The sequence below is a fragment of the Fodinicola acaciae genome (assembly GCF_010993745.1).
GTDB lineage: Bacteria > Actinomycetota > Actinomycetes > Mycobacteriales > HKI-0501 > Fodinicola > Fodinicola acaciae.
The window spans coordinates 2,640,910-2,695,976 of sequence record NZ_WOTN01000001.1 but is presented as its reverse complement, the minus strand read 5'-3'; the positions used below and the strand labels follow the sequence as shown (position 1 = coordinate 2,695,976).

At 69.0% G+C, this 55,067-nt stretch carries 59 protein-coding genes, 1 tRNA gene and 1 riboswitch (2 of these 61 only partly in view); of the genes, 29 read left to right on the top strand and 31 right to left on the bottom strand.

Annotation, left to right across the window (positions count from 1 at the left end; translation table 11 throughout):
- Both GNX95_RS12590 and GNX95_RS12585 read left to right on the top strand, forming a co-directional pair.
- Nucleotides 1–1,318, top strand: partial view of an MFS transporter gene (locus GNX95_RS12590; RefSeq protein ID WP_163507276.1) — the 3' portion only. 80 nt of this gene lie to the left of the window's left edge; 1,318 of the gene's 1,398 nt are visible here — the last part of the coding sequence; the start codon falls outside the window, past its left edge; it ends in the stop codon at nt 1,316–1,318.
- Nucleotides 1,319–1,426: 108 nt separating this feature from the next.
- Complete coding sequence (locus GNX95_RS12585; RefSeq protein ID WP_163507275.1) at nt 1,427–1,921, top strand: DUF3145 domain-containing protein; 495 nt, start codon at nt 1,427–1,429, stop codon at nt 1,919–1,921.
- A 517-nt stretch (nt 1,922–2,438) separates the two neighbouring features.
- On the opposite strand, the gene GNX95_RS12580 is transcribed toward GNX95_RS12585, so the two are convergent.
- The 6 genes from GNX95_RS12580 to GNX95_RS12555 are packed head-to-tail and all read right to left on the bottom strand — an operon-like array spanning nt 2,439 to nt 9,189.
- Nucleotides 2,439–3,863 (bottom strand): gamma-aminobutyraldehyde dehydrogenase, encoded by a 1,425-nt coding sequence (locus GNX95_RS12580; RefSeq protein WP_163507274.1) that lies wholly within the window; start codon nt 3,861–3,863, stop codon nt 2,439–2,441.
- Between the two features lie 16 nt (nt 3,864–3,879).
- Entirely contained in the window at nt 3,880–4,692 is an 813-nt protein-coding gene (locus tag GNX95_RS12575; protein ID WP_163507273.1) for an ABC transporter permease, read from the bottom strand.
- The gene (locus GNX95_RS12570) at nt 4,692–5,549 is read right to left on the bottom strand and encodes an ABC transporter permease (RefSeq protein WP_163507272.1); all 858 of its coding nucleotides are present in this window, start codon (nt 5,547–5,549) and stop codon (nt 4,692–4,694) included. The genes GNX95_RS12575 and GNX95_RS12570 overlap by 1 nt, the downstream gene beginning before the upstream one ends.
- 4 nt (nt 5,550–5,553) lie before the next feature.
- The gene (locus tag GNX95_RS12565; RefSeq protein WP_163507271.1) at nt 5,554–6,747 is read right to left on the bottom strand and encodes an ABC transporter substrate-binding protein; all 1,194 of its coding nucleotides are present in this window, start codon (nt 6,745–6,747) and stop codon (nt 5,554–5,556) included.
- Entirely contained in the window at nt 6,744–7,844 is a 1,101-nt protein-coding gene (locus GNX95_RS12560; protein WP_163507270.1) for an ABC transporter ATP-binding protein, read from the bottom strand. Before GNX95_RS12560 ends, GNX95_RS12565 begins: the two co-directional genes overlap by 4 nt.
- A gap of 40 nt (nt 7,845–7,884) precedes the next feature.
- Nucleotides 7,885–9,189, bottom strand: a complete 1,305-nt coding sequence (locus GNX95_RS12555) for an aldehyde dehydrogenase family protein (RefSeq protein WP_163507269.1) — start codon at nt 9,187–9,189, stop codon at nt 7,885–7,887.
- Between the two features lie 119 nt (nt 9,190–9,308).
- On the opposite strand from GNX95_RS12555, the gene GNX95_RS12550 reads away from it, so the two are divergent.
- Together GNX95_RS12550 and GNX95_RS12545 are read left to right on the top strand one after the other, a co-directional pair.
- Nucleotides 9,309–10,775: a PucR family transcriptional regulator gene (locus GNX95_RS12550; RefSeq protein ID WP_163507268.1), complete on the top strand. Its 1,467-nt coding sequence runs from the start codon at nt 9,309–9,311 to the stop codon at nt 10,773–10,775.
- A gap of 279 nt (nt 10,776–11,054) precedes the next feature.
- Complete coding sequence (locus GNX95_RS12545) at nt 11,055–12,692, top strand: glycoside hydrolase family 3 protein (RefSeq protein ID WP_222853538.1); 1,638 nt, start codon at nt 11,055–11,057, stop codon at nt 12,690–12,692.
- Nucleotide 12,693: 1 nt separating this feature from the next.
- On the opposite strand, the gene GNX95_RS12540 is transcribed toward GNX95_RS12545, so the two are convergent.
- The 6 genes from GNX95_RS12540 to GNX95_RS12515 all read right to left on the bottom strand — a co-directional run bounded on the left by GNX95_RS12540 (nt 12,694) and on the right by GNX95_RS12515 (nt 18,475).
- Nucleotides 12,694–13,878 (bottom strand): lanthionine synthetase C family protein, encoded by a 1,185-nt coding sequence (locus tag GNX95_RS12540; protein ID WP_163507266.1) that lies wholly within the window; start codon nt 13,876–13,878, stop codon nt 12,694–12,696.
- Nucleotides 13,875–16,736 (bottom strand): lantibiotic dehydratase, encoded by a 2,862-nt coding sequence (locus GNX95_RS12535; protein ID WP_163507265.1) that lies wholly within the window; start codon nt 16,734–16,736, stop codon nt 13,875–13,877. The genes GNX95_RS12540 and GNX95_RS12535 overlap by 4 nt, the downstream gene beginning before the upstream one ends.
- A 161-nt stretch (nt 16,737–16,897) precedes the next feature.
- Nucleotides 16,898–17,062 (bottom strand): hypothetical protein, encoded by a 165-nt coding sequence (locus GNX95_RS12530; protein ID WP_163507264.1) that lies wholly within the window; start codon nt 17,060–17,062, stop codon nt 16,898–16,900.
- A 94-nt stretch (nt 17,063–17,156) separates the two neighbouring features.
- Nucleotides 17,157–17,666, bottom strand: coding sequence for a TetR/AcrR family transcriptional regulator (locus GNX95_RS12525; RefSeq protein WP_163507263.1), 510 nt, complete (start codon nt 17,664–17,666; stop codon nt 17,157–17,159).
- A 9-nt stretch (nt 17,667–17,675) separates the two neighbouring features.
- The gene (locus GNX95_RS12520; RefSeq protein ID WP_163507262.1) at nt 17,676–18,131 is read right to left on the bottom strand and encodes an SRPBCC family protein; all 456 of its coding nucleotides are present in this window, start codon (nt 18,129–18,131) and stop codon (nt 17,676–17,678) included.
- The gene (locus tag GNX95_RS12515; RefSeq protein WP_163507261.1) at nt 18,128–18,475 is read right to left on the bottom strand and encodes an ArsR/SmtB family transcription factor; all 348 of its coding nucleotides are present in this window, start codon (nt 18,473–18,475) and stop codon (nt 18,128–18,130) included. The genes GNX95_RS12520 and GNX95_RS12515 overlap by 4 nt, the downstream gene beginning before the upstream one ends.
- A gap of 300 nt (nt 18,476–18,775) precedes the next feature.
- Here GNX95_RS12515 and GNX95_RS12510 point away from each other — a divergent pair, with 300 nt between their 5' ends.
- A complete protein-coding gene (locus GNX95_RS12510; protein ID WP_163507260.1) occupies nt 18,776–19,021 on the top strand; it encodes a hypothetical protein in 246 nt (81 codons plus the stop codon).
- A 49-nt stretch (nt 19,022–19,070) separates the two neighbouring features.
- Nucleotides 19,071–19,514 carry a hypothetical protein gene (locus tag GNX95_RS12505; protein ID WP_163507259.1) on the top strand — a complete coding sequence of 148 codons (444 nt, stop codon included), beginning with the start codon at nt 19,071–19,073 and terminating at the stop codon, nt 19,512–19,514.
- A gap of 115 nt (nt 19,515–19,629) precedes the next feature.
- On the opposite strand, the gene GNX95_RS12500 is transcribed toward GNX95_RS12505, so the two are convergent.
- The 6 genes from GNX95_RS12500 to GNX95_RS12475 all read right to left on the bottom strand — a co-directional run bounded on the left by GNX95_RS12500 (nt 19,630) and on the right by GNX95_RS12475 (nt 25,912).
- Complete coding sequence (locus GNX95_RS12500) at nt 19,630–21,003, bottom strand: carboxyl transferase domain-containing protein (RefSeq protein WP_163507258.1); 1,374 nt, start codon at nt 21,001–21,003, stop codon at nt 19,630–19,632.
- A gap of 2 nt (nt 21,004–21,005) precedes the next feature.
- Nucleotides 21,006–22,229 carry a beta-ketoacyl-[acyl-carrier-protein] synthase family protein gene (locus tag GNX95_RS12495; RefSeq protein WP_163507257.1) on the bottom strand — a complete coding sequence of 408 codons (1,224 nt, stop codon included), beginning with the start codon at nt 22,227–22,229 and terminating at the stop codon, nt 21,006–21,008.
- On the bottom strand, nt 22,229–22,474 hold the full coding sequence (locus GNX95_RS12490; RefSeq protein WP_163507256.1) for an acyl carrier protein: 246 nt from the start codon (nt 22,472–22,474) through the stop codon (nt 22,229–22,231). The genes GNX95_RS12495 and GNX95_RS12490 overlap by 1 nt, the downstream gene beginning before the upstream one ends.
- A 52-nt stretch (nt 22,475–22,526) precedes the next feature.
- Entirely contained in the window at nt 22,527–23,471 is a 945-nt protein-coding gene (locus GNX95_RS12485; RefSeq protein WP_163507255.1) for a beta-ketoacyl-ACP synthase 3, read from the bottom strand.
- 5 nt (nt 23,472–23,476) lie between these two features.
- Entirely contained in the window at nt 23,477–24,646 is a 1,170-nt protein-coding gene (locus tag GNX95_RS12480) for an acyltransferase domain-containing protein (RefSeq protein ID WP_163507254.1), read from the bottom strand.
- A 78-nt stretch (nt 24,647–24,724) separates the two neighbouring features.
- On the bottom strand, nt 24,725–25,912 hold the full coding sequence (locus tag GNX95_RS12475; protein WP_163507253.1) for a PucR family transcriptional regulator: 1,188 nt from the start codon (nt 25,910–25,912) through the stop codon (nt 24,725–24,727).
- A gap of 12 nt (nt 25,913–25,924) precedes the next feature.
- Between GNX95_RS12475 and GNX95_RS12470 the strand changes: the two genes are divergently transcribed.
- Nucleotides 25,925–26,374: a MaoC family dehydratase gene (locus tag GNX95_RS12470; protein WP_163507252.1), complete on the top strand. Its 450-nt coding sequence runs from the start codon at nt 25,925–25,927 to the stop codon at nt 26,372–26,374.
- Nucleotides 26,374–27,213 carry an HpcH/HpaI aldolase/citrate lyase family protein gene (locus GNX95_RS12465; RefSeq protein WP_163507251.1) on the top strand — a complete coding sequence of 280 codons (840 nt, stop codon included), beginning with the start codon at nt 26,374–26,376 and terminating at the stop codon, nt 27,211–27,213. The genes GNX95_RS12470 and GNX95_RS12465 overlap by 1 nt, the downstream gene beginning before the upstream one ends.
- A 108-nt stretch (nt 27,214–27,321) precedes the next feature.
- Here GNX95_RS12465 and GNX95_RS12460 read toward each other — a convergent pair whose 3' ends face one another.
- Nucleotides 27,322–27,957, bottom strand: coding sequence for a nicotinamide mononucleotide transporter family protein (locus tag GNX95_RS12460; RefSeq protein WP_163507250.1), 636 nt, complete (start codon nt 27,955–27,957; stop codon nt 27,322–27,324).
- Between the two features lie 57 nt (nt 27,958–28,014).
- A riboswitch (FMN riboswitch) is annotated at nt 28,015–28,144 on the bottom strand.
- Between the two features lie 778 nt (nt 28,145–28,922).
- Here GNX95_RS12460 and GNX95_RS12455 point away from each other — a divergent pair.
- From GNX95_RS12455 to GNX95_RS12435, 5 genes are read left to right on the top strand one after another with little or no spacing between them, the layout of a single operon-like run.
- Complete coding sequence (locus GNX95_RS12455) at nt 28,923–29,087, top strand: hypothetical protein (RefSeq protein WP_163507249.1); 165 nt, start codon at nt 28,923–28,925, stop codon at nt 29,085–29,087.
- A 31-nt stretch (nt 29,088–29,118) separates the two neighbouring features.
- Complete coding sequence (locus GNX95_RS12450; protein WP_163507248.1) at nt 29,119–31,398, top strand: DUF4135 domain-containing protein; 2,280 nt, start codon at nt 29,119–29,121, stop codon at nt 31,396–31,398.
- Complete coding sequence (locus GNX95_RS12445; RefSeq protein WP_163507247.1) at nt 31,395–32,471, top strand: hypothetical protein; 1,077 nt, start codon at nt 31,395–31,397, stop codon at nt 32,469–32,471. Before GNX95_RS12450 ends, GNX95_RS12445 begins: the two co-directional genes overlap by 4 nt.
- An 11-nt stretch (nt 32,472–32,482) precedes the next feature.
- Entirely contained in the window at nt 32,483–33,679 is a 1,197-nt protein-coding gene (locus tag GNX95_RS12440; RefSeq protein ID WP_163507246.1) for a JmjC domain-containing protein, read from the top strand.
- Nucleotides 33,669–34,940 carry a lanthionine synthetase C family protein gene (locus GNX95_RS12435; RefSeq protein WP_222853537.1) on the top strand — a complete coding sequence of 424 codons (1,272 nt, stop codon included), beginning with the start codon at nt 33,669–33,671 and terminating at the stop codon, nt 34,938–34,940. Before GNX95_RS12440 ends, GNX95_RS12435 begins: the two co-directional genes overlap by 11 nt.
- Here the strand turns inward: GNX95_RS12435 and GNX95_RS12430 are convergent.
- Nucleotides 34,926–35,339, bottom strand: a complete 414-nt coding sequence (locus GNX95_RS12430) for a MarR family winged helix-turn-helix transcriptional regulator (protein WP_163507244.1) — start codon at nt 35,337–35,339, stop codon at nt 34,926–34,928. The two genes, GNX95_RS12435 and GNX95_RS12430, sit on opposite strands and share 15 nt — an antisense overlap.
- A gap of 73 nt (nt 35,340–35,412) precedes the next feature.
- Between GNX95_RS12430 and GNX95_RS12425 the strand changes: the two genes are divergently transcribed.
- Nucleotides 35,413–36,153, top strand: coding sequence for an alpha/beta fold hydrolase (locus tag GNX95_RS12425; RefSeq protein ID WP_163507243.1), 741 nt, complete (start codon nt 35,413–35,415; stop codon nt 36,151–36,153).
- 2 nt (nt 36,154–36,155) lie between these two features.
- Here GNX95_RS12425 and GNX95_RS12420 read toward each other — a convergent pair whose 3' ends face one another.
- From GNX95_RS12420 to aceE, 3 genes are all read right to left on the bottom strand, one after another.
- Nucleotides 36,156–37,028 carry a hypothetical protein gene (locus GNX95_RS12420; protein WP_163507242.1) on the bottom strand — a complete coding sequence of 291 codons (873 nt, stop codon included), beginning with the start codon at nt 37,026–37,028 and terminating at the stop codon, nt 36,156–36,158.
- Nucleotides 37,025–37,384, bottom strand: coding sequence for a hypothetical protein (locus GNX95_RS12415; protein ID WP_163507241.1), 360 nt, complete (start codon nt 37,382–37,384; stop codon nt 37,025–37,027). Before GNX95_RS12415 ends, GNX95_RS12420 begins: the two co-directional genes overlap by 4 nt.
- Nucleotides 37,385–37,535: 151 nt before the next feature.
- Nucleotides 37,536–40,310, bottom strand: coding sequence for a pyruvate dehydrogenase (acetyl-transferring), homodimeric type (aceE, locus tag GNX95_RS12410; protein ID WP_163508011.1), 2,775 nt, complete (start codon nt 40,308–40,310; stop codon nt 37,536–37,538).
- 110 nt (nt 40,311–40,420) lie between these two features.
- Here aceE and GNX95_RS12405 point away from each other — a divergent pair, with 110 nt between their 5' ends.
- The 3 genes from GNX95_RS12405 (at nt 40,421) to GNX95_RS12395 (ending at nt 41,854) form a co-directional block, all read left to right on the top strand.
- On the top strand, nt 40,421–40,825 hold the full coding sequence (locus GNX95_RS12405) for a secondary thiamine-phosphate synthase enzyme YjbQ (RefSeq protein WP_163507240.1): 405 nt from the start codon (nt 40,421–40,423) through the stop codon (nt 40,823–40,825).
- 106 nt (nt 40,826–40,931) lie between these two features.
- On the top strand, nt 40,932–41,363 hold the full coding sequence (locus GNX95_RS12400) for a DUF3052 domain-containing protein (RefSeq protein WP_163507239.1): 432 nt from the start codon (nt 40,932–40,934) through the stop codon (nt 41,361–41,363).
- A gap of 32 nt (nt 41,364–41,395) precedes the next feature.
- Nucleotides 41,396–41,854, top strand: a complete 459-nt coding sequence (locus tag GNX95_RS12395) for a peroxiredoxin (protein ID WP_163507238.1) — start codon at nt 41,396–41,398, stop codon at nt 41,852–41,854.
- 61 nt (nt 41,855–41,915) lie between these two features.
- On the opposite strand, the gene GNX95_RS12390 is transcribed toward GNX95_RS12395, so the two are convergent.
- Nucleotides 41,916–42,575, bottom strand: coding sequence for an alpha/beta fold hydrolase (locus GNX95_RS12390; protein WP_163507237.1), 660 nt, complete (start codon nt 42,573–42,575; stop codon nt 41,916–41,918).
- A gap of 95 nt (nt 42,576–42,670) precedes the next feature.
- Here GNX95_RS12390 and GNX95_RS12385 point away from each other — a divergent pair.
- Nucleotides 42,671–42,742, top strand: a tRNA-Val gene (locus GNX95_RS12385).
- Between the two features lie 244 nt (nt 42,743–42,986).
- Here GNX95_RS12385 and GNX95_RS12380 read toward each other — a convergent pair.
- Nucleotides 42,987–43,142: a hypothetical protein gene (locus tag GNX95_RS12380; protein ID WP_163507236.1), complete on the bottom strand. Its 156-nt coding sequence runs from the start codon at nt 43,140–43,142 to the stop codon at nt 42,987–42,989.
- A 189-nt stretch (nt 43,143–43,331) separates the two neighbouring features.
- Nucleotides 43,332–44,180 (bottom strand): TrmB family transcriptional regulator, encoded by an 849-nt coding sequence (locus tag GNX95_RS12375; protein ID WP_163507235.1) that lies wholly within the window; start codon nt 44,178–44,180, stop codon nt 43,332–43,334.
- 72 nt (nt 44,181–44,252) lie between these two features.
- On the opposite strand from GNX95_RS12375, the gene GNX95_RS12370 reads away from it, so the two are divergent.
- Both GNX95_RS12370 and GNX95_RS12365 read left to right on the top strand, forming a co-directional pair.
- On the top strand, nt 44,253–44,633 hold the full coding sequence (locus tag GNX95_RS12370; protein ID WP_343034833.1) for a RidA family protein: 381 nt from the start codon (nt 44,253–44,255) through the stop codon (nt 44,631–44,633).
- The gene (locus GNX95_RS12365) at nt 44,630–45,799 is read left to right on the top strand and encodes an MFS transporter (protein ID WP_222853535.1); all 1,170 of its coding nucleotides are present in this window, start codon (nt 44,630–44,632) and stop codon (nt 45,797–45,799) included. Before GNX95_RS12370 ends, GNX95_RS12365 begins: the two co-directional genes overlap by 4 nt.
- 474 nt (nt 45,800–46,273) lie before the next feature.
- Here the strand turns inward: GNX95_RS12365 and GNX95_RS12360 are convergent, their stop codons facing one another.
- Nucleotides 46,274–46,786 (bottom strand): pyridoxamine 5'-phosphate oxidase family protein, encoded by a 513-nt coding sequence (locus GNX95_RS12360; RefSeq protein ID WP_246281578.1) that lies wholly within the window; start codon nt 46,784–46,786, stop codon nt 46,274–46,276.
- A gap of 45 nt (nt 46,787–46,831) precedes the next feature.
- Nucleotides 46,832–48,058, bottom strand: coding sequence for an MFS transporter (locus tag GNX95_RS12355; protein WP_187369626.1), 1,227 nt, complete (start codon nt 48,056–48,058; stop codon nt 46,832–46,834).
- A 59-nt stretch (nt 48,059–48,117) separates the two neighbouring features.
- Here GNX95_RS12355 and GNX95_RS12350 point away from each other — a divergent pair, with 59 nt between their 5' ends.
- Nucleotides 48,118–49,125, top strand: coding sequence for an ArsR/SmtB family transcription factor (locus tag GNX95_RS12350; RefSeq protein ID WP_163507233.1), 1,008 nt, complete (start codon nt 48,118–48,120; stop codon nt 49,123–49,125).
- Nucleotides 49,126–49,177: 52 nt separating this feature from the next.
- Here the strand turns inward: GNX95_RS12350 and GNX95_RS12345 are convergent, their stop codons facing one another.
- Nucleotides 49,178–49,714, bottom strand: coding sequence for a TetR/AcrR family transcriptional regulator (locus tag GNX95_RS12345; protein WP_163507232.1), 537 nt, complete (start codon nt 49,712–49,714; stop codon nt 49,178–49,180).
- 93 nt (nt 49,715–49,807) lie between these two features.
- Between GNX95_RS12345 and GNX95_RS12340 the strand changes: the two genes are divergently transcribed.
- From GNX95_RS12340 to GNX95_RS12330, 3 genes are all read left to right on the top strand, one after another.
- Complete coding sequence (locus GNX95_RS12340; protein ID WP_163507231.1) at nt 49,808–50,179, top strand: ester cyclase; 372 nt, start codon at nt 49,808–49,810, stop codon at nt 50,177–50,179.
- 173 nt (nt 50,180–50,352) lie between these two features.
- Nucleotides 50,353–50,553: a hypothetical protein gene (locus GNX95_RS12335; RefSeq protein WP_163507230.1), complete on the top strand. Its 201-nt coding sequence runs from the start codon at nt 50,353–50,355 to the stop codon at nt 50,551–50,553.
- A gap of 100 nt (nt 50,554–50,653) precedes the next feature.
- Nucleotides 50,654–51,205 carry a dihydrofolate reductase family protein gene (locus GNX95_RS12330; RefSeq protein ID WP_163507229.1) on the top strand — a complete coding sequence of 184 codons (552 nt, stop codon included), beginning with the start codon at nt 50,654–50,656 and terminating at the stop codon, nt 51,203–51,205.
- A 52-nt stretch (nt 51,206–51,257) separates the two neighbouring features.
- Here the strand turns inward: GNX95_RS12330 and GNX95_RS12325 are convergent, their stop codons facing one another.
- Nucleotides 51,258–51,785, bottom strand: a complete 528-nt coding sequence (locus tag GNX95_RS12325) for a hypothetical protein (protein ID WP_163507228.1) — start codon at nt 51,783–51,785, stop codon at nt 51,258–51,260.
- A gap of 226 nt (nt 51,786–52,011) precedes the next feature.
- On the opposite strand from GNX95_RS12325, the gene GNX95_RS12320 reads away from it, so the two are divergent.
- Entirely contained in the window at nt 52,012–52,443 is a 432-nt protein-coding gene (locus GNX95_RS12320; RefSeq protein ID WP_163507227.1) for an SRPBCC domain-containing protein, read from the top strand.
- Between the two features lie 5 nt (nt 52,444–52,448).
- Nucleotides 52,449–52,823: an ArsR/SmtB family transcription factor gene (locus GNX95_RS12315; RefSeq protein ID WP_163507226.1), complete on the top strand. Its 375-nt coding sequence runs from the start codon at nt 52,449–52,451 to the stop codon at nt 52,821–52,823.
- Here the strand turns inward: GNX95_RS12315 and GNX95_RS12310 are convergent.
- A complete protein-coding gene (locus GNX95_RS12310; protein WP_163507225.1) occupies nt 52,785–53,585 on the bottom strand; it encodes an SDR family NAD(P)-dependent oxidoreductase in 801 nt (266 codons plus the stop codon). The genes GNX95_RS12315 and GNX95_RS12310 overlap by 39 nt on opposite strands.
- Before the next feature lie 452 nt (nt 53,586–54,037).
- On the opposite strand from GNX95_RS12310, the gene GNX95_RS12305 reads away from it, so the two are divergent.
- The 3 genes in view from GNX95_RS12305 to GNX95_RS12295 are tightly spaced (at most 4 nt apart) and all read left to right on the top strand, a layout consistent with a single transcriptional unit that may run on beyond the window.
- Entirely contained in the window at nt 54,038–54,382 is a 345-nt protein-coding gene (locus GNX95_RS12305) for an ArsR/SmtB family transcription factor (protein WP_163507224.1), read from the top strand.
- Nucleotides 54,383–54,386: 4 nt separating this feature from the next.
- The gene (locus GNX95_RS12300) at nt 54,387–54,884 is read left to right on the top strand and encodes an NADH-quinone oxidoreductase subunit B family protein (RefSeq protein ID WP_163507223.1); all 498 of its coding nucleotides are present in this window, start codon (nt 54,387–54,389) and stop codon (nt 54,882–54,884) included.
- Nucleotides 54,881–55,067, top strand: the beginning of a protein-coding gene (locus GNX95_RS12295) for a proton-conducting transporter transmembrane domain-containing protein (RefSeq protein ID WP_163507222.1). Its footprint extends 1,823 nt past the window's final position; only the first 187 of its 2,010 coding nucleotides appear in the window; it begins with the start codon at nt 54,881–54,883; its stop codon lies off the right edge, out of view. Before GNX95_RS12300 ends, GNX95_RS12295 begins: the two co-directional genes overlap by 4 nt.

The window sequence follows — 55,067 nt, the reverse complement described above, 5'->3', positions numbered from 1 at the left end:
GCAGCCGCTCAACTCGTCGATGATCGCGGTCGCGCTCGTGCAGATCGGTGCGGCTTTTCACGCTGGTACGCAGACGCAGTGGCTGGTCTCCGCGCTCTACCTGGCGACCGCGGTGTCGGCGCCGACCGCCGGCCGGCTGGCCGATCTGTTCGGCGCGCGCCGCGTGTTTCTCGCCGGTCTGGCGCTGGTCTTCGCCGTATCGCTGCTGGCACGGTTCGCGCCGACGCTCGGCTGGCTGGTCGCCGCGCGGATCCTGCTCGGGATCGGCACCGGCGCGCAGTTTCCGTCCGGGGTGGCGATGATCCGGCGGATCGCCGACCGGCGAAAGGCGTCGGCGGTCGGCGCGCTCGGCATCCTGTCGATCTTCGCGCAGACCTCGGCGGCGCTGGGGCCGAGCCTCGGCGGCTTCCTGGTCGGCGGCTTCGGCTGGCAGTCGATCTTCTTCGTCAACGTGCCGATGACGATCGCCGCGGCGCTCTGCGTCCTGCGGCTCGTGCCCGCCGATCCACCGCTGGAGCGGCGTGGCTGGCGCCAGGTCATGCGCGTCGTCGACCTGCCGGGGCTCCTGGTGTTCAGCGCCGGCATGACCACGGTCATGCTGCTCCTGTTGTCGCTGGCCGACCGGCCGGAGTGGTGGCTGGTCGCGGTGGCGCTGCCGCTGCTCGCCGGCTTCGTGTGGTGGGAGCTGCGCGCGGCCAGTCCGTTCGTGGACGTGCGCCTGCTCGTCCGCAGCCGGGCGCTGTCGCTGACGTACGCGCGGACCATGCTCACCTACACAGCCTTCTATGCGATCTTCTATGGCGTGCCAGGCTGGCTTGAGCAGGCCCGGCACCTGCCACCTGACCTGGTCGGCCTCGTCGTACTGCCGATCGCCGCGCTCGGTGCGCTGACGATCGTGGCCGCCACACGGCTCGCCAGGTGGCGCGGGCCTCGGCCGTTGCTGGCGATCGGGTCTCTGGCGCTCGCGATCGGCGGCGCCGCGCTGGCCCTCGCCGTACACTCCGCCACGCCGTTGGTGGTGTTGTTCCTGATCAGCGCGGTGCTTGGGTTGCCGAACGGGTTCAACAGCCTCGGCAACCAGCTGTCCGTCTACAGCGCCGCACCTGCCGACGCGACCGGCGCGGCGGCCGGCCTGTTCCGTACGTCCCAGTACGTCGGCGCCAACTTCGCCGCCGCCGCGATCGCACTGGTCTTCGCCGGACCGGCCACCGACGGCGGTCTGCACCGCCTTGGCGCGCTCGTCGCGGTGATCGGCGCGCTCCTGCTGGTCGACGCGCTCCTCATGGGAAACCGCCTCCGCGCGCAAAACGCGACCTGAGCTTCACATAACAGACGGCACTGCCGTACCATTCGCCTCACAGGCATCTGGCCGCGGGTGGACGAGGGTCGCAGGGGAAGGCGCATCTCGACCAACCGGGAGGTCACCGTGCCTGCACGTGGCGTGTTGTACGTCCACTCGTCGCCGTCGGCTGTGTGCCCGCACGTCGAGTGGGCGATTTCGCGTGTCCTTGGCGTGCCTGTGCGCCTGGAGTGGACCGCGCAACCAGCGGACCCCAGCACACAGCGAGCCGAGTGCCAGTGGAGCGCGCGCACCGGCACCGCCGGCATGCTGGCGACCGCGCTGCGGCAATGGCCGATGATCCGCTTCGAGGTCACCGAGGAGGCGACCCCCGGCGTCGACGGCGAGCGGATCGCGTACGTGCCGGGGCGCGGGGTCTTCCGGTCGACGATGAGCGCGACCGGCGACATCCTGGTGGGGGAGGATCGGCTGCGCGCGCTGCTGGCCACCGCCACCAACTCGGACGCGCTCGCGCACGGCCTGGAGAAGCTGCTCGGCACCGACTGGGACCTCGACCTGGAGCCATACCGGCACGCCGGCGACGGCGCGCCGGTGACCTGGCTGACGCAGAGCGTCTCCTGATACGCCGCGAGGGTGACGGTCGCGCCGGTAACTCGCCGGTCCGGCGCGGTTGTCACCCTCGCGGAGCGAGTTGCGCGGCTGGTCGTACAGCGGCTGGGCCCGCCGCCTGGCGAGCGCCGTCATTCCGGTGGCGCTCGCCGACTGCCGCCTTATTGATGGCGTTCGCTGACTGCCGCGTTTCTGGTGGCACTCGCTCACTGCCGCGTTTTGTGCGTTGGCGGTCGTTTGTTGGGGTGTTTTGGCGTCGCTGGGTGAGCGCCGGGTTTTGGGTGGCGCTGGGTGAGTGACGGGTTTTGGGTGGCGGTCGGTGAGTGTCGCGTTTTGTGCGTTGGCGGCCGTTTGTTGGGGTGTTTTTGGCGTCGCTCGGTGAGCGACGGGATTTTGGCGTCGCTCGGTGAGCGACGGGGTTTTGGTGGCGTTCGGCGGGCGCCGCGTTTCTGGCGGCACTCGGGCCAAGCCCGAGGCCCCCGACGCCGATTCTTCCAGCGGCCACCGACAGTCGGGGGCCGCCGGCGGGTCAGGAGATCGCGCTCATTACGTGCTTGATCCGCGTGTAGTCCTCCAAGGCGTACATCGACAGGTCCTTGCCATAGCCGGAGTGTCGGAAGCCGCCGTGTGGCATCTCGTTGACCAGCGGAATGTGCGTGTTGATCCACACGCAGCCGAAGGCGAGCCGCTTCGCCATCCGCATCGCACGCCCGTGGTCGCGCGTCCACACACTCGACGCGAGCCCGTACTCGACGCCGTTGGCCCAGCGTACGGCCTCGTCCTCGTCGGTGAACCGCTGCACGGTGATGACCGGCCCGAAGATCTCCTGCTGGATCGCCTCGTCGTCCTGCCGCAGGCCGGACAGCACGGTCGGCTCGTAGAAATAGCCGGTCGTGCCGACCCGGTGGCCGCCGGCCATCACCTCGGCATGGTCCGGCAGACCGTCGACGAAACCGGACACGCGCGAGAGCTGATTGGCGTTGTTCAATGGCCCATAGAGCACCTCCTCGTCGCTCGGTGGACCGGTACGCGTCGACCGGGCCTGTTCGGCGAGCGCGGCGACGAAATCGTCGTGTACGCCGGGTCCGGCGAGTACGCGCGTCGCGGCCGTGCAGTCCTGGCCGGCGTTGAAATAGCCGGCGGTGGCGATGCCTTCGGCGGCGGCATCCAGGTCGGCGTCGTCGAAGACGACCACCGGCGCCTTGCCGCCGAGCTCCAGATGCGCGCGCTTGAGGTCCTTCGCCGCCTCCGTGGCGACCTCGATGCCGGCCCGTACGGACCCGGTGATCGCGACGAGCTGCGGAGTCGGATGCGAGACCAGCGCGCGGCCGGTGTCGCGGTCGCCGGTGATGACGTTGAGTACGCCGGGCGGCAGGAACTCCGACGCGACCTCGGCGAGCAGCAGCGTGCTGGCGGGGGTCGTGTCCGACGGCTTCAGCACGATCGTGTTGCCGGCCGCCAGCGCCGGGCCGATCTTCCAGATCGCCATCATCAACGGGTAGTTCCACGGCGTCACCTGCGCGACGACACCGATCGGCTCGCGCCGGATGAACGACGTGTGACCGGCCATGTACTCACCGGCCGCGCGCCCCTCCAGCACCCGTGCCGCACCGGCGAAAAACCGGATCGCGTCGATCGCCGGCGGCATTTCCTCCTCCAGCGTCAAAGCGCGCGGCTTGCCGGTGTTGCGCACCTCGGTGTCGACGAAGTCGCCAGCGCGTTTTTCGATGGCGTCGGCCAGTTTCAGCATCGCCAGCTGCCGCTCGGCCGGTGTCGTGTCACCCCAGGTCTGGAAGGCCTTGTCGGCCGCTTTCATGGCGCGGTCGACGTCCTCGCCGTCCGACAGCGGAGCCGACGCGTACGCCTCACCGGTGGACGGGTCGATCACGTCCGCGCGTTTTCCGGACGCCGCCTCGACATACTCGCCGTTGACGAAGTTACGCAGCTCGCTCAAGAGGGCTTCCTTCCTGTCACAGACGTCCGCCGGCGCTCTCGCCGCCGACTCGGGTAGCCAACCACACCGGCAGCACCGACAACAGCACGAGCGCGGCCGCGACCACGTTGACCACCGGTGCCTGGTTGGGCCGGAAAAGGTTGGAGAAAATCCAGATCGGCAACGTCGTCACACCCGGTCCCGCGGTGAACGTCGTCACGATGATCTCGTCGAACGACAACGCGAAGGCGAGCAGGCCGCCGGACAGCAATGCCGTACGGATCAACGGAAAAGTCACATAGCGGAAGGTCTGGAAGACGTTGGCGCCGAGGTCCATCGACGCCTCCTCCAGCGATCCACCAAGCCGCCGCAGCCGCGCCAGCACGTTGTTGTAGACGATGACGATGCAGAAGGTGGCGTGGCCGACGACAACCGTGAACAATCCGAGCGAAATACCGAAAGGCTCCAGCGCAGCGCGAAAAGCGTTGTTCAGCGCGATGCCGGTGACCACGCCGGGCAATGCCAGCGGCAACACGACCAGCAGCGAGATCGTGTCGCGGCCGAAAAATCGATAGCGTTGTACGGCGAAAGCGGCCATCGTGCCGAGGACCAACGCCACGACGGTCGCGCCGATGCCGGCCTCGACGCTGGTGAGCAACGCCTGCAACATGCCGGCGTTGCCGATCGTACGGCCCCACCACTCCAGCGTGAATCCGGTCGGTGGCCAGCCAAAAGTACGCGACGAGTTGAAGGAGTTGACCACGACGACCAGCAACGGCAGGTAAATCACCGCGAGGCCGACGACCATCGCCACATACAGCAGGACGCGCGCGCGTCGGGACAGGATCATCAGAGGTTGTCCAATGCGCCGGACCGCCGGACGGCGGCGAGATAGACCAACATGACGACGACCGGAAAGAGGCCGGCGGCGGCCGCGAACGGCAGGTTGTCCGCGGTCACCACGTTGTCATAGATGATGTTCGCGAACAGCTGCGACTTGCCGCCGACGATCTTCACCGTGATGTAGTCGCCTAGCGTCAACGAAAACGTGAAGATCGAGCCGGCGACGACGGCCGGAAACAGCAGCGGCAGCACGACCGACCGGAAGGTGCGCCAGGCGCTCGCACCGAGGTCGCTGGAAGCCTCCAGCAGCGAGTCCGGGATCCTTTCCAGGCCGGCGTAGACCGGCAGGATCATGTACGGCAGCCACAGGTACGCCAACGTGATGGTGGTGGCGCTGAGGCCATAGTAGGACTGGCCGCCACCACCGATCATCCAGTCGAAAACACCGGAACCGCCGAGCATGACCCGCCACGCGTACGCTTTCACCAGATAGCTGGCCCACAACGGCGTCAGCACCGCCGCCACCAGAAACCGCTGCGCCCGCGGCGACGCCACTTTTGCCATGAAGAAAGCCAACGGCAGCGCGATGACCGCGTCGATCATGGTCACCAGCACGGCGACTCCGAGGCTGCGCGCCGCGACCGTACGATAGATGGCATCGGACACCAGGCCGGCGAAGTTTCCCAGCGAGAAGCCGGGGACCAGGTTGCCGGTGAAGGAGTCCACCGTCCAGAAGGCGGTCAGGAACATCGCGGCCAGCGAGCCGAGGTAGGCGACCACCAGCCACAGCAATGGCAGCGACAGCAGGGATCCGAGCCGGACCAGCGGTTTGCGATACAGCAGCCGGGAAAGCGCGGCGGTCATCGGGCTATCCCTTGATTTCGGTCCAGGCCTGCGTCCACTTGGTGTAGTCGGTGCAGGTCGCGTCGGTCCGGCCGTCCAGGCACTTGGCGGTCGGCGTGGTCCAGTACCAGATCTTGTCCGAGTACGGCTTGTCCGCGGCGTGGAAGGTCGCGCACTGCTCGGTCATGTCCTTTTCCTGGCACGACTTGGACTGTGCCGGGGCCTCGCCGAAGTAGGTGGCGACCTGAGCGTTCACCGACGGAGAGACGATCCAGTCCAGCCATTTGTACGAGCAGGTCGGATGCGGCGCCTTCGCGGCCACCATCCAGGTGTCCGACCAGCCGGTCGAGCCCTCCGCCGGCAGGATCGCGTTGACCTTGACCTTCTTGTCGCTGGTGATCAGGTTGTTGATGACCTGCCAGGTGGTGCCGACCACCGAGCCGCCGGATTCGAAGGACTGCACCGATTTCGTGTAGTCAGACCAGTATTCGCCGACGTTTGCCTTCTGTTGCTTCAAAAGCGCGACCGCCGCCTGGAACTGCTTGTCGTCCAGCGCGTACGGGTTCTTGATGCCGAGCTCCGGCTTGGTCTTCATCAGGTAGAGCGCCGCGTCGGCGATGTAGATCGGCGAGTCGTATGCGGTGATCTTTCCCTTGTACGGCGACCAAGCCTGGAACACCACACCCCACGAGGTCGGTGCCGGCTTGACCACGTCGGTGTTGTACTGCAACAGGTTGGCGCCCCAGCCGTGCGGGATGCCGTACGCCTGGCCGTCGACCGAGTTCCACGCGCGGTTTTTCAGGAACGGGAAGATCGTCGCGTAGTTCGGCACCAGCTTCGTGTTCACCGGCGCGGCCGTGCCGCTGTAGACCAGCCGCAGGCTCGCGTCGCCGGACGCCGACACCACGTCGTACTGGTTGGTCTTCATCAGCGTCACCATCTCGTCGGACGTGCCGGCGACCTTGACGTTGACCTTGCAGCCGGTGGCCTTGGTGAACGGATGGACCCAGTCGACCTTCGGGTCGGTGGAGCCGTCCTCGGCATAGCCGGCCCAGGCGATCACGTTGACCTGGCCCTCCGGCGTGCCGAGCTTGTCCAGCATCGCGACTTTCGGTGGCGCGCCGCCACTTCCGGTGCTGGTCGAGCCTGACCCGCAACCGGCGCCGGCCACCGCCAGGCCAACACATGCCGCGATCGCGACGATCTTCCGGCCTTTCATGATTCCCCCTCGGTGGAAACGGACTCTTTCTCTGCTGCTTGGGTGACGCCGACACGCAGAGCGTGCGCGGACTTCCAGACCAGCCGGACGCGCTCGGCGGCCGCCGGCGGCCGCCGGATCGCGGTGTTCGGCACGAGTACGGTCATCGTCACGCCGGCGTCGAGCTCGACCGAGAAGCGGATTTGCGAGCCGACATAAGCGATGTCGGAGACGATGCCGTCCGCGCGGCGTTCGTCGTCGGCGGCCGCGGTGGTCGTGTCCTCGATGCGGATACGCTCGGGCCGCAGGCTGACCGTGCCGTCGAATCCGTGCACGGCAACGGATTCCTGGCCGGTCGTGAGGTTGGCGGTGCCCACGAAACCGGCCACGAAGTCGGTCGCCGGATGCTCGTACACCTCAACCGGCGTGCCGACCTGCTCGATCCTGCCGTCGGCCAGCACGGCGATCCGGTCGCTCATGGTCAGCGCCTCCTCCTGGTCGTGCGTCACGAAAACGAAGGTGATGCCGACCTCGCGCTGGATCTTTTTCAGCTCTATCTGCATTTCCTGCCGCAGCTTCAGGTCGAGCGCGCCGAGCGGCTCGTCCAGCAGCAGCACTTTCGGCCGATTGACCAAAGCACGCGCCAGCGCGATCCGCTGGCGCTGACCACCGGACAGCTGCGCCGGTTTGCGACCACCGACATCCGGCAGCCGTACGCTTTCCAATGCCTGCAACGCACGCCGGCGGCGTTCCGGCCTGCGGACGCCTTTGACCTTCAGGCCGTACTCGATGTTGGCCAGCACGGTCATGTGCGGAAACAGTGCGTAGTCCTGGAAAACCGTGTTGACGTCGCGGTCGAACGGCGCGGTCTGGCTGACGTCCCTGCCGGCCAACAGGATCTGGCCGGCGGTCGGCAGCTCGAAGCCGGCGATCATCCGCAACACGGTCGTCTTCCCGGAGCCGGACGGACCCAGCAGCGAGAAGAACTCGCCGTCGGCGATGTCCAGGTCGACGCCGCGGACGGCTTCGGTGCGGTCGAACGACTTCCGCAGCGCGCGCAGGCTGATCGACGGCGTCGCGGCCGGTTTTTCCAGCGGTGCGGTCTGTTTCTCAGCCATCGGGGCTCCGTCGGGGGTCGGCAACCAGAAAGGACACAGCTCAGCCGGCGAGCAGGACGGTTCTTCGGTCGGTGTGCAGCGCCGCCGCCGGCGCCTGTGGACTGTCGCTGGCCAGCGGTCCGACATCGGGTACGGCGTTGACCAGCACCGACCGCGCCGGCAGGGCACGAGCGGCCCACACGGCGGTGCGTACGTCACGCGTGAAGATCGCGGCGCGTCCGCCGCTGGCGAGTGCGAAGGCCTCATCGAGGTCGGCGTATGGCTCGATGCTCAGCACCGGCCCCGGCGCGTCCACGACATGGTCGGTGAGCCGCGGCGCGATCAGCGGCACCGCCGGAGCCGGCGGGCGTGACCGTACGTCCAGGTCGGGCAGCAGCTCAGTGAGCCGTTGTGCGTGGCCGGTCGAGATCACCGGCCCGAGGTCGGTGGCCGGATCGGCCGGGTCGCCGACGACCAGCGCCGCCGCGCTGCTGGCCAGCCGGTCGGCCAGGTCGAGCTGTACGTCCCGGTGCACGATGACGCGCCGGCTGGCCGACCAGAGCTGACCGGCGAAGCCGAACGCACCGGCGGTGATCGCCTCGGTGGCCTCGGCCAGGTCGGCGTCGGGCTCCACGATCACCGGACAGACGGCCGTGTGGTCGAGCAGCACGCGGCCGGCGGCCGAGATCGTGGTGCCGCCGGCGAAGGTGACCAGCCGTACGGCCTGATGTTTGACCAGCGCCGCGCCTGTGCACGAGTCGCCGGTCAGCACCGACACCCACGCGTCCGGCAGGCCGGCCTCGACCAGCAGGTCGACCAGCCGTACGGCCGACACCGGCGCCTTCGCCGACGGCTTGAGCAGCACCGGACAGCCGGCTGCGACGGCTGGACCGATGCGCGCCGCGGCCAGCGCCAGCGGCAGCTGATAGCCGGTCACCGCGGCGACCGGACCGACCGGATCGTGCAGTGTGAACCGTACGCTCGCCGAGCTCGGCAGCGGCGGCACGGCGCTGGCCAGGTGGCGTCCTTCGGCGGCGGCCGTACGCAACGCGCGCGCTGCCTGATCGACCTCGCGGCGCGCGGCAGCGGCTGGTTTTCCTGCCTCGGCGACGATCGTGTAGGCGAACTCGCCGGTGCGGTCGGTGAGCAGCGCGGCGGCGCTTTCCAGCACGACCGCACGTTCCTCAGCGTCGAGCGGCGGACCGGCGGCGACCAGCGCGGCCGCGGCCCGGCCGGCCTGGTCGACGTGCTCGGCCCCCAACGCCGGCACGCGCGCGACCTCGGTGCCGTCGTACGGATTGTGTACGGACAGCCAGCGGTCCGCGGTCACCGGACGGCCGGCGATCCTGGCAGGCACCTGCTGCACAGCGTCACCTCCGGCAATCCGTGTGTGTCGGAGAGAGTAGGGAATCCCGACATTCAGGGTAAAGGTGCACATGCACCACGATTGCCGAAATCCTTTGTGCATCCGTACAGTTACCGGCCATGACACTGACCGTGCGCGACCTGCTTGAGGCACCGAGCCTCGGCATCACGCTGGTCAATGGCGCGGATGCCGAACTGCTGCGTCCGGTGCGCTGGGTCGCGGTCACCGAGCTGGCCGATCCGCGTCCGTTTCTCACCGGCGGCGAGCTGGTGCTGACCACCGGCCTGCGCCAGCGCGGTCCCGGCAGCCAGCGCGAGTTCGTCCGCCGGCTGGCCGAGCGCGACATCGCCGCGCTCGGCTTCGGCACCGGTCTGAGCCACCCGGACGTGCCCGACGGGACGCTGGCGGCCGCTGAGGCGGTCGGGATGCTCGTGCTCGACATCCCGTACGAGACGCCGTTCATCGCGGTGGACCGCTATGTCGCCGACTGGGTCCTCGGTGAGCACTTCGGCCGGGTCCGCGAGCTGCTGGACCAGCACGACGTCCTGGCTCGCGCGCTGCTCAGCGGCCAGGGTCTCGGTGCGCTGGTGGCGGCGCTGCGGCAGATGGTCGACGCGCCGGTGATGGTCGCCGACCAGCAGGGGACCGTACTGGCGTCGGCGCCGTCGAAGGCCGCTTGGCCGGTTGAGCAGCTGGGCTCGCTGAGCCGCTCGGCGGTGCAGCCGGAAGGCCTGCGGGTGTTGCCGGTCGAGGTGGAGGACTTCGTCGTCGCCTACCTGTGTACGCGCCGGCCGCGGCGGTCCGCGGACGTGCTGCCGTATGCGGTGTCGCTGGTCGGCCTGGAGCTGGCGCGTCGCCAGGCCGTGTTGTCCGGCCAGCGGCAACTGGCCGGTCAGGTGCTGGCCGACGTCGTACGCGGAAGCGTCACGGCCGCGGACGCCGAGCGGCGGCTGACGCCGTGCGGCATCGACGCCACCGGCAGTCACGCGGTGGTCATCGCCATCCCGGTCTCGACCGGCTCGTTGATCCGGCGGCTCACGTACAGTCCGCTGCCGTTGCCGGACGTGGTGACCGCGGTCGTCGACGACAGCCTGGTGGCGGTGTTGCCGGCCGGTCAGCCGGCGCACGAGGCCGCGCACCTGCTGCACACGCAGGTGCGGCAGCTCGGCGGCCAGGCCCGGATCGGCATCGGCGGCTGGTATGCCGGCGTGAGCGGCCTGCGATGGAGCTATTACGAGGCACGCGAGGCGGCCAGCCGTGGCCTCGGCGTCAACGAGCGCGAGCCGATGAGCCTGTCGGGCCTGATCCTGGCCAGCGAGGACATACCGCTGCGTGACCTCGCCACCGACCTGCTGCGTCCACTGGTCGACTTCGATGCCGCGCACGACGGTGCGTTGATCGCGACCCTACGCGCGTACCTGGACGCCAACGGCTCTGTCGGTGTGGTGGCGCAACGGCTCATCCTGCATCGCAACACGGTGCGCTATCGGATCGCGCAGATCGAAAAGCTCACCGGCCGGTCGCTCGCGCACACGTCCGACCGCGTGCAGTTCTGGCTCGCGCTGACCGCCGCCGGCCTCACCTGAGACGCATGGCTGGCGCCGCTGAGGTGCCCTGTCGTCCCGGTAAGCGGCGGGAAGGTCCGCTATATGGGATGACAAGAGACCTGTAGCGCTAAATGTCCGCCTTATGAAGTTCGCGGATGGTGTGAATGTCGAGTTACTAGCGCCGGACGCAAGAAACAACGCCAGAGCATCTGCTGTCCGCAGTGGTCGTCGCGGGCCGCTGGCGGTGGGGGTGCGCGGCTGTTCCACACTGGGGGGATGCGCCTATCGTTACAAATCTGGACAGCGCTACTCGTCGTCGTGCTGACTGTGACCGGATGCGCGCAGACCAAGCCGCGGCCGGCCGCGACCGTCAGCGCGAGTCCGACGGCACCGGATGTCGACGCGCAGGCGGCCGCGATCGCGGCGAAGCTCTCGGACGTCGACGCGGTCGGCCAGATGCTGGTGCCGTTCGTGTACGGGCAGGACGCGACGAACGTCTCGGCGGCGGCGGCCAGCGAGAACACCGCGAAGTACGGTGTCGCGACGCCGGCCGCGGTGATCGCGAAGTTCCGGCTCGGCGGCCTGATGCTGGTGCGGCAGGCCAGCGACGACCCGACCGCCGACACCAACCCGACCTCCAACGTCAGCTCGCCTGCGCAGATCCGCCGGCTGACCGGCGGCCTGCAGACGGCGGCGAGGAAGCTGCCGGCCGGCGTACCGCTGCTGATCGCCACCGACCAGGAGCACGGCTCGGTCACGCGCATCCGCAACGACGTCACGTTGCTGCCGGCGCAGATGGCCTTCGGCGCGGCGCGGCAGCCGGCGCTGACCGAGAGCGCTGCCGCGGTTTCTGGCCAGGAGTTGCGTGCGCTCGGCCTCAACGCCGACTTCGCGCCGGATGCCGACGTGACCGAGGGGGCCGACAACACCGTCATCGGCTCGCGTTCTTTCGGCAGCGACCCGAAACTCGTCGGTGACCAGGTGGCGGCGGCCGTACGCGGCTATGCCTCGGCCGGCATCGCGACCACGCTCAAGCACTTCCCCGGTCACGGCCACACGAATGTGGACAGCCACGAGGGCCTGCCGATCCTGCGCCAGAGCGAGGCGTCGTTGCTGGCCAACGACATCGCGCCCTTCCAGGCCGGCATAGCGGCCGGCGCGCCGATGGTCATGTCCGGTCACCTTGACGCCGAGGCGATCGACCCCGGCACGCCGGCGACGTTGAGCCGCGAGGTGCTGACAGATCTGTTGCGCGGCAAGCTCGGTTTCAAGGGCGTCGTCATCACCGACTCGATGACGATGCCGCCGGTGACACGGAAATACGGCGAAGGTGAGGCGGCCGTACGGGCCGTGCTGGCCGGCAACGACATGTTGTTGACACCGCAGAATCTTGGCGTCGCCCAACAGGCGCTGCTCGCCGCGATCACCTCCGGCCGGCTGCCCCGAGCACAGGTGAACGCTTCGGTCGCTCGTGTCATCGCGCTGAAACTGCGCGAGGCGACGGCGCCACAGCCAGCACTGTCCACTGTGGACACCGCTGACCACCAGTCCACCGTGGACAAGGCCGCCGCCGCGGCCGTGACCGTCTACAAGGGACAGTGTTCCGGTCCGCTGGTACGCGGTCCGGTCGCGGTGACCGGTGGCTCGTCGCAGACGCGAGACGCGCTGCGTACGGCTCTGGGCGCACAGGGAATCAGGACCTCGTCCTCCGCCAGGACCAGGATTTTCCTGACCGGCTATGGCGACACGAAGGCCGACCTGAGATCCGCGGCGGTGACGGTCGCAACTGACGCGCCGTATCTGCTGGCCTCGGCCAGCTCGCCGACGCGGATCGCCACCTATGGCACCGCACCCGCGTCGATGCGCGCGCTTGCCGCGGTTTTGGCTGGCAAGGCAGGCGCTCCCGGCCGCTCGCCGGTGACTGTCGCCGGCCTCCCGGACACCGCCTGCCGCTGAGTCAGCCGAGGATGAAGGCGGCGTCCCACGGTGTCGCCGGCTGGCCGGTCGCGTACGTCTGGAGGACGAGCGCGGCGCCGGCGGCACCGTCGAGCAGGCCGGGGTTGTCGAGCTGGCCGGCGTATCCGGTGTGGCGAAAGCCAAAGACCGTGTCCGGCTCGAACCTCGCGACGATCTCGGCGATGGCGCGCTCGTAGGCGGCCGCGCGCGCCTGGGTGACAGGAAAGAGCGACAGGATGTGCGCCAGGCCGGCCCACCCGTGGCAGAGTCCCGGGTCGGACAGGCCGGTCGGCAGCGCACAGACGGCGTCGATGGCCCGCTCCGCCACGACCGTCCACTGTGGACGCCGGAGCGCCCGGCCGGCGAGCCACAATGCGCGCGCGATGCCAGGTGTGCCGTAACACCAGCTCGCTCGCTCTCGCCGGTCGATCCGTTCGGCCGGCCGGCGGATGAACGGCGGCCAGTGGTCGTCGTGCAGGTTTTCCAGCAGCCACTCGACGATTCGTACGATGGCGGCGTCCTGGCCGTCGACGACGATGCCGGCCTCGACCGCCATCGCCAGCATGGCCAGCGGTCCGGAGATGCCGTGCGCCAGGCCGAGATTGGCGTGACCGTCCGGAAAACCGGCCGGATCCTGCCGGCCCGGCGCCTCGGCGACCCACCAGCCGGGCCGCCGGTCGTACGGTCCGGCGAGACTGACCAGCGCCGTCACTCCTTCGGCGACCGCGTCAGTTTGTCCGGCCAGCAACAGATAGCGCAGCGCACCGGTGATGCCGTTGACCACGTCGTAGTCGCCGACTCGCACCTCGCCGGGCCACTCGGATCGCAGTCGTACGGTGAAAGAGCGAGCCATCAGCGTGTCGAGCCGTTCCAGCGACCGGCCGTACGAACCGGTTGCGATGTGTGCCATCCGGGTCGCGAAGGCCATCGCCGCCGGTCCTTCGTAAAGGCCGCGCGGCACTCTGCCGGCGACATGTGGCGCGCAGGCGGTGAGCCAGGCGTGCAATGCCGGCCGCCATTGTGCGTCGGTCGCGGCCAGCTCGGCAAAGAAGACCGCGATGCCGGGATGCCCGGCGGCCAGCGAAAGATCGTCCCACCGGCCGGCCGTCTCTGCTGTCTCTGCGAGGTGGCGGACGGCGGCGGGGTCGGCCAGTCGCTCGGCGACTTCGGCGACGATGTCGGTCATCGGCGGACGAGCAGGCCGTGTGTGACCTCACGCAGCAACGAAAGCGAGCGACGCTCCGTTGGTGGCGCGATGCCATAGGCGCGATTGAAATGCATGTGCAGCAACGACATCGCCACCACCTGCCACGACGGCTGGCCGGCTTCTCGCAGGAGTGACGCATAATCGCGCAGCGCCTGCCGGCGTTGTGAAATGGCCTCGCCCGTGAGGGAATCCAGCGACTGGAAGACCTGGCGCCGCTGGTTGCGATCCAGCTCCTTGCGGCCGGCCGGGTCGATCGCGTGCACCAGCCAGTCTTTCCAACCGTCAGGGCAGAAAGCCGACAGGATGTCGAGGTAATGCAACACCGCTGTGACCTCGCGGTCGCGCTTGTGGCCGAGCTGTTCGAACACGACGTGGCTGTCAGCGCAGAACACGCGCTCTGCCGCTGCCAGCACCTGGCCACTGCCGTAACGTGCTGTCTCTGGCTCGTACGTGCCAAGCTCCAGGCCGCCGGCCAGGCCGCGGTCACGTGCTCTGCTGACCGCGTCGTGCAGCGCTGGCAGCAACTCCGCAGACGGCCGGTGAAACCGGAGCCGCAGGTGCGGCCGCGGATCGTTGTAGCGGATGAAAAACCATCTGTCCACATCGGACAGTGGCAGCTGTGGTACGAGCTCCGGCAGCAAGGCGTCGATGGCGTCCGGTGCGGTGGAAATCCTGGCGTAGAGCCAATCTCCTCCTGGCGCGTACGCCGGTGGCCGGGTTGGTCCGGTCGTGCCGGTGACCGGCTCGCGCTGCCTACGCGCGAAGACGGGCACGATGATCTCGTGCGGACGACCAGCGATCCAGCCGTACTCGCTGGAAAAGTCCTCGGACACCAGCGCTTCTGGCCGGCGTTCGAGCTCGGTGCGCAATAGTTCTCGGTGCCAGGAATCGGAAAGATCGAGACCGAGCCGCTGGTCGACATCGCCGACCAGCACTCTGTCCGGCACCTCCAGTTGCTCGCGCCAGCTGGCCAGCCGCTGCGGCCAGTCCGGTCGCCGCGCGTCCGCGCCGGTCAGACCGACCGGCAGCCAGCGCGCCGGCATCAGGATCGCGCGGCCATAGCGTACGCGCGGAAGCCGCGGCAGCTCGTCCAGCGGACCCCACGACCACGGCATCACGCGCCGCGCCCGGCCAAAGGCCAGCTCGGTGAGCAGCCGCACCGGGTTGGGCGTGAGGCCTTCAAGGTTGATCATCGTCATCGGAGTCGGCGCGATTTCCTCGCCGGTGACGAGCGAAACCGCGTAGAGGCCGTCCAGATCAGCCGCGATGCCGATGTCGCCGATGGAAAGATCGCCGCCGAGGCCGGAAATCGAGGTCAGCGCGGGCAACAGCCGCGGCACCCGGCCGACATTGCCGGTCCGCGGATCGGCGGGTTGGAACTGCAGCTGCACCGGCCTGCCGCCGGTCAGCCGTTTTTCCAGCATCGCGGCCAGATCCGCGGTCAGGCCGGTCAGCTCGGCGAATCGGCCGGACATCTGGCCGGCCTGCCAGGCGACCGGTGTGACGTTGACACGGAAGTCGCCGGCGTCCACCGCGGCCGGGCTGGCGGCCAGCAACTGGCAGCTGACATCCGCCGACGGCCACACCGTGCCGTCCGGCTCGGCGTCCAGCTTTTCCAGCAGTGAAGCGGAAAGCTCGATCTCGTCCGCGCCGGCGTGTACGAGCATGGCCAGGTCCGCTATTCCCTGCCGCTTCGGCGCGCGCCGGTCCGGCGCCTCGCGATGGCCGGCCGGTCGCCGGTAGCCGCCTGGCGCACCAAGACCGGCCACCGGATCGAGGACGTCGAGAATCGGCACGGCAGCGCCGATCCCGTAGCGTTCCACGAATTCCTGATGATAGTCGGAAAGGCCGGTGAAGGCTTCCCGGCTCGGCGACAGCCGCCACAACGCGGTCGTCGCGGCCTCTATTTCCTGGAGCACGACCGGCGGCAACGTCAGCCGCGCGTCGAGTCCGAGATCGACCTGGATGCCGGCCGGCTCCTCGCCGGTCAGTCGTCCCATAGCAGCCGCGGCGCGATCGCGCAGCTCCAGACCGTCGCCGAGTTTCGTCTTTCGATACGCGGAAAGTGCGTCGACCGCCTCGGTGAGCAACACGTTGTCGGGGCCGCAATGTGCGACGAAATGCTCCAGCGGAGCGCTGTCGGACTGCTCCGGCCACAGGTCGCAGGCCAGGAATCCGGCCGATATCAATGCGCCGACAAACCGCCACAGCCGCTCGACGGGCAACTCGGCGAATCGCTCTGTGAGGCTGTTGACCAGATCTGCCAACGAAATCCGCGCGGATGCCAGCTGCTCGACGGCACACACCGGTGGCGTACGCCGGATGGACGCCTCTCGGATGGACTCCGCACCGGTGCCGCGGATGTCCGGCAGCGTCAACCGGTCGCCGCGCGGACGGCACAGCGGATGCAGGCGTACGGTCGCGGCTGGAAAGTCCTGCGGACGGCCGGCGCACCCTGCCGCGTACGCGGCGACCCACTCGCCGCTCGGCCGCGCGGCTTTCTCATGCGCCGAGCCGAAAACTACGGAGCAGGTCGGTCCGGGACGGCCGGCGGCGACGCCGGACAACAGGCCGAAGGGGGTGGCGCGCGACCGCATCCGGAGTTGGTAGCGGCTCGTCGTGAGCGCCACCCGGCGTCGCCGGTGCGGATCGTCCGCGGCGATGGCGGCCGCCGTCGACGGACTGGAGATCGCCAGCGCCTCCAGGAAAATCCGGTCGGCGGCGGCCTCGCGAAGAAAGTCGCCGACGCGGTCGGCCGGATCGGCCACCGGCTTCGGCATGACGGCCGGCGCGCGCAGGACGAACACCTCGCCGGCCGCGAACAGCGGCTGCTGCACTCGATTTCCTTGCCTCAGAAGCGAAACTCGGCAAAAAAGCAGGCACGCCGAAGGAAACGGCGTTCGCGGCAGGTGTCGCGGAGTCCGTCGCTCGATCCGCCGACCCGGATCGACGCCTCTCCGGCGTGCCTGTGAGCTCCGCGGCTAGCGGAGAAGGTGGATCAGCTGCAGTTGCAACACTTCGCGATGCTGGTGGCCCAGCTGTTGCAGGTGTTCGTCGTGCGGCTGCGGCCCTGTTCGGACGCGACCCGGTCGGTGGTGACCTCGGTCAGCGGCATGAGCTCCAGATCCAGGTCGAGCATGTCGTAGTGCGGTACGGGTGGCATGAGCCCTCCTCGGTCGGTAGGAAAACGCTGCCATGGAAACACACCGTTTTGGCTCTGGCAATAGGATCGTGCGTTCGCAAGAAAACGCGACGGCTCAGGACTCCACCAGCGCGAGCAATGTCGCGCGTACGGCCGAGCGCTGGTCGTCGTCCAGCGGCGTGGTCCCCATGGCCCGGTTGAGCCACAGCCCTTCGAGAGCGAGTCGTATGACCAGACCGGCGCCGGAGTCCCAGTCGCGGGCCGGCGCGAGCGTACGCCGCTCATCGCCGGAACCCCCTGGATTGTCGTCGGCGGCAAGTAACCGCAGCCGCAGCAGAGCCGTCATCCGGTCGGTGTCGGCCATGACACCCCACTCGACGTACGCGCGCCGCCAGTCGTCGCTGGCCGCGCCCCGCGACACCGCTCGCTCCATCTCGTCATGCAGGTGCTCGGTGACCGCGGCGAGCAGGCTCGCCTTGGTCGCGAAGTGATAGAAGAAGCCGCCTTTGCTGATGCCGGCCTCGCTGGCCACCGAGTCGACGCTCAGCCTGCCGACCCCGTCGCGGACGATGACCCGGACGGCCGCGGCCAGGATCTTGTCGCACGCGTTGTCGTATCGCCTCACGCGCCCAAGCTACACCGACTGGTCGGTATAGCTCGCGGCCAACGTGGCGGCGAGACGTCGCTGGACCTGGCTGCGCCAGCCGCCGTTCATGATCCGACGGGACAGCTGGTGCGTCGGGTTGTCCGGATCGAAACCGGCGTGCTCGAGCAGTACGCGCGTGCCGCGTCCTTCCGCGTGCAGTGTCCAGGTGACCGTGCTCTCGAAGCCGCCGGCGGCGTCCTGCCAGCTGATGCTCAGCAATCGCAACGGCTCCAGCCGCAGCACCTCGCAGGCGATCGTCCCGGAGAAACCGACCGCGTCGATCGGCCTGCCACGCATGGTGAACCGGTGTCCGACCCGTGGCCGGAAGTCGCTCGGCATCAGCCAGCGCGCGATCAGTTCCGGCTCGGTCAGCACGCGCCAGACCCGCTCGACCGGATGCGGGAAGAACTGGTCGACGGTGATGGTGGTCAGGTCCTCGCTCATGCCTCGTCCTCGGCGGCGACCTCGTCCAACACGGTCCCCATCGCGGTCAGCCGCTCGCGCCAGAACCGCTCGTACGGACTGAGCCACTCCTGCAACTCGTGCAGGGGATCAGGCGTCACCGCGTAGAACCGGAACCGGCCCTGCTTGGTCTCCTCGACCAGGCCGCTGTCGCGGAGCACGCGCAGGTGCTCGGACACGCTCGGCCGCGCCATGTCGAAGCGCGCGGCGATGTCGGCGACCGTACGAGGACCGTCGAGCAGCAGGTCGAGCACGTCCCTGCGGGTCGGATTGGCGAGCGCGCCGAAAACGCGGTCGGTGGGGGACTCCTTCGAGCGGTGCGGCACCCCGCCAGATTACGTAGGAACAGTCCTACCTGACAACCTACGTGAGGTAATCCGGGATGAAGGCTTCCTGAGTATTGGGCTGATTGCATAGAGTGGTTCCCGCTAGTTGGGAATAAGTGACGGGGGAGAGTATCGGTGCAGGGTAGCGCCGAGATCTATGAATACTTGATGAGACGGAGCGGTGAAACGATACCGTCGCTGGCTGCGGCAAATTCGTGAAGAGAACGCTCAAGGGAGTCTCGTGTCCCATTCTCGCCTGTCCGAAGAGACCGGTCGGAGCGACGAGATCGCCTGCGTGAGATGAAGCTCGGTCGAATCGGCAAAGACGAGCTGGTCGCCGTGCCGCGCTCAGCTGACGAGCGCCTGGCTTTGCTTTGTCGGTCCTTGTTTACGGTTGCCGTGGCGGCGATGGAGAGTCGACAAGCGGTCCGAACCTTTGGTGAATCGCACGGATTACCTCATATGCGGGTGCGGTTTGTCGGAGCTGAGCAAGAAGAATCGATTGACGTTGATCTTGACTCCCGTGAGACGGATGCGCTTTTGTAGATCGCAATTGCGGACCTGAGGCTGGTGTGGCAGGAGATTGGACCTGATCATGACCAGGGATGACCTGATAAAGGTCGTGGAGTCGGCGCTGACTGTTCTATCATCTGTGTATCGAGAGTCTGCAGCCAAATCCGATCTCTACGAAGCTGCGCTGATGACTGTTGCCGTGGGTGCAACGCAAGCGGCTGGCGGCATGTGCCTACTTACTGACGATGGACGGAATCCGTCACAGGAGTTGACGTTCCGTCGTTCGCCTGGAAATTTGTGGTTGGGACAGTTTTCTCATGTCCGAGCATCGTTTGTGAATCCCGGCAGGGCTCTTGAGATTCATCTCGGCGTTTATGTGATGAGTGGCTCGCGAGTGCAGCATGAGTGCGACGTTGCGATTCTGGACAGCGTTGAGGCCGAACGGAGTCGGCAAGGCAGGATCCATCCCCGCCATTCGAAATTAATTACCTCAATAGAGGCCAAGTGTTACGGCGCATCGCCATGAGACTTCCGCGAACTCGACGTTTTGGTGGTTCTACAACGATATAGAGGGGCGAAAACGTCGAGTTCGTGAGAGTGCGCGGCGAAGTCGCCAATATCTGACCCTCAAAGGTTGGTTGTCAGAGGGGGATGTTGCCGTGCGCGCCGCGGCCGGCGGGTGCGGCGGCGAGCGCGTCGGCGAGGCGGCGGCGCGTGGCGGTCGGCTCGATGATCTCGTCCACGACGCCGATCTCGATGGCTCGCTCGACGCCGCCGGCGGCCCGTTCCTGCTCGGCCACGAGCTTCTCGCGCAGCGTCTCGCGCTCGGCCGGTGGCGTGGCGGCGAGCTTGCGGCGATGCAGGATGCCGACCGCGGCGGGCGCGCTCATGACGGCGACCTCCACGCCGGGCCACGCGAAAACCGCGGTCGCGCCGAGAGCGCGCGAGTTCATTGCGATGTACGCACCGCCGTACGCCTTCCGCGTGACCAGCGTCACGCGCGGCACGACGGCCTCGGCGAAGGCGTGCAGCAGCTTGGCGCCACGCCGTACGACGCCGTCCCACTCCTGGCCGACGCCAGGCAGATAGCCGGGCACGTCGACGAGCACCACGAGTGGCACGCCGAGCGCGTCGCACATCCGGACGAACCGCGCCGCCTTCTCGGCCGAGGTGGCGTCCAGGCAGCCGCCGAGCCGCAGCGGGTTGTTGGCGACCACGCCGACCGTACGGCTGGCCAGTCGGCCGAGACCGGTGACGAGGTTCGGAGCCCACTTCGCGTGCAGCTCGACCATCGGCTCGTCGAGCACCGCGTCGCACAGCGGCCTCACGTCGTAGCCGCGGTTGGACTGCTTCGGCAGCAGAAGGCCGAGGTCGGCGCCGTGCTCGGGGAGGTCGGCGGTGGAAAACCGGCCTGGCCGCGCCAGCAACGCGGTGACCTCGCGGGCCTTCGCGGTGGCGTCCTGGTCAGTCGCGGCGACGAGATGGGCGGCGAGGTGGGCGACGCCGCCGCGCCGCTCCATGTCGACCTGGTCACCGGCCTCCGGACCGGTCACGAAGACGCGGCCAGCCGGTCCCAGGATGACGATGTCGGTGAGCGCGGGACCGTACGCGGCACCACCGGCGGCCGGTCCGAGCACCACGGAGATCTGCGGGACGCGGCCGGACGCGCGGATCATCGCCGCGAACACCTCGCCGACCGCGTCGAGCGCGCTGACGCCCTCGTGCAGCCGCGCGCCGCCGCACTGCCACAGGCCGACGACCGGGATGCGCTCGCGGACCGCGAGGTCGATGGCGTCGACGATGTGACGGCACCCTTCGGTCCCCATCGCACCGCCCATTTTGGTGCCGTCGGTCGCGTACGCGACGACCGCGTTGCCGTCGACCAGGCCACGCGCGGAGGTGGCGCCGGACGCGTCGCGGCCGGACACCGCGACCATCGTCCCCGCGTCGAACAGAGCCGCGAGGCGGAGGTCCGGGTCGCGGTAGTCGGTCCTGGCCGGCGACACCACCGTCATCGTCAGGCCCTGGTGAAAGCCAATGCCACGTTGTGTCCGCCGAAGCCGAACGAGTTGTTCAGCGCGGCGTTGACCGTCACCCGGCGCGGCTCGACGCGTACGACGTCCAGCGTCAGCGCGTCGTCGGGGTCCTCCAGGTTGGCGGTCGGCGGGATCACGCCGTGGTGGATCGCCAGTACGGTCGCGATCGACTCGACCGCTCCGGCGCCGCCGAGCAGGTGACCGAGCATCGACTTCGGCGCGGTCAGGATCGGTTCGGCGCCGATCGCGCTGCGGATCGACAGCGTCTCGGGCATGTCGCCGACCGGCGTACTGGTCGCGTGCACGTTGACGTGCGTGATGTCCGAGCCGGTCATCCCGGCGTCCTCGATGGCCTGCGACATGGCTCGCGCCTGTCCCTTGCCGGACGGGTCGGGCTGCACGATGTCGTGGCCGTCGGCGGTGACACCGGCACCGGCCAGCCGCGCGTAGATCCGCGCGCCGCGCGCCTTCGCGAAGTCCTCGCGCTCCAGTACGAGCGCGCCGCCGCCCTCACCGAGCACGAAGCCGTCACGCCCCTTGTCGAACGGGCGGGACGCGCGCTCCGGCTCGTCGTTGCGGGTCGACATCGCCTGCATCTGCGCGAAACCAGCGAGCGGCAGCGGATGGATGACGGCCTCCGAGCCACCGGCGACGACCACGTCGTAGCGGCCGGAGCGCAGCAGGTCCAGCGCCAGCGCGATCGACTCCGCGCTGGACGCACACGCGCTGACCGTCGAGGACACGCGGCCCTGCGCGCCGAGCTCCAGACCGACCCACGCGGCCGGACCGTTGGGCATCAGCATCGGGATGGTCCACGGCGAGACGGACCGTACGCCCTTCTGCTCCAGGATGTCGTCCTGGTTGAGCAGCGTCAGAGCACCGCCGATGCCGGTGCCGAAGGCGACGCCGAGGCGGATCGGGTCGACCTCCGGCGTGCCCGCGTCGGCCCAGGCCTCCTGTGCGGCGACCACGGCGACCTGCTCGGAACGGTCCATCTTGCGGGCCTTGACGCGCTTGAGCGTCTCGGTCGGCTCGACGGCCAGCGGCGCGGCGATCCGCACCGGCAGCTGCGCGGCCCACTCCTGGGTCAGCGCGCGTACGCCGGAGCGGCCTTCCAGCAAGCCCTGCCAGGTGGTGGCGACGTCGCCACCGAGCGGGGTGGTGGCCCCGAGCCCGGTGACGACCACGCCGGTGGGTGAACCCATCAGGCCTGTGCCTTTTCGATGTAGCTGACCGCGTCGCCGACCGTACGCAGGTTCTGCACGTCGTCGTCGGGGATCTTGATGCTGAACTTCTCCTCGGCGGCGACGACCACCTCGACCATGGACAGCGAGTCCACGTCCAGGTCGTCGATGAAGGCCTTGTCGTCGGTCACGTCGTCGGGGGAGACGTCCGCGATCTCCTCGAGGATGTCGGCCAGGCCGGAGCGGATCTCGTCACGGGATGCCACGTGGGTGGTTCCTTTCTGCGGTGGTGCTTTCTGGGTTGACGGTACGGACAGATCAGGGACTGAGCACGACCTGGCCGGCGTAGGTGAGACCGCCGCCGAACCCCAGCAAAAGCACTGGAGCACCGGACGGCACCTCGCCACGCTCGATCATTTTGGACAACGCCATCGGGATCGACGCACTTGAGGTGTTCCCCGACTCCACGATGTCACGCGCGATCACCGCGTCTGTCGCGCCCAGCTTCTTGGCGACCGACTCGATGATCCGCAGGTTTGCCTGGTGTGGGACGAAAGCCGCGAGCTCGGACGGCCGTACGCCGGCGTCCTCGCAGATCTTCGCCGCGATCGGCGCGAGCGCCGTGGTGGCCCACCGGAAGACCGACTGGCCTTCCTGGTAGATGTGGTTGCCCTCGGTCATCCCGATCATCGTGCTCGGCTCGCTGCCCCATGACACCGGGCCGATCGACGGTGTGTCGCTGGCGGTGACCACCGCCGCGCCGGCACCGTCGGCGAAGATGATGCAGGTCGACCGGTCGTCCCAGTCCAGGATGTCGGTGAGCTTCTCCGAGCCGATCACCAGCGCGTTGCGGCTGGCGCCGGCGCGGATCGCGTGGTCGGCGGCGGCCAACGCGTACGAGAAGCCGGAGCAGGCGGTGTTCATGTCGATGGTGGCCGGCCGGATGCCGAGCTCGGTGGCGATCCGGGTGGAGGCGTTGGGGATCACCGTCAGCTCGCTGCAGCTGGCCAGGATCACCGTGTCGATGTCGCTCGGGTCCAGGCCGGCGGCAGCGAGCGCCTTCTGCGACGCCGCGACGCCCATGCTGACCACGGTGTCCTCCGGGCCGCCGACGCGGCGGCTGACGATGCCGACCCGTTCGCGGATCCACTTGTCGTTGGTGTCGACCCGCTGCGAGAGCTCGTCGTTGGTCACCACCCGCGACGGCTGGTAGTGCCCCAACGCGACGATCTTGCCGTACTTGTCCGGCGTCGCGATCTTCATGCCAGTCACGCTCCTGCGGGGTTCAGGCGGGCCAACGGGGTGCCGGCGGCGACCGGGTCGCCGGTGTGCGCGAGCCATTCGACGAGTACGCCGTCGCGGTGGCCGGCGACCTCGACCGGGCCTTGCCGGGTCTCGACCGCGCCGATCCGCTCGCCGGCGCCGACCGGGTCGCCTTCGGCCAGGTCGGCGCGGGTGAAGGTGCCGGCCGACGGTGCCACCGCGACGTGGAAGCGTACGCCCGACTCGACCGGACCACCGCCGTACCGGCGCGCCAGGTCGGCGGCTTTCGGCAGGTCGTCCGGGGTGTTGACGGTGACGATCTCGACGCCTTTGAGCGCGCGTTTGGCCAGGCCGGCGAGCGTGCCGGCGGGCGGCAGCTCGATCAGCGCGGTGACGCCGAGGTCGGCCATGGCCGCCATGCACAGGTCCCAGCGGACCGGCGAGGTGACCTGGCGTACCAGGCGCGCGACCGCCTCCGCGCCGGTGGTGACGGCCTTGCCGTCGGCATTGGACAGCAGCAGGCGCTCGGGCTGGCTCGGCGTGATGCCGCCGGCCAGCGCCGCGAGCGCGTCGCGCGCCGGTGCCATGTAGTGCGTGTGGAAGGCACCTGCGACAGCCAGTGGACGTACGCGCGCTTTCTCCGGCGGCGCGGCGGCGAGCTTCTCCAAGCCGGCCAGCGAGCCGGCAGCGACGATCTGGCCGCTGCCGTTGCGGTTGGCCGGGGTGAGGCCGGCGGCCTCGATCGTGGCGACCACGTCGTCCTCGTCACCGCCGAGCAGCGCGGTCATGCCGGTCGGCTCCAGCCCGCAGGCGGCGGCCATCTCGCGGCCGCGTACGCCGGCGAAGGCGATCGCGGTCTCCGGCGTCAGCACTCCGGCCATCGCGGCGGCGCCGAGCTCACCGACGCTGTGGCCGGCGACGACGGCGGCCTCGGAGACCGGCAGCGCGCTCGCGGCCACCAGCGCGGCGGCGGTCAGCAGCGGCTGGGTCGTAGCGGTGTCCTTGATCGCGTCGGCGTCCGCCTCGGTCCCCAGCTGGATCAGGTCGAGTCCGGCGAGCGCCGACATCCAGCGCAGCTGAGCCGTCGCGCGCGCGGCGCCGTCCCAACCGGAGAGCCAGGGAAGCAGGAAGCCGGGCTTCTGAGCCCCTTGTCCGGGAGCGACGATGGCAAGCACCTTTTGACAATGACTGTCAACGACCGTTCAGTTCCATGCCGCCGGGGACCAAAGGCCGACCCCGGCTTTGTAGGAGTCCTACAAGTCGGCGTCGTCCAGGCGGCCGAGCGCCAGCGCGAGTCGGAGGCTGAATGCATCCCGAGGCACGGTGGGACTGAAGCCACACACCTCGCCGATCCGCCGCAGCCGATAGCGGACGGTGTTGGAGTGTACGAACAAAACGCGGCTGGCCGCCTCCAGCGCACCGCCGGTGTCCAGGTACGCGGCCAGCGTGTCGATCAGGCCGCCGCCGGCCTCGTCCAGCTCCGCGTACGCGGTCGCCAGCTGTCGCCGCGCGTCCTCGTCGCCGCACAACACCCGCTCCGGCAGGAGATCGGCCGCGGAGACCGGCCGCGGCGCGCCCGGCCAGGCGGCGACCGCGCGGATGCCGGCGAGCGCCGCGCGCGCGGAGGCCGGTGCGCCACCGAGGTCGGCCACCGGGTGACCGACGACGACCGGTCCGTCGCCGAACTCGGCGAGCAGCGCGCCGGCCGCCTTGGTCACGTCGTCGGCGCCGCCGATCACCATCACCAGCCGGCCGCCGTGCACGCCGGCCAGCACCTCGATGCCGGCGCCGCGGCCGGCGCGGGTCACCGAGTCGAGCACCTCGTCGGCGTCCGTCGCGCCCGGGGTCGCGCCGATCGCCACCGCCACCGGCGTGATCTCCGACCAGCCGAGCGCCGCGGCGCGGCTGTTGAGCAGGTCGGCGTTCTCGTCGCTGCCGCGTAACAGCGTGTCGACGAGCAGCGCCTGGAGCCTCGCGTCCCACGCGCCACGGGTCTCGGCGACGCGCGCGTACACCTGCGCGGCGGCGAAGGCGACCTCGCGGCTGAAGACGAGTACGGCCTCCTTGAGCGCCTGTTCCTCGCCCGGCGCGGCGATCCACGGGACCTGCTCCTCGACCACCTCGACGGTGACCTTCACCATCGCGACGACCTGCTGCAACGTGACGGCGCGAGCGAGGTAACGCGGTGCCGCGCCGAACACCAGGCCGGTGGTCTCCAGCGGGTCGTCGCCGGGCCTTCTCAGCCACTCGGTGAGCGCAGCGACGCCGGCCTGAGCCACGAGGGTGATCCAGGACCGCTGGTCGGCCGGCAGCGAGCGAAACCACGGCAGCGTCTCGTCCATCCTGGCCACGCTCTGGGTGGCGAGCGCACCGGACGACCGCTCCAGCTTCCGGATGGTCGCTTCGAGCGGGTGCGGCGGCGGACGGTTGGGCACAGCCATACCCTCTCACTCATGGGACTGTGGTTCGAGGAATGTGAAGTCGGCCGGGTTGTGAGTCACGCCATCACGCGTACCGTCACCGAGACCGACAACGTGCTGTTCTCGACGCTGACGATGAACCCGCAGCCGCTGCATCTGGACGCCGAGTTCGCGGCCGGTACGGAGTTTGGCCAGCGGCTGGTGAACAGCATGTTCACCGTCGGCCTGGTGGTCGGCATCGCCGTACCGGAGCTGACCCTCGGCACCACGGTGGCCAACCTCGGTTTCGGCAGCATCGAGTTTCCGGCGCCGGTCTTCCACGGCGACACGCTCCGCGTGGAAACCGAGATCGTCGAGGCGCGTGCCTCCACGTCGCGGCCGACCGCCGGCATCGTCACCTTCGAGCACCGCTCGTACAACCAACGCGACGAGCTGGTCTGCCGCGCGCGGCGGGCCGCGCTGATGCGCCGGAGGCCGGCCTGATGCGCAGCCTGTTCTTCGTGCCGGGCAGCCGGCCGGACATGATCGCGAAGGTGCCACGGTTCTCGCCGGACGTCGCGGTGGTTGACCTGGAAGACGCCGTCGTGACCGCCGACAAGGAGACCGCACGCGCGTCGGCGGTCGAGGCGCTGTCGTCGCTGGACCTGCCGGTGCCGATGGTCGTACGCGTCAACGCCATCGACACGCGGTGGTTCGCTGGCGACATCGCCGCCGTCGTGTCGCTCGGCCTGGCCGGCAAGGTCGTCGGCCTCGTACTGCCGAAACTGCAGCGGCTGTCCGACCTGGAGACGCTTCGTTCGGCGCTCGGCGACTGGTCGCCGGAGGTGGTCGTAGGCGGCCTGGAGACGGCGCTGGGCGTCGCCGACGCGCGCACGCTCATCGCGCCGCCGGTGACCGCGGTGTTCTTCGGCGCCGAGGACTACACCGTCGACATGGGCGGCCGGCGTACGCCCGGCGGCCTCGAGGTGTTGTACGCGCGCAGCCAGGTCGTGCAGGCCGCTCGGCTGGCCGGCGTACCGGCGATCGACCAGATCGTCGCGGCGATCCGCGACCCCGACGCGTTCCGCGCCGACGCGTCGGTCGGCCGGGACCTCGGTTACGCAGGCAAGCTCTGCATCCATCCGAGCCAGGTCGCGTTGGCGCACGAGGTCTTCACGCCTTCGGAGGCCGAGATCGCGCACGCCCAGGCGGTCATCGAGGCGTCGCGACAGGCGGCGCTCGGTGGCTCAGGTGCCGGCGTACTGGACGGCGAGATGGTTGACGAGGTCCACGTACGCCTCGCGACCAGCGTCCTCCGCGCCGCCGGCCTCGACGTTGGCTGATCAGCCTGCGACGGGTTTCGCCGCAGGTAACGAAAGTGACCGCCGTTTAGGCGTGCCGCGGTCACTTTTGTTACATGCGAGCTCGCTGGAGCGTTTAAACGTTCCGGGTCAACTGGCAGGCGCGAGTTGCCGCTGCTCTCGTTGGAGGCGGGCGGACCTGGCCCAGGAGACCCAGCCGATGATCACCAGGACGGCGAACACGGCGTACACGGCCGCGGAGAACCACAGGTGCGACTGGATCTGCAGCGGTACGCCGACCGCGTCGACCAGCAGCCAGACCAGCCAGAACTCCACCAGCCCGCGGCCCTGCGCGAAGAAGGCGACGACGGTGCCGACGAAGATCCACGCATCCGGCAGCGGAGCCCACGACGCGTGCAGCGCGCTGAGCAGCCAGGCAAACAGGCCAGTGCCGACCATGAGCGCGCCGGCGAGCAGGCCGCGCTCGGGCCAGGTGGCCTTGCGTACGGCGATGCCGTAGACGGCGTCCTTGTTGTGCTGCCAGGCCCACCAGCCGTAGACCGAGATCAGCAGGATCACGACGTTGCGCGCGGCCAGGCCGCCGAGGTGCGCGGAGGTGTAGACGGCGACCAGCAGGATGGTCGCGGCGATCTGCACCGGCCAGGTCCAGAGCGTACGGCGCTGCGCCAGCAGGACGACCGCGAGCGCGCAGATCTGGCCGACGAACTCGGCCCACGAGATGAACTGGCCAAAGACCGTCAGTCCGGTCGTCAGCAGAATGTGCACGTCCCGCTCCCTCACAGCCACCGACCGGGGTGGAGGCAGCGCGCACACAGGATGCGCGTGCGCAGCCTCCCATCCGGACTTTCACCGTCGGTCCCGGAATTCCACCGGATCAACCCTCCGGCCAAGGCCAGCGGGCTCGCGGACTGTCACCGCCGGTTCGGACTTTCACCGACCCCGGAGCGCACGAACTATTCCTAGCGATCAAGCAACCGCAAGTGTCGCAGTATTCCCGGCACCGCGCAGCGACTCATCACACAGCCGAGTAGTCGTATGTCCATCCCGCGCGCCGGCTTCGTGCCGCCGAGGGCTGATCGGGCGGTTGACCGGCGCGGTACGTGATGGCCGACGACGAACAGGCGCCGGACCGGACGGTGTTGGCCGACCTGACCGCTCCGGCCGTACGCGCGTGTCGCCGCGGCGACACTTCGACGGTGCCGGGCCGGAGGCGCGAGCTCGGCCTGACCGAGGACGAGGCGCTCGGCGCGGTCGCCGCCTTTGTGGATCCTGGCCGCACCGACGATGTCATCGGCGAGGCCTTACGTTTCACCGTGCCGTCACCGGTCATGCTGCGCACTGTCGGGGTGATCCAGTCGCGGTCTGGCGGTCCAATGTGGACGGTAGGCGCAACGTCGCGAGATCCTTTCCCGGCAATCGATTCGTCCACATCTCCACGGCGTCCAAAGCCAACGCCGGGCTGGATCGCCACCGGACGGCTCGAACTTCTGTGCGTAGCGGCGAAAGTTTCGGCCCAGCCACGGCTGACCCGACACGCCTCCGCTATCACCCGCGGCCACCTCGTTCGCCGGGGCGGCCGACTGGTGGCGACGTCATATCATGTCGCGGCGGCGAGTGGAACAGTCATTGGCGGGAAATCGTTTTTCCGCTAAAACTCGGCCGGCTTCCTTGTCTGTCCCGGTGGACCGGATGCAGTCTTTCGTAGGTCCGTCCACAGAAAAGGAGGCAAGGTGACCGCACCTGTCCAGGACAAGGCAACGACCGAGTTCGATCTGGTGATCGGCGACCTCGAGGTCGAGATTCCAGAGCTCGACGACACCGTCGCGGCGCTCACCGACGGGCACACGAATCCATCGTGTGCGCGCTGTACGTGCATCAACGTCTACTGCTTCTGACCGGGGGAGAGGCCGCAGGTGCGTCGGCGCGATGGCTGAGTTTTCCTGCCGGATGACCGATCCTGGCGTCGACGCCGGCTCCGGTCCGCTGCCGCCGGCGGCGGGCCGGCTGCTGGCCGCGGTGCGCGACGGCCGCGCCGAGCGGATGTTCCCGCCGGTCGTCGGACCGGGACCGGACAACACGTTGAGCCTGCGGCGGCACCTCGCCGGCGACGCCGACGCGCGCGCCCTGGCGCGTACGCTCGCGGAGCCGCGTTTCGCCCCCTTCCTGGCCGCCGTCGACCGCCTTGACGCCTGGTGCGCGAGGCAGGACTTCGAGGCGCCGCACCTGCTGAGTGTCGCCAATGGCGACCTTTTCGGCCCGATGATCTGCGAGGCATTCGTTGCCTGCGCGGAAAAAGACGCCGACACATTGGTGGCCGCGAGATGTGCGCAGACAGCGGCATTCCTTGACCTTTTCCTGACGCGACTGCGACGCGATCGGCGCGAGAGTTGGCCGGACCGGCCGGAACTACGCGGACCGGTGACCGGCTTGTGGGCCAATGGCGAGGAAACGCACAACGGCGGGCAGCGGGTCTTGCGCGTCGACTTCGCCGGCGGCGGCCGGGTGGCGTACAAACCGCGGCCGGCGTCCGGAGAGCTGCTTTTTCTCGGCGAGGACTCGGTTTTCGCGATGCTCAACGAGCTGGCGGGAGCAGGCCTGCCGGTGCTGCCGAGCTGGCGAGGCGCCGGTGACGACCGGCTCGGCTATTCCTGGCAGGAGTGGGTCGAGCGGCCGCGCCAGTGGGACGTTTTGCGGCGACAGGACGGACACACACTTTCGGGTACGCGCCTCGAAAGCGCCGAGGCCGACCAGTTCTGGCGGCGTGCCGGAGCGTTGACGGCGGCCTGTTTTGCCTTTGGCATGACGGATCTGCACGGTGGCAACCTGCTGGCCGGCGCTCGCGCTGATGGCGAGCCGATGCTCTATCCGGTCGATCTGGAGGTCTTTTTCGCCGAGACACCGCGGCTCGCGCACACCGCGCTGGTGTATGCACCGACGACCGGGATGACGCACCACGTGGGCCTGGAAAACGAGGCTCGTTGGTGCGATGTCGACGGCCAGCCGGTCTGTTGGACCGAGGAGCCGGACGGCACGCTCTCGCTGCTGCGGCGCGACCGGTCGATCACCAGGACCGCGACCCGCTCCGTCGTCGGCGACACCGACGGCCGGATCGGCTACGGCCCATATCTGCCGGCCATGCTGCGCGGCATGTTCGAGGCCTGGACGTCGATCTGCCGCCATCAGGAGCGGATCCGCGAGATCGTCGAGAGCGCGGACGCGTACGCGCGAGTGATCCGTCGCGCCACCTCGATCTATCTCACCGGCGATTCCGAGGTGGACTTCGACGAGTCCGAGCGCGAACAGCTCGACAACGGCGACGTCCCGTACTTTTTCCGGCCGCTCTCGGGCGGACCGCTGCGTACGGTCGGCTCGACCGTGCCGGCCACCGACTCGGACCCGCCGACGCCACTGCCGTGGCCGCGGATCGCTGAGCGGCTGACCCTGTCCGGCCTCGGCCTCGCCCTGCGCGATGCCGTGGAGCACGTCTTCGACGACATCCCCGAGCACGTCGCCGCCGACGCGGGCGTACGTTTCCACCTCCACGGACCGCAACACGGGCAGGTCAGCTTCGAGTGGCCGGAGGCCGGCCGCCGCGTCACGTACGGCTGGGACGGCGGCAAGGTGCGGCTGGCGGTCGACGCGATCGACACACCGCCGGCGCCAGTGCCGGTGCCGCCCGCCGCCGAGATCCGGCAGCGGTTGCTGCGGATGGACCGCGTCGACGCCGCGCTGCGGATGCCGTGGGCTCGCGGCGGCTTCGCCGACGAGGCGCTGCATCGCCGCCTGACGATGCTGGTGGCGGCCGGTGCGAGTTGGCTGCGCGAGGTGCTCGACCAGCACGGCTGGCCAGGCCGGTCGATGGTCGGCCTCGCCGCCACCACCGCCGCGAGCCGGCTCGTCCAGCATCTGGAGGACGACCTGCCGCTGCAACGGCGCTGCCTGGACCTGATGTCCCGCGCGGCTGAGGCCGGCGACTTTCCGACCCGCGAGGTCGCGTACGCCACCGACACCGTCCGGCTGGCCGAGGGACGGCGGCAGGTCTATGGCACCAAGTTCGACCGGGTCGGCGGCGAACTGGTGCCGTGTCCGCTGGAAGACCCCGAACGGGTCGACGAACGCAGGAAGGCGATGGGGTTGGGGCCACTTGAGGAGTACGCGCGTGAGCTGCGGCAACGGTTTGCGCTGACCGGGACGGAGCCGTCGTGACCTGGCCGGAGATCGCCGAGCACTGGGACCGTGACCCCGTCGTCGTCCCGGCGACCCCGCCGTTGGGGCCGGCGGACGTGTTCGCCGCGATCGTCCGCGCGAGCGCGCCGTTTCGCGCCGGCACCCGGTTTCAGGCGCTGCCGGACGTACGGTTTCGCGCCGGCGACGGCGTGATCCGCGCACCTGGCGGCCTGCTGCCCGGCGACGGCGACGCGGACTTGGACGGCTATCTGGACCGGCTCGACCAAGCCTGCCTGCTGACCGTCGAGCAGCCGCTGCTGCTGGATTTCGCGCTCTGGTCGGCCGTACGCGATCGGCTGGCGGAGCTGTGGCGGCTGGTCGGCTGGCCGCTGCTGCCGGTGGTGCCAGAGTTCGTGATCGGCCACCGCATCGCCGACCAGAGCGACACCGCGACGCACGCCGTGCTGGCGTGGGTCCTCCGCGGGACCGTACGCGCCGACTCCGGTCCCGTTCACGAAGGCGAGCTCGCCTACTGGCCGCAAGCGCCGCGGCTCACGTACGACGAGCGCTGCCTGGTGCTCCGGCTGCGCGTCCCGACCGACCAGCGCCTCGCCTTTCTCGCGGTCAAGGACCTGCTCGCCGACGCGATGCAGGCTCGTCGCGGCTCGGACGCCGTGCCCTTCGGCGGCGACCCGGCGGTGCAGGTCGGCGCGGTGGCCACCGAGTTGCGCGAGTGCGTACGCGACCCGGCCATCGAGCGCATGCTGCGGGTGCAGGTCGCCAAGCGGCGGTCCGCCGGCGGCCTGGAGCCGGTGCCGCCGCCGCGCGCGGCCGTGGAGCTGACCGTACGCGACCGCGTCCGCCGGACCGCCGACGTACTGCGGCTGCCGGACGGTCCGGGCCGGTGGATCTGGGCCGTGAACGGCCACGGCGTACCACTGGCGGGAAGCGCCGCCGAGCGCGTGCTGGCCGAGCTGCCGATGCACCGGGACGTGCTCATCGGCGACCTGTGCCAGGCGGTCGGAGCCGGCGACCGCAGCGGCAGCGTCACCGCACTGCTTGGCATGTTCTATCGGCTGCACGCGATCCAGCTCGTCGAGAAGGGGACCTAACGGTGCTGGTCATGGAGTCCCTGGACTGGGACGTGTTCGCCGACCGGTGCTGGGACCGCCAGCCGGTGCTGGTCCGGCGGCTGCCGCGGCCGCCGTTCGAGCCGCACGAGGTCTTCCAGGCCGCCGTGCTGGCCGGCCGGCCGCCGCGACCGGACAGGTTTGCGCCAAACGCGCAGTTCACCGTCGAGCGCCGCCAACAGGTCGTCCCCGGCGACTTCCTGCCGGAGCCGTCCGACGGCTCGCTCGCCGGCTATCAGAAGCGCGTCGCCGAGCTCGTGGGCGGGCGCCGGTACGCGCTGATCCTGCACGCCTTCCACGCCTTCTCGTATCCGCAGTGGCAACGCGAGCGCGACTTCTATGCGGGCCTGTGGCAACGGGTCGGTCAGCCGCTCAGCGGCGCGATCACGACGATGTTCCACGGCACGTACGAGCACAGTCCGGTCGGCGTCCACAAGGACCGCTTCGCCACCTTCATGTTCGGCCTGACCGGCCGCAAGCGGATGCGCTTCTGGCCGGGCCGGCCGTGGTCGGAGGAGGTCAGCACGGTGCTGGACTACCAGCCGTATCTGGCCGAGTCGTTCGCCGTCGAGGTCGGTCCCGGCGAGCTGCTCTACTGGCCGTCCAGTTATTACCACGTGGGGGAGAGCGCCGGCGACGGGCCGGCGACCAGCGTCAACGTCGGCGTACCGCGGGAGAACCACCGCGCGAGCTATGACCTCGACGATCTCGTCCTGGATCTCGATCCGGCGACCGTCGCCGATGCGGCCAATGCCCTCGGCCAGTTTCCGCGACCGGACGCGCCATTGTCTGTTGCCACAGCCGACGACGCGTTGGATGACTCGCTGCCGCCGGTGTTCGCCGAAGCGCTGTCGTATTTCCGGACATTTGCCATAGACGAGCGTACGGTCGATCGGTCGCTGCGCCACCGCACGGCCGGCGGATTCCGGCCGGTGCCGCCACCGGAGGTCCGCCGCGATCTGCCGGACACGACGACCGTCCGGCGTGCCGCCGAGCTCGTCTCCGCGGACGGCCTGTGCGCCGCCAACGGACACACCGTAAGGCTCGTGCCGGCGACCGCGGCGGTCGTCGACCGACTGCGGGCCGATGAGCCGGTGCGGGTCGCTGACCTGCCGGAATCCGACCGGGCGGCGGCCAGGCGACTGTTGGAGACGCTGGAAACGTTCCGGGCCGTACGGCGTGGGGCGTGAAGAGGCGGCGGCGGTCGTCACCACGGTCGCGTCGAGGCTGTCCGACGCCACCGCCGTCGCGGCAGTCGCCGGCGCGCCCGACAACCAGCTTGACGCGCTGCCGGAGCCGATGCCGGTGTGGCGGCCGGACACGCTCGGCGACGGCCATCCCGGGATCGCGCTGCTGTTCGCCGAGCTCGCCGCTGGCGATGCCGCGTACCGTGCCGTCGCTCATCGTCATCTGACCGCCGCCACTGGTGTCGTACGCGGTAGCCGGCCGCGGCTGTTTCGCGGCGCCGCCGCGCTCGCCTTCGCCGGCCACGCAGCGGCGACCGCGTACGGCGGTTACGCGGAGATGCTGGAACGTCTCGACCGGCACATCGCCGCGCGCGTGGTCGAGCGATGCCGCGAGACCGTGACGGCCGTACGCGCTGGCCAGCCGGTTGGTGCGGACGAGCGCTACGACGTGATCAGCGGTGTCGCCGGCCTTGGCCGCTATTTGTTGGCGCGAGGCGATGCGGCTCTGACCGACGTGTTGGAGGGGCTGGTCGCGATCGCGCTCGCTCCGGACGTGCGCGTCGACGGCGTGTCCACGGCGGCCTGGCTGTCCGGCGCAGGCGACAAGGCCTGCGTCAACCTCGGCCTCGCGCACGGCGTGGCCGGACCGCTGGCGCTGCTCGCGGTCAGCCGGCTGGCCGGCCACCGGGTCGCCGGCCAGGACGAGGCGATCGCGGCGATCGTCGCGATCCTGCGGCGGTGGCGTACGACCGACGGCTCCGGTCCGTACTGGCCGCTGTGGGCCGGCGTCACCGACCACCGCGGCTGGTCGCCGCCGGAGCGCGGCAGGGACGCCTGGTGCTATGGCGCCGCCGGGATCGGCCGTGCCCTGTTCCTGGCCGGAGCCGCGCTCGACCGTACGGACTGGCAGGCCGACGGCTGCGAGGCGGTGATCGGCGCGATCGCGACGGCGAGCGACGAGACGCTGCACGATCCTGGCCTGTGTCATGGCTGGTCCGGACTGCTCCAGATCGCGCTGCGGATGCTCGCCGACACCCGCGACGAGCGCTACGAACTGGCCGCCGGATCGCTCGCTGCGCGGGTGTTGGACGCGTACGACCCGGGCAGTCCGTTTGGGTTCCGGTACGTGCAGTCGGTCGCGCCGCGGCCGGCCGATCGGCCGGGGTTTCTGGACGGCGCGGCTGGTGTCGCGTTGGCGTTGCACGCGTATGCGACCGGTGTGCCGCCGCGTACGTCCTGGGACGCCGCGCTATTGCTCACCTAGGAGCAGGTCGAGCAGGTCGCCGAGCGTGTCGAGCTGCGCCGCGTCGAGCGGTGTGAACGACTTGCGAAGCACCCGGTCGGCTCGAGCCTGACCGGCGCGCCGGACCTCCTCGCCGCGCTCGGTGAGGCGGTGCCGGACCGCGCGACCCGGCCCCGGCACGCGTTCGATCAGGCCGCGGTCGACCATCCGCGTCGCCAACGACCCGAACGACTGGTCGGTCTGGAAGGTCAGCTGCGCCAGGTCGTGCAGCGACGCCTCCGGATGCCGGTGCAGGTGCCGCAGCGTGTCCCACTGCACCAGCGACACGCCGAGGTCGGTCAGCGCCTCGGTGAGCGCGCGGTGGTGCCGGTGCTGCAGGCGCTTCACCAGCAGACCAACCTCCTGCGGCGATCGACTCATGATCAGCATGTTATCGCAGCTTCCTTATCTAAGGTTCCTTGTATAAGGTTGCTGATAACTTGAGGAGGCTCCGATGACAGTGGTTGTTTCTCGCGGCGGGTCGGTCGACGTGACGGTGGCCGACAGCGGCACCGGCCAGCCGTGTCTGCTGCTGCACGGCGGCGCCGGACCGGCCTCGGTGGCCGGCTTCGCCGCGCGACTGGACGGCCGCGTGCTGGTGCCGACGCATCCAGGCTTCGACGGCACGCCGCGGCCGGCGTGGTTGGACAGCGTACGCGGCCTCGCCGAGGTCTACGCGGCGCTGCTGGAAGAGCTGGGGCTCGACGACGTCATCGTGATCGGCAACTCCGTCGGCGGCTGGATCGCCGCTGAGCTGGCACTCGCCGGCAGCGCGCGGATCGGCCGTACGATCCTGGTAGACGCGGTCGGCATCGTGGTCGACGGGCATCCGGTCGCCGACATCTTCGGTCTCGACCTCGGCCAGATCGCCGAGCTGAGCTACCACGACCCGGAGCCATACCGGATCGACCCGACCACCTTCACCGACGCGCAACGCGCCGCGCTGGCGGCCAACCGCGCGACCCTGCGGACGTACGCCGGTGACATGACCGACGGCACGCTCCGCGGCCGGCTCGCCGCCATCGCCACGCCGACCCTGGTCGTGTGGGGGGACAGCGACGGCATCTGCGATCCGGACTACGGCCGGGCGTACGCGGCGGCGATCCCAGGTGCGCGCTTCGAGCTGCTGGCGGACACCGGCCACGTCCCACAGATCGAGAGCCCCGACGCGCTCCTGAAGGTCATCGCCGGCTGACCTCAGCGCACCTTCACCCGTCCGCCGGACAGCTCGTACAGGTCGCGCAGCAATGGCTCCAGGTTGGTGCTGGACGACAGTCCCCAGTATCGGCTGATGATGACGATCTCCACCTGCCGCGACCCGCTCGTGCCGGGTAGTGGATCTCCGGACGAGCCGATCACCAGGCTTCGCGTCTGGACATCGCGTCGCTCGGCGATCCAACCGACCGCCGACCACGGCGCGAACTGCAGTCGCCGTCCGTGTGCCATGTACCAGACGCCGCGCTGGTCGGCGGCGAAGACCCGGCCATGGTCGCCGAGATATCTGCGGCGGATCACGATCGGTTGCGGTGTCGGCCTGGCCTGTATGGCGTCCCGGTGGCTGCCGAGCTGCCGCAGGACGAGCAGGACCTCGTTGGGCGGCACCGGTGGGCCGTCACGGCGGCGGCAGTTGCCCAGCGGCACCTTGATCATTCGAGGCAGCGAAGGCTCGGAGTCCACCGCGACCGGAGTGACGGTCAACCGCAGCTGTGCGCGGCCGAACCAGGTGTACTGAGCCGTCACGTTCGCGACCGCCGACCAGGGCAGCCGCCGCACCCGTCTGCGGCGCCACCAGAATCCGGACGAGTCGGCCGCGAGCGTTGGCTCCGTCTGCCGTCCCGCGTACGCGCCGATCGCCACAAACAGCACGCTGGCCGCTGTCACACCGATCCCGATCCAGGCGTTGACGGGAAGCTGCCTCTGGACGCCGGCGGCCCGCAGGAGCACGGGAAAGACGATGCCGACGGCGATGGCGCTGACGATCTGCCGTGGGCCCAGATGCCGGCGCGGCCGCCAGATCACGACCGGCGCGTCCGCCGGCACCTTCTTCAGCGGCTCAATGTTGGCCGTCATCCTCGGACCCAGCCGCCGGACAGGCGTTCCAGCACGCTGCCGATGTCGGCGTCCGGCAGCGGCCGGCCGTACTGCCGGCAGTCGCCGAGCCGGACGGCGATCACCGCCGGCAGTGCCGGATCGGACACCGTCGCGGCTTTGGTGATCGTGAAAACCAGCCGCGAGCTGTCACAGGTCGTACGGTCGATCGCCGACCACGGCAGCCGCCAGACCTGGCCGCCGAACACGCCTCCGCGCCGCCACCAGATGCCTTCCGTACCTGCCGCGAAGAGGGGCCGCGACCGGTACGCGCGTCGTCGCCAGATGACGACCGGTGCGTCCACCGGCACTGTCGACACCAGCTCGCCGTACGCCATCGCGGACCCCGCTTCCCCCGAAACCGCAGCACTTCAGGGACGGGTCCACAGCCCCGATCGGTTGCACGATCGCGCCGTGAAAATCCACGGCCACCGCGAGGCGGACGTTTTGACGGCCAAACCGGCAAAACGTCACCCTCGCGGTGATTCGCTAGCTCTCGCCGCCGGGGTTTTCGGCGGGCGGCGCGGCCGATACGTCATCGAGCCGGTATTTCTCCTGAGCGTTCTTCACGACATCCGCGGACACCGCGCCGGAGCGGGCCAGCTGCCGCAGCGCCGCGACCGCGATCGACTCGGCGTCCACGTGGAAGAAGCGGCGCAGCGCAGGCCGCGTGTCCGAGCGGCCGAAGCCGTCGGTCCCCAACGACACGAAGTCGTTCGGGACCCACTGCCGGATCAGGTCCGGCACGGCGCGCATGTAGTCGCTGACCGCCACAACCGGACCGTGCGCGTCGGCCAGCGCCTCGGCGATGTGCGGCGTCACCGGGGCCGGGTCGTTGGACAGCAGCGCGGCCTGCTCGGCGGCCACCGCGTTGCGGCGCAGCTCGGTCCACGAGGTCACCGACCACACGTCGGCGGCCACACCCCACTCCTCGGCGAGCAGCCGCTGCGCCTTCATCGCCGCCTGCATCGCCACACCGGACGCGAGGATCTGCGCCGGCTGCGCGTCATCGCCGACCTCCGGTGCCTTCGCATACCGGTAGATGCCGCGCCGGATGCCTTCCCGGACCTGCTCCTGGTCCAGCTCGGTCGGGAAGGCCGGCTGGTTGTACGGCTCGTTGTAGACGGTCAGGTAGTAGAAGATGTCCTCCGGCTTGTCGCCGTACATCCGCCGCAGCGCGTCCTCGACGATCACCGACACCTCGAAGGCCCACGCCGGGTCGTACGCGACGACAGCCGGGTTGGTGGCCGCCAACAGCAGCGAATGGCCGTCCTCGTGCTGCAGGCCCTCGCCGTTGAGCGTCGTACGGCCAGCGGTCGCGCCGAGCACGAAGCCGCGGGCCATCTGGTCGGCGGCCGCCCAGAAGGCGTCACCGGTGCGCTGGAAGCCGAACATCGAGTAGAAGATGTAGACCGGGATCATCGGCTCGCCGTGCGTCGCGTACGACGTGCCGGCGGCGGTGAACGACGCGGTCGAGCCGGCCTCGTTGATGCCTTCGTGCAGGATCTGGCCAGAGGTCGACTCCTTGTAGGCCAGCATCAGCTCGCGGTCGACCGAGATGTAGCCCTGGCCGTGCGGCGAGTAGATCTTGGCCGTCGGGAACAGCGAGTCCATGCCGAATGTGCGCGCCTCGTCAGGGATGATCGGCACGAACCGCGCGCCGATCTCCTTGTCGCGCATCAGGTCCTTGAGCAGCCGCACGAAGGCCATGGTGGTGGCGATCTTCTGCTTGCCGGAGCCCTTCTCCAGCTGCTTGTACGCCTCCGGGCCGGGCAGGATCAGCGTCTTGCCCTTGGACCGCCGGTCCGGCAGGAAGCCACCGAGGGTCTTGCGGCGCTCCATCATGTACTCGTACTCGTCGCTGTCCTTGCCGGGGTGATAGTACGGCGGCAGGTACTTGTCCAGAGCCGAGTCAGGGATGTCCAGGTAGAGCCGGTCGCGGAAGCCCTTCAGGTCCTCCACGGTCAGCTTCTTCATCTGGTGGGTGGCGTTGCGGCCCTCGAAGTGACTGCCCAGCGTCCAGCCCTTGATCGTCTTGGCGAGGATGACCGTCGGCTGGCCCTGGTGCTCGGTGGCCGCCTTGTAGGCCGCGTACAGCTTGCGGTAGTCGTGGCCGCCGCGCTTGAGGTTCCAGATCTCCTCGTCGGTCATGTTCTCGACCATCTTGCGGGTGCGCGGGTCCTGGCCGAAGAAGTGCTCGCGGACGAACGCGCCGGACTCGGCCTTGTAGGTCTGGTAGGAACCGTCCGGCGTGGTGTTCATGACGTTGACCAGCGCGCCGTCGCGGTCGGCGGCCAGCAGCGGGTCCCACTCGCGGCCCCAGATCACCTTGATCACGTTCCAGCCGGCGCCGCGGAAGAACGACTCCAGCTCCTGGATGATCTTGCCGTTGCCGCGTACCGGGCCGTCCAGGCGCTGCAGGTTGCAGTTGATCACGAAGGTGAGGTTGTCCAGCTCCTCGCGCGCGGCCAGGCCGATCTCGCCGAGCGACTCCGGCTCGTCCATCTCGCCGTCGCCGAGGAAGGCCCACACGTGCTGCTGGCTGGTGTCCCTGATGCCCCTGGCGTGCAGGTATTTGTTGAACCGGGCCTGGTAGATCGCGTTGATCGGGCCGAGCCCCATCGACACGGTCGGAAACTCCCAGAAGTCCGGCATCAGCCGCGGATGCGGATACGACGGGAGGCCGCCCTCGGTGTGCGAGAGCTCCTGCCGGAAGCCGTCCAGCTGGGCCTCGGTCAGCCGGCCCTCCAGGTAGGCGCGCGCGTACATGCCGGGGGAGGCGTGGCCCTGGAAGAAGATCTGGTCGCCGCCGCCGGGGTGGTCCTTGCCACGGAAGAAGTGGTTGAAGCCGACCTCGTAAAGGCTCGCGGAGGAGGCGTACGTGGAGATGTGGCCGCCGACCTCGATGCCGGGCCGCTGGGCGCGGTGCACCAGCATGGCGGCGTTCCACCGGACGTACGCGCGGATGCGGCGCTCGACGTACTCGTCGCCGGGGAACCACGGCTCCTTCGCCGGCGGGATGGTGTTGATGTAGTCCGTGTTGCGCAGCAGCGGCACGCCGACCTGGCGCTCACGCGTACGCTCCATCAGCCGCATCATCAGATATCGGGCCCGGGTCTTGCCGGCGTTGTCGATCACCGCGTCGAGCGACTCGATCCACTCCGCGGTCTCTTCCGGGTCGATGTCGGGCAGCTGGCTGGGGAGGCCGCCGATGATGACCGGCGGTCGCTCGGGTACGGACGTCAAGGTGTTGTCCTTCTCGATTCAGGGCCTGCTCACTCGCGGGTTGCGCGAGTGCGTGGACTTGACGTCCATCTTAGGTCCGCTGGGGTGTCATCCGGATATGTGAGCCTCGTTGGTGCACCCTAGTGGCCATGGAAAGCGCGCTCATTTCGGTACGCACCGGACCGCGGCAGGCCGTCGTCGACCTGACGACCCGCTGCGAGCGGTTCGTCAGCGACTTCGGCGACGGGTTGTTGCACGTCTTCGTGCCGCACGCGACCGCCGGTGTGGCCGTGCTGGAGACCGGCGCCGGCAGCGACGACGACCTGCTGGCGGCGCTGGACACGCTGCTGCCGACCGACGACAGGTGGCGGCACCGGCACGGTTCGCCGGGACACGGCCGCGACCACGTCGTACCGGCGTTCGTCGCGCCGTTCACGGTCGTACCGGTGCTCGAGGGGCGGCTGGCCCTCGGGACCTGGCAGAGTGTGTGCCTCGTGGACACCAATGGCGACAATCAGGACAGATCGGTCCGATTGTCTTTTCTGGCCGGGTGAGTGGGTCAGTGGCGCTACTTTGTGTCGCACGGTCGTACCACTTGCGCAGGTGACCCCGAGTGTGTGGACTACCTGCAGCAAGTCGAGCGATAGGAGAGTTGGGGGAATGGTAGGCGGTACCGCGCCTCAGACGGACGGTGCGAGTCCGGCGGAACGGCTTGGCATCGAGCCGGACGCCTTCGTGCTGGAGATCGGCCACGGCGCTGACAGCGACGAGGAGTTGCGTAAGGCGATCGTCGAGCGGTCCGGCAACGAGTTGCTGGACCCGGACACGAACGAGGTCGTCGACGTCGTGCTGCTGTGGTGGCGGGACGGCGACGGTGACCTGTTCGACGCGCTCGTCGACGCGCGCAGTCCGCTGGCCGAGGACGGTGTGATCTGGGTGCTCTCGCCGAAGTCCGGCCGGGACGGCCACGTGCCGCCGAGCGACATCAGCGAGGCGGCGCCGGCCGCCGGCCTGCAGCAGACCTCGAACCTGAACGCGGCGAAGGACTGGACCGCGACCCGGCTGGTCGGGCCGCGCCGCCCCAAGCGTTAGGTTTGCCTCATCGATTCGATGAGGAGGCATTCATGGCGGTCGAGGTTGGCGCGCAGGCACCTGACTTCACCCTGAAGGACCAGAACAACCAGGAAGTCACCCTGTCGTCCTTCCGTGGCGACAAGAACGTCCTGGTGGTGTTCTATCCGTTCGCGTTCAGCGGCATCTGCACCGGTGAGCTGTGCGCCGTACGCGACGACCTGTCGACGTACCAGAACGACTCGGTCCAGGTGCTCGGCGTGAGCGTCGACCACGTCTTCGCGCTGAAGGCGTGGGCCAACCAGGAGAAGTACGAGTTTCCGCTGCTGTCCGACTTCTGGCCGCACGGCGCGGTGGCCTCGTCGTACGGCGTCTTCAACGAGAAGGCCGGCATGGCGCTGCGCGGCACGTTCCTGGTCGACAAGTCCGGCGTCGTACAGTTCGCCGAGGTCAACCAGCCCGGCGAGGCGCGCGACCAGAGCGCCTGGAAGGCCGCGCTGGAGAAGGTCTGAGCCTTGTGGCCGCATGGCCACCATGCGTGCGCTGGACGCACGCATGGTGGCCATGCGACCTTCAGGCCAGGTCCAGCAGCACGTTGGCGACCAGGTCCGGGCGGCTCCACTGTGGACAGTGGCCGGTGGGGATCTCGCGTACGTCCGCGGTCAGCCAGAAGTCCGGTGCGACGACCTCGTCGAGGCGGTCGTAGAGGCCTCTGACGTACGTGCAGGGCAGCTCGCGCCACGCCGCCCTGGTCACCGCGTGGTGCCCCGTCGCCGCGTTCGCCGGCCGCAGCCGGTGGACGGCGTCCCACGCGCGTACGCGCGCGCAGTCGTGGAACAGCATCGCGACCGCACCGGCCGGGTCCAGTGTCATCGACCCGTCGGCGTTGACGGTCACCGGCTCCTCGGCCGCGCCGTCGTCGCTGAGGTTGACCAGGCTCTCGCCTACGTCGGGCACCACCGCGGTCAGATAGACCAGGTGTTTGGCCTCCCGCACCGCCTCGGTGATCACGGCGCCCGCGTACGAGTGCCCGCAGACGACCGGCGCGCCGGCCTGCTCGACGGCCTCCCGTACGGCCCGCACGTCGTCCTCGAAGCCCTTGAGCTGGCCGACACTCGGCAGGTCGACCAGGTGCGCGCGTACGCCGGCGTTGCGGAGGATGCCGGCCACGTCCTCCCAGATCCACGGACCCAGGAACCCGCCATGAACCAGCACCACGTCCGCCCTGTGCACGCTCTGCTCCACCAGCCCGGCCCTCGGCTCACCGGCACCGAGAGCGTGTCCGATACCCTAGACGCCGGCCGGGTATGCCGCTCGGCGTACGCCCGGGGCGCATAGCTCAGTGGAAGAGCACTCGCCTTACAAGCGAGGGGTCGCTGGTTCGAACCCAGCTGCGCCCACTCGACCGAAGGTTTCGGGTGGTTGGCGGGCACGCCTTCCCAGTGTTCGATCATCGTCATCACACTGGGGGCGGAGCCCCCGGACCCCCATCCGTGTGGTCGCTGTGCGTCCCAGGGTTGGAGCAATGACTCGTGCGGCCCACCCAGGGTCGTTTCGCGCTGCCGGGTGTGGCGTAATGGCTGTTCTGGCTCGACACAGGCCGGCTGTTGGGGCGCGTACGTCATTGCCCGGCCCCGGCGATGGCTAGCGGCCGATACGGCGGCGGACTTGGTCGATGACCTCGCTGATTTCCCGCACTCGCAGCGAAACCGCGAGTCCGACGTACGCCGCGCCACCGACGACCAATGCCGGCAACAGGCCCGCACCTGACCACAACCAGGCCGGCCACGTTGCCGCCACTGGACGATGGGTTCCGTCCTCGAGCCTGAGGCCTGGAGTCAGCCGCTGAGACTGGGCGACCTGCGGTCGGCGGTCATTGATGTCGTCGAAGGCAGGTATACGTCGACATCGAAGGCCTGAAGTTTCGACACGAAGACGATCTTGGCCGATCACCTCCGACGCGACAAGGCCGGCTGAATGCGGCCGGTCTCATGCGTCTGGCGCCTCGGACCGTGTTTGCGGTGCCTGGTCTGTGATCGGGCGGAGCATCGCCTTCATGCCGGGTGTGGTGAGCAATTGTTGGTACGTGTCGGGGTCCATGGCGTTGATCAGCAGGCGTCCGCTGATGTCGGCCTTGAGGTATTCGACGGCCAGGAGCGCGATGATCGGGTTGGTGGTGAGTGTCGCGTGGTCGGGGCTCCGGTCGCCGAACTCGGCCACGATGGCGTCGGTGTCGTCGGCGACCACCACTGCGAGTCGCCGCCCGGACAGGCGAAGGCGTGCGCTGGCACCGCATTCGGTGAGGTCGTAGGTGTGGGGCCCGGTGAGCGTACGGGGGCCATAGATCGCGACGTGGGTCTGGATGCCTCGGCCGGGCGCGGCTTCGAGTGGGCCGCGGAACTCGTCGAGTTCCTCGTCCCAGATTCCGGCGAAGATGCTTTGCTTGGCCTCGGCGATCGTGCGGGTGAACGCGTGGATGATCGCGTCGCGGCCGCTCAGCGACCAGACCAGGCCGGGTTCTCGTTCGGTGGGGAGCCGGTCGAGTGCGGCCTGGGCCGCTTCCACGTCGGTGTCGTATCGGGCTCGCAACTGTTGGAGCAGCCAGTGGTGGGGGACGGCGGTGTAGCGGACCGGTTCGGAGCGGTTGACCAGCACCGCGCCGCGGGCTTCGAGCCGGGTGAGCGTCTCGTACACCTTCGACGGCGGCATCCCGGCCCGGCGACCGACCTCCGCGCCGGTGATCGCGGCCCGGCCGACCAGTGCGGTGTACGCCTGCGCCTCGTACTGGGTGAAGCCGAGGCGGGTGAGGACGGAGATGAGCTCACTGTCGACGGCCATGACCGCGAGCGTACCCACTTTGCCGAAGAGGATACTACCGGAGTAGTAAGCTCCTGCGGTACTACTTGAGTAGTGAGGAGTGGGCGGGTGCGCAGGCTCATCAGCAGCGGGTCACCGTGGGAGTCGACCTTCGGATACTCACGCGGCGTGATCACCGGGGACACCATGTTCGTCTCCGCCACGGCCGGTGACGGCGAGGACGTGTACGCCCAGACGCGCGACGCGTTGGCGACGATCGAGAAAGTCCTGACAGAGAACGGGTTTCGCATGGGCGATGTGGTGCAGAGTCGGCTCGCGGTGGCCGATTTCGACCATTGGCAGGATGCTGCTCGCGCTCACGGCGAGGTCTACAGCGAGATCCGTCCCGCGTTTGCGCTGGTGCACGTACTCCCATTCGTCGACGAGGCGATCCTCGTCGAGGTCGAGGCGGTGGCTGTCCGGGCCGGAGCGTGACCGGAACGACCGGCATTGGTGTGCGGCTGTCCGGCGTCGCGGTTGCGCTGCTCGCGGTCGCCGCCGGCGGCGCGATTGCCAACGACTACGCCTTGCAGCCGGCACTGGCCGCGATCGCCGCTGACCTGGGGGCGCCGCTGGCGCTGATCGCTCTCGTCGCCGCGGCCGCCATGGCCGGCTATCTGCTCGGATTGATACTGCTGGTTCCACTCGTGGACCGCGTCGGCGCCAGGACCCTGATCACCTCGCAACTGCTCGCACTAGGCGCCGCGCTGGTCGCGGCAGCGGCGGCGCCGGGGGCGGGTACGCTCATCGGCTGTTTCGTTGCCATCGGAGCCGCGACCACGGTGGCGGCGCAAGCCAGCGCGATCGTCGGGAAATACTCCGGCCCCACCCGCCGGGCCTATCGTATGGGTGCGGTGTCGGCGGGCATCTCGGCCGGGATTCTGCTGAGCCGGTTCGTCGGAGGACTGCTCACCGACGAGCTCGGGTGGCGCGCCGCACTGCTGGTGTTTGCCGCCTTCGCTGTTGTCTGCGCCATTGCCGCGGCGCCGTTGCTGCCGGCGCAGGTCCCTGAACGTCGAGTTGGTTATCTCAACTCGCTCCAGTCCCTGCCCGCACTGCTGCGCGACAGCCACGGCCTGCGCCGATCGACGGCAGCCGGGATGCTGTGGTTCTTCGCGTTCAACGTCGTCTGGGTCGGCCTGGTCATCTGCTTGGCCGCGCCGCCGTACGGTCAGAGTTCCGCCGCGATCGGCCTGTACAGCCTCGCGGGCGTCCTCGGCCTGGCCGTAACACGGCTCGCGGGACGTCTCGCCGACCGCTATGGCACCCGTGTGGTCATGACGACGGCGCTCACGACGGCGGCACTGTCCGCGCTCGCCCTGACAATCACACTCGGCCAACCCGGCTGGAGCGCCGTCACGCTCGCCCTCTTCGACGCGGGATGCTTCGCCGCCCAAGTCGCCAACCAAGCCCGCGTCGTCGCGATCGACCCCGAACGATCCGGCGCACTCAACGCCGCCTACCTCACCTGCTACTACGCCGCCGGAGCGACCGGGACCGCCATCGCCGGCACCCTCGCGGCAAACGCCGGATGGCCGGCCGTCACCCTGACCGTCACCGCAGCCGTCAGCGCAGCGGCGATCCTGACCAGAACCCGATGAGTAGGCACCCACTCATCCAGACACCGGCCGCGTGCGGCCGAGGTCACGTCGCCGCCCTGGTCCGGTGAGCAACGGGATTGTGCGACCATCCTGGCCGCGTACGTCCCTCCGCTACATCCGATAGGAACATGTCCGTGGGCGGCAGGTCGGGGCGTAACCCGCATTTCACAATCTGGAAGCTGTCGCCGCATCGACGGTGTTTCTTCACCGGCGTACGGTTGACCCCGGCCGGACGGCGGCGCTGGTGCGCTGCCGTCCGGCTGTGAACGGCACGTATTCGCGCTCGCGATGAGGCGACGATGGGCTCACGGATCGAGAAAAGGTCCTCGTATCCGGGAGCGATTGGTGGATGCCAGTCACACCAGGCAGTGATCTGTGGCTTCGCAAGCCGAGTCGGTGTAACCGGACGAGCCGCCGCGCGTACACCATCACGGCCGCGCCGGATCGTCACGACAACTACTCGCAGGTGGGTCTTTAGGTGTGCTGGCGCTGTTGTTGTTGCTGGATCAGTTGTTCGACGGCGGTGGGGAGGGTGGTTTCGAAGTCGATGAGTTTGGCCCAGGTGGGTGTTACCACGATTCGGACCATGCCGTTGTAGAGCGCTTTGACGCCGGCTTCCCATTCCACGCGTTGTTCTTGGGTCATCTGGAGTGCGCCGTTCATTTGCAGGTATTCGTCGGGGACGCCGTCGACGGCGTCGAGTTCGGCTCGGCCGCGGATGAGCAGGATTTTGGGTGGGTGCACTTCGGTGTCGATGGTGAGGGCGACCATGGGGTTGGCGCGCAGGCTTGGTAGTTTGGGCGCGTTGGTTGCGGTGCACATGACGATGTGCGTGCCGTTCCAGGTGAAACCGATCGGGATGCTGCGTGGTGTGCCGTCCGTGGCGACGTATGCCAGGCGGGTCAGGTCGCGATCCAACAGTTCCTGGCTGAGCGGCCTGTTGAGGATCTCGGTGACATCGTTGGGTTGCACGGTCGTTCCTTTCATTGTCGTTTCCATGGTTTCTTTCTTGCTCTCCGTCGGTGAGGTCGCTTATGGCGCGGAGAGTTCTTGTTGTTTCACTGATGTTTTCCGTTGGTCTGCGTTGCTGGCTCGGTCGGGTTGGGACAGCCGCAGACCGGGACCGAGTGCCGCGGTGACGGCGATCGATGCCACGGCCAGGACGGCCATGGTCGTGCCGGTGGGCAGCCACTGGGCGAGCAGGCCGGCGACGGTCGCGCCGACGGCTTGCATGATCTTCATGCCGGTCGCGTGCAGGCCCAGCGCGTGCCCGCGGATGCGCTCGCTGGTCAGCGCGACCAGCCGTTCCTGCAGCAGCAGCGTGGAGGCGAATCCGGTGGCGGCGACGGCGACGGCCACGGCGGCGACCGGCACGCTCAACGGCACCGCGAACAGCAGGTACGGGACCGCCAGCAGAAAACGCAACGGCGTGACCGACCAGCGCCGTATGGCCGGTGACAGGAATCGGCCGGCGGCGATGTCGCCGAGCAGCATTCCCAGCGCCGCGGCTACGAACAGAGCCGCGGCTGATTGTGGCGCGTACGGCACGAACAGTGCCTCGCATCCCACGACCAGGCCGTTGGGGATCCACATCGACAGGTAGACGGCTCGGCGAGCGCGGGTGGACAGGAGTTCGCGATTGACGTGCCAGGTGATCGCGACCGACGGTCGCCCCGACGCGCGTGCCGGCCGAGCGGCAAGAGCCAGCCGGAAGACCAGTGCCGCGCCGATCGCCAGCGCCGCACCGAGGACCAACGCCGCGCGCGCCGACATCACCGCAAGGACGACACCGCCCAACGCGAAACCCGCCAGCTGCATCACGCCGACGGCGACGTTGAGCGCGGACCGGCCCAGCACGTAGCCCCGCCGCGGGACGATCTCGCCAAGCAGCCCGTACTGGACACCAGCACCCAGCGAGCCGACCAGGCCCAGTACGAAGATCACCGCGAACATCGCCGGCAGTGGCATGCCCGGCGCCGCGAGGACCACGCCAGCCACCGCCGACGCGCAGGCGATCAGTGTCATCGCCGCCCGCGACGGCACACGGTCGGCCACCGACAGCAGCGTGGTCGCGCCGATCAGGTTCGCGAAGGACGGTCCGAACATCGCCAACGCCGCCAGCAATGGAGAGTCGGTGCGGTCGTACACCAACGTGGCCAATGCGATGCCGGTCAGCGTCGACGCGGCGACCTGCGCGCACGACCCGCCGAACAAGGCGGTGAACTCCGGTGTGCGGAACAACTCTCGGTACGTGCGCATGGCAGGAAGTGTCGGCAATCCAGCGCACCAACCAGTAATGTTTCGTACGGAGGCGAAACGTGGGGCTGTGGCTAGTCAACGCGGACGTCCTGGCCGGCAGCAGATTCCGGATATCAGCGCTGGCCGAGACGGTCGCGACGTTGAACGTGTTGATGGGCCGGCGGCCCAACCGCCCGGGTCAACTGGCTCACGTCAGTCAGTTGCGGGCGGCGTTCCAGCGGCGGATGGCCGACGATCCGGTCGGCCGCGCGTTCCTGGCCTGGGGCTTCCGGCCGGCGTGGTTGGTCGACTTCCTCTGTGTGCCACCGACCGAGCAGGAGCAGACCTTCGACGAAGAGCTCGACCGCATCCGCGGCGCCACACCGGCCGCACTACTAGCCGACCTGATGGCCGACACGGCCGCCGCCCACGACCCGACATTGCACGTACCAGACCTGGACGTACCGGACCTGCCAGACCGGATCGCCGAGGTGATGGAGTGGGTGTGGACCACCGCCGTCAAACCGGACTGGCAACGCCGCAAACGCGCCTTCGACGCGGACACGATCGCACGCATCCGCCGGCTGAGCACCGGCGGCTGGGCCGCCGCGCTGGACGACATGCGACCCAACATGCGCTGGCTCGGTGAGGGACGACTGCAGATCAACGCGTACGACTATCCACCCCAAGATCTCGCCGACGGCTCGCTGCTGTTCATCCCCATCACCGGCGCACACGGCTGGGTCGGCTGGCGCCTGCCGCACCTGTACTCGGTGGTCTACCCGTGCACCGGTCTGCTGGCCGGCGACACACCGACCGCACCACATGCCCTACGCCGGCTCATCGGCCCAGCACGCGCGACACTGCTCAGCCAACTGGGCAACCCAATGAGCACCACACAACTGGTCTCAGCGACCGGCTTCACTCTCGGCGCCGTCGGCAACCACCTCAAAATCCTCCTGGACGCCCAACTCGTACGCCGCCGCCGCGCCGGCCGATCCGTCCTCTACTACCGCACACCCGACGGCGACCGTCTCATCGCCGCAACCACCAACGACTCTCACACCACCGACGTCCCGTCCCGATGACCGGCAGAAGCACCTCGCCAACCCACCCGCACACAGAATGCTCGGCGGCCTTTTAGGCGCCGAGGCCGTCGATCAGCAGGGTGAGGCAGCGCTTGGCGTCGGCGGGGGTGGCGGCTTTGGCGATGGCGGTGAGCAACGTGATCAGTTCTGCTGTGGTCAGGTCCGGTCGGATGACGCCGGCGGCCTGCGCGTTGGCCAGCAGCGGTTTGGCGGCGGCGCGTACGATCTGGGGCCATTCGATGTGCCGAAGCTCGGAGTCAGCCATCGTCGCGGCTTCGAATGCCTCGCGGAGCCCGCGGCTGCCGTTGAGGAGCGAGATGACCGTCCGCAACCAGGTCACCAGGGCAGCGCCCGGGTCGCCGTCCGTGACCAGCGACGCGGCCACCGCGGGCAAGGTTCTCACCCGCTCGCCGTAGATCGCCTCCAGGATGGCCGCTCGGCTGGGAAAGTGCCGGTAGAGGGTCGCGTTACCGACCGACGCCGCTTTCGCGATGTCGTCGAGCGAGGCACCCACACCGTCCCGGTCAAAGGCGACCTCCCCTTCGGTCAGCAGCCGTTCGTAGTTGCGTTGCGCGTCGCGACGCGGCATCACACCACCCCTCTAGCCAAAACGGGGATGCTCCCCGTATGCTACCCGAACCAAAGCGGGGACAGTCCCCGATTTATTCGAAGGAGAGTCCAGATGAGCAGTCCTCTCACTCCCGGCGAGGTGGTCGACGCGATCATCGCCGGCCGGGCGCGAGGAGACCTGGACACCTCGCTCCAGTACGTCGCCGAGACCTCGATCGACCAGGGTGAGGTATTCACCCGGCAGGACTGGCGGACGAAATGGGAACGCATCGTCGCCGGCGTCCCGGATTGGCAGATCACCCTGGAGAACAGCGTCGAAACCGGCGAATGGGTGTGCAACCGCTACACGATCAGCGGCACGCACACCGGTGACTTCTTCGGCCGGCCACCGACCGGCCGGCGGTTTCGGATCAACGCCATGGACATGGTCCGAGTACGCGACGGACAGCTGATCGAACACTGGGCCTTCGGCGACTCGTTCTGACATCCGTGTCGGATGGCGCTGACAGCGTTGCCCAAATAGCCGCCTCCGTGTGGCGTTTGGGGCCACGCGCCGCCGTCTTCGCGCCAAATGTTCGTGACGGCTCCCGGTCGCTCCAGCCCTGTTCGAGTCGGCGATCGCGGCGTCGTCGAGGTGCGCGACCGGCGGGTCGCTTGGTGGGATCGCGTGGACGGCGGCCACTGCTCTGGTCATGTTGGCGCTCGCGTACGCGAAGGCCCACGGTCATCGGCGCCGGGCAACGCCTGTTCGGCGACAACACCTTCGATCTCGACCTCGCCAGGACCACGGCGTTCGGCGACGGTGTCCTGTACGTGGTCTACACACCGGTCGGCCAACTGGCCACTGGAGGACGATGAGTTTCTCGCCGCGCTGGAGTCTGCCTGCCTGGGTGCGGTCGTACCGAGCTTGACCGCCTGCTGGGAACGTCCCAGCACGACAACGAAACTGGAGAACGACATGCGCAAGCTGATCCTGGGATTCTACGTCTCGCTCGACGGCAAGAGCGCCGACGGCGACAACGGAATCCGGGACGTCATGATGTCGATCGACGACCCCGAACAGGAGGAATACTTCGTCGACCAGCTGTGGGAGGCTGGCGCTTTCCTGATGGGCCGCAACACCTACGAGGCCATGGCCGGATTCTGGCCGAACAGCGACCATCCCTCGGCCAAGGCCATGAACGAGATCCCCAAGGTGGTGTTCTCCCGTACGCTCGCCACCGCCGACGACTGGCCCGAAACCAGGATCGCCAGCGGCGACACCGTCGAGGAGATCGCCAAGCTCAAGGCCGAGCCAGGTAAGGACCTGGTCGCCGCCGGCGGCACCGCGTTCATGCACTCACTGATCAGGCTCGGCGTGGTCGACGAATACCGCCTGTGGGTGCTCCCCGCCGCCACCGGCAAAGGCGCGGCACTGTTCCCGGAACTGGACCAGGCCCTGCGGCTGCGTCTGGTGAAAAGCACCGCCTTCTCCAGCGGGGTCCTCGAGCTGCGCTATGTGCCGAACTGATCGGTGGTCCCGGACCCGTTCGGCTGCACTGGAATTTTCGCCGTGACGTTTGTCAGGGCAGGGTCGGGGCGATCTCGCGCCATTCGGCGAGTTCGTGGAGTAATTCGTCGTCCTCGATCTGTGGTGCGAGCCCCACTGCGGCGACTACCAGGATGCGGATGCGGCGCAGCTTTCTTATCTTTGGCGCGTCCTTGACTCGCAACGACCATCGCGTCGCGGCCACCTCGGCCGGTGACATCCCGACGAGCGAGAGACAACGGCGGGCGGCGCTGTCTGGCCGCAGGCTCGGCGGCCGATCATCGGCGGCCAGGCTGCGGCACAGCCACGCTTGCCGGGTCGCCACTTCTTGCGCGTCCAGTGCACCGGTCTCGAGCGCGGCCTCCAGGGCGTTCATGGACAGTTCCGCCCACGACCGCCGGTGCGCATCGGGCATTGCGGGACCGGTCGCGCGCAGCGTGACGTGCTGGATCACGCCGAGCCACCAGTTGGCTCCGGCATTGGGTGGCCGCATGGCCAACAGGCCTGAGCGTCGGGACGCTGGGTCGGCGAGGCGCAGCGTGTTGAGTGCGTCCGTCTCCACGGACCGGATTCCTCTCCGAGGTGTCAGGCACACCGTAGTGGTCCACGCGGACGCACGCCTTTCGGTGACCGTGGCCAGTGCGAAGGGAGTGCACGTCATGGGTCTGGGCGAGAACATCGGCAACAAAGACAGAGGAACTGGCCGGCAAGGCCAAGGCGATGCGCCGGAGATCCCGGTCTATCCTTTGCAAGTGACCACTTGCAGGTGAGGTCGGGAGGCGGTGCGCGTGGACGACGCGATCGAGCAGACGATCACCATCGAGGCTGGGTTGGATCGGGTGTGGGAGTTGGTCACCGAGCCCGGTTGGTGGGTGCCGTCGGACGGTGCGGTCGTCAGTACGCGCGCGGCGGGGGAGCGGGTCGTGCGTGAGAGCGCGCAGTGGGGCCGGTTCATCGTCGAGGTGGCGCGGATCCGGCCGCGCAGCTATGTCGCGTTCCGTTGGGCGAGCGCCTTTCCCGGTGCGGAGCCGGTGCCGGGCCGGTCCACTTTGGTGGAGTTCTTCGTGACCGAACGCCCCGGTGGGGTCGAGGTTCGGTTGGTGGAGAGTGGTTTCACCGCGTTGGACCTGCCGGCGCAGGGGCGTGGTTCGGCTCGGGAGGGCAACGTCGGCGGGTGGCGGGAGCAACTGGCCGGTCTGGCCGCACGGGCGCGGGCGTAACGCTCATGATCGGTCCGGATGAGCACGTCGGCGTCATCTTCGCGGCGTTGGCGGACCCCACCCGGCGGCGTCTGCTGGAGTTGTTGGAGGCGAGCCCGGACTCCAGCGCGACGACACTGGCGGCGCGCCTGCCGGTGACCCGGCAGGCGGTCGTCCAGCATCTGACCGTGTTGGGCGGTGCCGGTCTGGTCGCCAGTCGCAAGGTCGGCCGGCAGGTGCTGTTCACCGTCCAGCCGTACGCGCTGGGGATCGCCGCGTCCTGGCTGACGGCGCGTACGCGGGCGTGGCAGCGCAGCCTGCAGGCGCTCAAGTACGCCGCCGAAACGGGGAAGGCGACTGCGTCACAGGATCGACCGGATGATGCCGCCGTCGACCCGTAGTGCCGCGCCGGTGATCCCGGATGCCTGTGGGGAGGCCAAAAACACGATGAAATTGGCGACCTCGTCGGGCTGGAGGAACCTCCGCAGCAGCGACGAGGATCCCGGCCCGGTGAAGTAGTCGCGACCGAACTGTTCGAAGGTTCCATCCATCGGCGGATCGATCGACAGGTATTTCTCCTCGGTCATGGTCGGCCCGGGAACGAACGAGTTGACCGTGACGCCGCGCCCGGCGGCGATCTCGGCGAACCCCCTGGACAGGCCCAGCATTGCCGACTTGCAGGTGAGCCAGGCGGTCATTGTGTCCAGCGAGGGCGCGGCCGGACTGTAGCTGCAGGTCAGGCCGGCGCCGAAGAGCATCCGACCCCAGCCGCGGTCGATCATGCGGGCCAGATGGTGCCGCCCCAACAACATGCCAGCCGTGAGGTAGATGTCCAGCTGCGCGCGCCATTCGGCGAGGCTGATGTCGAACACCGACGTCGAGTGCGTCGGACCGGCGTTGCTGACCAGGATGTCGACGTCCGGGACCGCGTCGATGAGATCGGACACCGCGTCCGGATCCTCCAGTCGCGCGCTGTGCCCGGCGACGTCGCTGCCCGGTACGTCCTGTCGGAGGCGATCCACCGCGCCGCTCACGGTCTCGTCGCTGCTGCCGTGTACGACGACGCGAGCACCGGCCACCGCCAGTGCCTTCGCGGTCGCGTAGCCCATCCCCGAAGTGGACCCGGTGACCAGTGCGGTCTTCGACACCAAATCGATATGCATCCGTCCTCCTTTGTCGCTCGCCGCAGTGCAAGTTCATACTTGCACATTGAAGCGCGGATGTGAAAGTCGGTCCTTGCAGGTGTTGAGGGGGCGGACCTCAGGTCAGATGAACAGCGAAAACTGCGAATGTGCTGGCAAGACCTTCGGCGTTCGGCGAGTCTTGGCCGTCCTCCGTACGCATCCAACGGGGTGCGCCTGGCTGAAGTGATCAGCATCCAGACCGATCACACGGAGCGCCGTGGCGAGGCGATCGGTTGGACATCAGCCCGCATCAGTTCCGGCGCGCCATCCTCGAATCCGCCGTTCACGGTCGCGTCGGTTGTAAGGAGTTGCTAAAGTTCGCAGTTGCTGAGTATTGCGATGCCGTGGCGCGTTGGTTTCTCGTACGGCTGCGACGCGGAAGGATCGCCGCATGAGGACATGGATGGCCACGGGTCCCACTGGAGGCGCGGATGAGTAGGCCTCTGTACCAGCTGAAGGCGGAGTTTTTCAAGACGCTCGGACATCCGGCGCGGATCCGGGTGCTGGAGTTGCTCAGCGAGCGCGAGCACGCGGTCGCGGAGATGTTGCCGGAGGTGGGGATCGAGGCGGCGAACCTGTCGCAGCACCTGGCGGTGTTGCGGCGTGCCGGGCTGGTGGTGACGCGCAAGGAGGGTGCGACGGTTTTCTATTCGTTGACCAGTGCTCATGTCGCGGAGTTGCTGGCGGTGGCGCGGACGATCCTGACGACGGTGTTGACCGGTCAGGTGGAGCTGCTGGAGGACCTGCGCAAGCCGGCGTCCGGAGCGCGCAAGTAGCGAAATGGGGAGACAGACGAGCGTGTGGGGTTTGTGGCGCAAGATCCGCCGGACGGGACGGGTGGCCGAGCCGGCTCCACCACCTGTTGAGGCGTTGCCGGCCGCGGCGAGCCTCGGCGGGTCGGTGCAGGTACGGCACGTGGACGCCGGTTCCTGTAACGGGTGTGAGGTGGAGATCGGGTCGGCGTTCGGCCCGGTGTACGACGCCGAGCGGTACGGTGCGCGGCTGGTGGCGTCGCCGCGGCACGCGGATGCTCTGCTGGTGACCGGGCCGGTGACGCGCAACATGGCGGTGCCACTGCGGCGTACGTACGAGGCGGTGCCGGCTCCGAAACTGGTGGTCGCGGTTGGCGACTGCGCTCGCAACTGCGGGGTGTTCGCCGGCGCGTACGGTGTGGCCGGTGCGGTTGGTGACGTGGTGCCGGTCGATGTCGAGGTGCCGGGTTGTCCACCGCGGCCGGAGGCGATCACCGCTGCGTTGCGCCAGCTGACCGGTCGATGAGCCTGGCCGGAGCGGCGCTGGGGATAGCGCTGGCGGCAGGCGTGGTGGCGTCCGTCGCCGGAATCGTGTGCCCGGCCGGCCTGCGTACGAAACTGGTCGGTTTTGCTACGGCCGTCTGCGGCCTGGCCGCGGTGGTCGCCGGCATCGCCGCCGTCACGGGTCATGGTTTTTCGTTGTCGTTGC

Bases quoted from the DNA above. Each gene is read 5' to 3' on its own strand.
- GNX95_RS12310 (WP_163507225.1), bottom strand. From the start codon at position 53,585: ATGCATATCGATTTGGTGTCGAAGACCGCACTGGTCACCGGGTCCACT.
- GNX95_RS12315 (WP_163507226.1), top strand. From the start codon at position 52,449: ATGATCGGTCCGGATGAGCACGTCGGCGTCATCTTCGCGGCGTTGGCG.
- GNX95_RS12550 (WP_163507268.1), top strand. From the start codon at position 9,309: ATGACACTGACCGTGCGCGACCTGCTTGAGGCACCGAGCCTCGGCATC.
- GNX95_RS12465 (WP_163507251.1), top strand. From the start codon at position 26,374: ATGCGCAGCCTGTTCTTCGTGCCGGGCAGCCGGCCGGACATGATCGCG.
- GNX95_RS12495 (WP_163507257.1), bottom strand. From the start codon at position 22,229: ATGGGTTCACCCACCGGCGTGGTCGTCACCGGGCTCGGGGCCACCACC.
- GNX95_RS12565 (WP_163507271.1), bottom strand. From the start codon at position 6,747: ATGAAAGGCCGGAAGATCGTCGCGATCGCGGCATGTGTTGGCCTGGCG.
- GNX95_RS12430 (WP_163507244.1), bottom strand. From the start codon at position 35,339: ATGAGTCGATCGCCGCAGGAGGTTGGTCTGCTGGTGAAGCGCCTGCAG.
- GNX95_RS12570 (WP_163507272.1), bottom strand. From the start codon at position 5,549: ATGACCGCCGCGCTTTCCCGGCTGCTGTATCGCAAACCGCTGGTCCGG.
- GNX95_RS12420 (WP_163507242.1), bottom strand. From the start codon at position 37,028: ATGACGGCCAACATTGAGCCGCTGAAGAAGGTGCCGGCGGACGCGCCG.
- GNX95_RS12475 (WP_163507253.1), bottom strand. From the start codon at position 25,912: ATGGCTGTGCCCAACCGTCCGCCGCCGCACCCGCTCGAAGCGACCATC.
- GNX95_RS12415 (WP_163507241.1), bottom strand. From the start codon at position 37,384: ATGGCGTACGGCGAGCTGGTGTCGACAGTGCCGGTGGACGCACCGGTC.
- GNX95_RS12425 (WP_163507243.1), top strand. From the start codon at position 35,413: ATGACAGTGGTTGTTTCTCGCGGCGGGTCGGTCGACGTGACGGTGGCC.
- GNX95_RS12345 (WP_163507232.1), bottom strand. From the start codon at position 49,714: ATGCCGCGTCGCGACGCGCAACGCAACTACGAACGGCTGCTGACCGAA.
- GNX95_RS12530 (WP_163507264.1), bottom strand. From the start codon at position 17,062: ATGCCACCCGTACCGCACTACGACATGCTCGACCTGGATCTGGAGCTC.
- GNX95_RS12485 (WP_163507255.1), bottom strand. From the start codon at position 23,471: ATGAAGATCGCGACGCCGGACAAGTACGGCAAGATCGTCGCGTTGGGG.
- GNX95_RS12505 (WP_163507259.1), top strand. From the start codon at position 19,071: ATGACCAGGGATGACCTGATAAAGGTCGTGGAGTCGGCGCTGACTGTT.
- GNX95_RS12330 (WP_163507229.1), top strand. From the start codon at position 50,654: ATGCGCAAGCTGATCCTGGGATTCTACGTCTCGCTCGACGGCAAGAGC.
- GNX95_RS12375 (WP_163507235.1), bottom strand. From the start codon at position 44,180: ATGGCCGTCGACAGTGAGCTCATCTCCGTCCTCACCCGCCTCGGCTTC.
- GNX95_RS12355 (WP_187369626.1), bottom strand. From the start codon at position 48,058: ATGCGCACGTACCGAGAGTTGTTCCGCACACCGGAGTTCACCGCCTTG.
- GNX95_RS12440 (WP_163507246.1), top strand. From the start codon at position 32,483: ATGGAGTCCCTGGACTGGGACGTGTTCGCCGACCGGTGCTGGGACCGC.
- GNX95_RS12560 (WP_163507270.1), bottom strand. From the start codon at position 7,844: ATGGCTGAGAAACAGACCGCACCGCTGGAAAAACCGGCCGCGACGCCG.
- GNX95_RS12500 (WP_163507258.1), bottom strand. From the start codon at position 21,003: ATGACGGTGGTGTCGCCGGCCAGGACCGACTACCGCGACCCGGACCTC.
- GNX95_RS12360 (WP_246281578.1), bottom strand. From the start codon at position 46,786: ATGAAAGGAACGACCGTGCAACCCAACGATGTCACCGAGATCCTCAAC.
- GNX95_RS12540 (WP_163507266.1), bottom strand. From the start codon at position 13,878: ATGACCGACATCGTCGCCGAAGTCGCCGAGCGACTGGCCGACCCCGCC.
- GNX95_RS12395 (WP_163507238.1), top strand. From the start codon at position 41,396: ATGGCGGTCGAGGTTGGCGCGCAGGCACCTGACTTCACCCTGAAGGAC.
- GNX95_RS12405 (WP_163507240.1), top strand. From the start codon at position 40,421: ATGGAAAGCGCGCTCATTTCGGTACGCACCGGACCGCGGCAGGCCGTC.
- GNX95_RS12400 (WP_163507239.1), top strand. From the start codon at position 40,932: ATGGTAGGCGGTACCGCGCCTCAGACGGACGGTGCGAGTCCGGCGGAA.
- GNX95_RS12510 (WP_163507260.1), top strand. From the start codon at position 18,776: ATGAAGCTCGGTCGAATCGGCAAAGACGAGCTGGTCGCCGTGCCGCGC.
- GNX95_RS12450 (WP_163507248.1), top strand. From the start codon at position 29,119: ATGGCTGAGTTTTCCTGCCGGATGACCGATCCTGGCGTCGACGCCGGC.
- GNX95_RS12520 (WP_163507262.1), bottom strand. From the start codon at position 18,131: ATGAGCGAGGACCTGACCACCATCACCGTCGACCAGTTCTTCCCGCAT.
- GNX95_RS12470 (WP_163507252.1), top strand. From the start codon at position 25,925: ATGGGACTGTGGTTCGAGGAATGTGAAGTCGGCCGGGTTGTGAGTCAC.
- GNX95_RS12575 (WP_163507273.1), bottom strand. From the start codon at position 4,692: ATGATCCTGTCCCGACGCGCGCGCGTCCTGCTGTATGTGGCGATGGTC.
- GNX95_RS12300 (WP_163507223.1), top strand. From the start codon at position 54,387: ATGGGGAGACAGACGAGCGTGTGGGGTTTGTGGCGCAAGATCCGCCGG.
- GNX95_RS12305 (WP_163507224.1), top strand. From the start codon at position 54,038: ATGAGTAGGCCTCTGTACCAGCTGAAGGCGGAGTTTTTCAAGACGCTC.
- GNX95_RS12340 (WP_163507231.1), top strand. From the start codon at position 49,808: ATGAGCAGTCCTCTCACTCCCGGCGAGGTGGTCGACGCGATCATCGCC.